General features: G+C 73.6%; 53 protein-coding genes (1 of these 53 running past the window's edge). 42 read left to right on the top strand and 11 right to left on the bottom strand.

What is annotated here, in order from left to right:
* The first annotated feature begins 297 nt into the window (after positions 1-297).
* The gene (gene ileS / locus ACN268_RS15095; RefSeq protein WP_421483748.1) at positions 298-3,444 is read left to right on the top strand and encodes an isoleucine--tRNA ligase; all 3,147 of its coding nucleotides are present in this window, start codon (positions 298-300) and stop codon (positions 3,442-3,444) included.
* A 150-nt stretch (positions 3,445-3,594) separates the two neighbouring features.
* Positions 3,595-4,305 carry a lysophospholipid acyltransferase family protein gene (locus ACN268_RS15090; RefSeq protein WP_421483747.1) on the top strand — a complete coding sequence of 237 codons (711 nt, stop codon included), beginning with the start codon at positions 3,595-3,597 and terminating at the stop codon, positions 4,303-4,305.
* A gap of 106 nt (positions 4,306-4,411) precedes the next feature.
* Here ACN268_RS15090 and ACN268_RS15085 read toward each other — a convergent pair whose 3' ends face one another.
* The gene (locus ACN268_RS15085; RefSeq protein WP_421483746.1) at positions 4,412-6,349 is read right to left on the bottom strand and encodes a hypothetical protein; all 1,938 of its coding nucleotides are present in this window, start codon (positions 6,347-6,349) and stop codon (positions 4,412-4,414) included.
* Positions 6,350-6,559: 210 nt separating this feature from the next.
* Here ACN268_RS15085 and ACN268_RS15080 point away from each other — a divergent pair, with 210 nt between their 5' ends.
* From ACN268_RS15080 to ACN268_RS15045, 8 genes are all read left to right on the top strand, one after another.
* Positions 6,560-8,590: a TIGR03960 family B12-binding radical SAM protein gene (locus ACN268_RS15080; RefSeq protein WP_421483745.1), complete on the top strand. Its 2,031-nt coding sequence runs from the start codon at positions 6,560-6,562 to the stop codon at positions 8,588-8,590.
* A 178-nt stretch (positions 8,591-8,768) separates the two neighbouring features.
* Entirely contained in the window at positions 8,769-9,488 is a 720-nt protein-coding gene (locus ACN268_RS15075) for a TIGR03936 family radical SAM-associated protein (RefSeq protein ID WP_421486900.1), read from the top strand.
* Positions 9,489-9,619: 131 nt separating this feature from the next.
* Positions 9,620-12,763 (top strand): Rne/Rng family ribonuclease, encoded by a 3,144-nt coding sequence (locus ACN268_RS15070; protein ID WP_421483744.1) that lies wholly within the window; start codon positions 9,620-9,622, stop codon positions 12,761-12,763.
* Positions 12,764-12,906: 143 nt separating this feature from the next.
* Positions 12,907-13,401 carry a hypothetical protein gene (locus ACN268_RS15065; protein ID WP_421483743.1) on the top strand — a complete coding sequence of 165 codons (495 nt, stop codon included), beginning with the start codon at positions 12,907-12,909 and terminating at the stop codon, positions 13,399-13,401.
* Between the two features lie 181 nt (positions 13,402-13,582).
* On the top strand, positions 13,583-13,897 hold the full coding sequence (gene rplU / locus ACN268_RS15060) for a 50S ribosomal protein L21 (RefSeq protein ID WP_067312477.1): 315 nt from the start codon (positions 13,583-13,585) through the stop codon (positions 13,895-13,897).
* Between the two features lie 11 nt (positions 13,898-13,908).
* Positions 13,909-14,160, top strand: coding sequence for a 50S ribosomal protein L27 (gene rpmA / locus ACN268_RS15055; RefSeq protein ID WP_421483742.1), 252 nt, complete (start codon positions 13,909-13,911; stop codon positions 14,158-14,160).
* Between the two features lie 157 nt (positions 14,161-14,317).
* Positions 14,318-15,781 (top strand): GTPase ObgE, encoded by a 1,464-nt coding sequence (obgE, locus tag ACN268_RS15050; protein ID WP_421483741.1) that lies wholly within the window; start codon positions 14,318-14,320, stop codon positions 15,779-15,781.
* Positions 15,782-15,851: 70 nt separating this feature from the next.
* On the top strand, positions 15,852-16,301 hold the full coding sequence (locus ACN268_RS15045) for a GNAT family N-acetyltransferase (protein ID WP_421483740.1): 450 nt from the start codon (positions 15,852-15,854) through the stop codon (positions 16,299-16,301).
* Positions 16,302-16,345: 44 nt separating this feature from the next.
* Here the strand turns inward: ACN268_RS15045 and ACN268_RS15040 are convergent, their stop codons facing one another.
* Together ACN268_RS15040 and ACN268_RS15035 are read right to left on the bottom strand one after the other, a co-directional pair.
* Positions 16,346-17,005 (bottom strand): DUF6766 family protein, encoded by a 660-nt coding sequence (locus tag ACN268_RS15040; protein WP_421483739.1) that lies wholly within the window; start codon positions 17,003-17,005, stop codon positions 16,346-16,348.
* A gap of 101 nt (positions 17,006-17,106) precedes the next feature.
* Entirely contained in the window at positions 17,107-17,589 is a 483-nt protein-coding gene (locus ACN268_RS15035) for a DUF4383 domain-containing protein (RefSeq protein WP_421483738.1), read from the bottom strand.
* 197 nt (positions 17,590-17,786) lie between these two features.
* Here ACN268_RS15035 and ACN268_RS15030 point away from each other — a divergent pair, with 197 nt between their 5' ends.
* The 3 genes from ACN268_RS15030 to ACN268_RS15020 are packed head-to-tail and all read left to right on the top strand — an operon-like array spanning position 17,787 to position 19,730.
* Positions 17,787-18,587, top strand: coding sequence for a hypothetical protein (locus tag ACN268_RS15030; protein WP_421483737.1), 801 nt, complete (start codon positions 17,787-17,789; stop codon positions 18,585-18,587).
* Positions 18,588-18,618: 31 nt separating this feature from the next.
* Entirely contained in the window at positions 18,619-19,083 is a 465-nt protein-coding gene (locus ACN268_RS15025; protein ID WP_421483736.1) for a phage holin family protein, read from the top strand.
* Positions 19,080-19,730, top strand: coding sequence for a DUF3618 domain-containing protein (locus ACN268_RS15020; RefSeq protein ID WP_421483735.1), 651 nt, complete (start codon positions 19,080-19,082; stop codon positions 19,728-19,730). Before ACN268_RS15025 ends, ACN268_RS15020 begins: the two co-directional genes overlap by 4 nt.
* A gap of 68 nt (positions 19,731-19,798) precedes the next feature.
* Here ACN268_RS15020 and ACN268_RS15015 read toward each other — a convergent pair whose 3' ends face one another.
* Complete coding sequence (locus tag ACN268_RS15015; protein ID WP_421483734.1) at positions 19,799-20,902, bottom strand: glycosyltransferase; 1,104 nt, start codon at positions 20,900-20,902, stop codon at positions 19,799-19,801.
* Positions 20,899-22,173, bottom strand: a complete 1,275-nt coding sequence (locus tag ACN268_RS15010) for a cytochrome P450 (RefSeq protein WP_421483733.1) — start codon at positions 22,171-22,173, stop codon at positions 20,899-20,901. Before ACN268_RS15010 ends, ACN268_RS15015 begins: the two co-directional genes overlap by 4 nt.
* A gap of 202 nt (positions 22,174-22,375) precedes the next feature.
* Between ACN268_RS15010 and ACN268_RS15005 the strand changes: the two genes are divergently transcribed.
* Complete coding sequence (locus ACN268_RS15005; protein ID WP_421483732.1) at positions 22,376-22,768, top strand: hypothetical protein; 393 nt, start codon at positions 22,376-22,378, stop codon at positions 22,766-22,768.
* A gap of 122 nt (positions 22,769-22,890) precedes the next feature.
* On the opposite strand, the gene ACN268_RS15000 is transcribed toward ACN268_RS15005, so the two are convergent.
* Positions 22,891-23,109 carry a DUF397 domain-containing protein gene (locus ACN268_RS15000; protein WP_067312494.1) on the bottom strand — a complete coding sequence of 73 codons (219 nt, stop codon included), beginning with the start codon at positions 23,107-23,109 and terminating at the stop codon, positions 22,891-22,893.
* Positions 23,110-23,175: 66 nt separating this feature from the next.
* Between ACN268_RS15000 and pepN the strand changes: the two genes are divergently transcribed.
* The 9 genes from pepN (at position 23,176) to ACN268_RS14955 (ending at position 33,808) form a co-directional block, all read left to right on the top strand.
* Positions 23,176-25,692: an aminopeptidase N gene (pepN, locus tag ACN268_RS14995; RefSeq protein ID WP_421483731.1), complete on the top strand. Its 2,517-nt coding sequence runs from the start codon at positions 23,176-23,178 to the stop codon at positions 25,690-25,692.
* Positions 25,693-25,749: 57 nt separating this feature from the next.
* Positions 25,750-26,346: a nicotinate-nucleotide adenylyltransferase gene (gene nadD / locus ACN268_RS14990; RefSeq protein ID WP_421483730.1), complete on the top strand. Its 597-nt coding sequence runs from the start codon at positions 25,750-25,752 to the stop codon at positions 26,344-26,346.
* Between the two features lie 110 nt (positions 26,347-26,456).
* A complete protein-coding gene (rsfS, locus tag ACN268_RS14985) occupies positions 26,457-26,861 on the top strand; it encodes a ribosome silencing factor (RefSeq protein WP_204926278.1) in 405 nt (134 codons plus the stop codon).
* Positions 26,858-27,487 carry a histidine phosphatase family protein gene (locus ACN268_RS14980; RefSeq protein ID WP_421483729.1) on the top strand — a complete coding sequence of 210 codons (630 nt, stop codon included), beginning with the start codon at positions 26,858-26,860 and terminating at the stop codon, positions 27,485-27,487. The genes rsfS and ACN268_RS14980 overlap by 4 nt, the downstream gene beginning before the upstream one ends.
* A 105-nt stretch (positions 27,488-27,592) precedes the next feature.
* Positions 27,593-28,444 (top strand): DegV family protein, encoded by an 852-nt coding sequence (locus tag ACN268_RS14975; protein WP_421483728.1) that lies wholly within the window; start codon positions 27,593-27,595, stop codon positions 28,442-28,444.
* 451 nt (positions 28,445-28,895) lie between these two features.
* Positions 28,896-29,798 carry a helix-hairpin-helix domain-containing protein gene (locus ACN268_RS14970; protein ID WP_421486899.1) on the top strand — a complete coding sequence of 301 codons (903 nt, stop codon included), beginning with the start codon at positions 28,896-28,898 and terminating at the stop codon, positions 29,796-29,798.
* Positions 29,795-32,152, top strand: a complete 2,358-nt coding sequence (locus ACN268_RS14965; protein ID WP_421483727.1) for a ComEC/Rec2 family competence protein — start codon at positions 29,795-29,797, stop codon at positions 32,150-32,152. Before ACN268_RS14970 ends, ACN268_RS14965 begins: the two co-directional genes overlap by 4 nt.
* 184 nt (positions 32,153-32,336) lie before the next feature.
* Complete coding sequence (gene holA / locus ACN268_RS14960) at positions 32,337-33,317, top strand: DNA polymerase III subunit delta (protein ID WP_421483726.1); 981 nt, start codon at positions 32,337-32,339, stop codon at positions 33,315-33,317.
* 38 nt (positions 33,318-33,355) lie between these two features.
* Positions 33,356-33,808, top strand: a complete 453-nt coding sequence (locus ACN268_RS14955) for a hypothetical protein (RefSeq protein WP_421483725.1) — start codon at positions 33,356-33,358, stop codon at positions 33,806-33,808.
* Between the two features lie 167 nt (positions 33,809-33,975).
* Here ACN268_RS14955 and rpsT read toward each other — a convergent pair whose 3' ends face one another.
* Both rpsT and ACN268_RS14945 read right to left on the bottom strand, forming a co-directional pair.
* A complete protein-coding gene (gene rpsT, locus ACN268_RS14950; protein ID WP_088644372.1) occupies positions 33,976-34,242 on the bottom strand; it encodes a 30S ribosomal protein S20 in 267 nt (88 codons plus the stop codon).
* A 176-nt stretch (positions 34,243-34,418) separates the two neighbouring features.
* On the bottom strand, positions 34,419-35,462 hold the full coding sequence (locus ACN268_RS14945; protein WP_421483724.1) for a phosphotransferase family protein: 1,044 nt from the start codon (positions 35,460-35,462) through the stop codon (positions 34,419-34,421).
* Between the two features lie 76 nt (positions 35,463-35,538).
* Here ACN268_RS14945 and ACN268_RS14940 point away from each other — a divergent pair, with 76 nt between their 5' ends.
* The 8 genes from ACN268_RS14940 to ACN268_RS14905 all read left to right on the top strand — a co-directional run bounded on the left by ACN268_RS14940 (position 35,539) and on the right by ACN268_RS14905 (position 43,305).
* Positions 35,539-36,075: a DUF4240 domain-containing protein gene (locus ACN268_RS14940; protein WP_357932098.1), complete on the top strand. Its 537-nt coding sequence runs from the start codon at positions 35,539-35,541 to the stop codon at positions 36,073-36,075.
* A 125-nt stretch (positions 36,076-36,200) separates the two neighbouring features.
* Positions 36,201-38,078 (top strand): translation elongation factor 4, encoded by a 1,878-nt coding sequence (gene lepA, locus ACN268_RS14935; protein ID WP_088644374.1) that lies wholly within the window; start codon positions 36,201-36,203, stop codon positions 38,076-38,078.
* A gap of 354 nt (positions 38,079-38,432) precedes the next feature.
* Entirely contained in the window at positions 38,433-38,720 is a 288-nt protein-coding gene (locus ACN268_RS14930; protein ID WP_204959569.1) for a GlsB/YeaQ/YmgE family stress response membrane protein, read from the top strand.
* A gap of 213 nt (positions 38,721-38,933) precedes the next feature.
* Positions 38,934-39,221: a GlsB/YeaQ/YmgE family stress response membrane protein gene (locus tag ACN268_RS14925; protein WP_088644376.1), complete on the top strand. Its 288-nt coding sequence runs from the start codon at positions 38,934-38,936 to the stop codon at positions 39,219-39,221.
* Between the two features lie 300 nt (positions 39,222-39,521).
* On the top strand, positions 39,522-40,811 hold the full coding sequence (locus ACN268_RS14920; protein WP_421483723.1) for a sugar ABC transporter substrate-binding protein: 1,290 nt from the start codon (positions 39,522-39,524) through the stop codon (positions 40,809-40,811).
* Positions 40,808-41,794 (top strand): carbohydrate ABC transporter permease, encoded by a 987-nt coding sequence (locus ACN268_RS14915; RefSeq protein ID WP_421483722.1) that lies wholly within the window; start codon positions 40,808-40,810, stop codon positions 41,792-41,794. Before ACN268_RS14920 ends, ACN268_RS14915 begins: the two co-directional genes overlap by 4 nt.
* Complete coding sequence (locus ACN268_RS14910; protein ID WP_421483721.1) at positions 41,791-42,621, top strand: carbohydrate ABC transporter permease; 831 nt, start codon at positions 41,791-41,793, stop codon at positions 42,619-42,621. The genes ACN268_RS14915 and ACN268_RS14910 overlap by 4 nt, the downstream gene beginning before the upstream one ends.
* A gap of 42 nt (positions 42,622-42,663) precedes the next feature.
* On the top strand, positions 42,664-43,305 hold the full coding sequence (locus ACN268_RS14905; RefSeq protein ID WP_421483720.1) for an MOSC domain-containing protein: 642 nt from the start codon (positions 42,664-42,666) through the stop codon (positions 43,303-43,305).
* 18 nt (positions 43,306-43,323) lie between these two features.
* On the opposite strand, the gene ACN268_RS14900 is transcribed toward ACN268_RS14905, so the two are convergent.
* Positions 43,324-44,187, bottom strand: a complete 864-nt coding sequence (locus ACN268_RS14900) for a hypothetical protein (RefSeq protein WP_421486898.1) — start codon at positions 44,185-44,187, stop codon at positions 43,324-43,326.
* A gap of 108 nt (positions 44,188-44,295) precedes the next feature.
* On the bottom strand, positions 44,296-45,105 hold the full coding sequence (locus tag ACN268_RS14895) for an enoyl-CoA hydratase-related protein (RefSeq protein ID WP_421483719.1): 810 nt from the start codon (positions 45,103-45,105) through the stop codon (positions 44,296-44,298).
* Positions 45,106-45,124: 19 nt separating this feature from the next.
* Between ACN268_RS14895 and hemW the strand changes: the two genes are divergently transcribed.
* Positions 45,125-46,348, top strand: a complete 1,224-nt coding sequence (gene hemW / locus ACN268_RS14890) for a radical SAM family heme chaperone HemW (RefSeq protein ID WP_421483718.1) — start codon at positions 45,125-45,127, stop codon at positions 46,346-46,348.
* 91 nt (positions 46,349-46,439) lie between these two features.
* Here hemW and ACN268_RS14885 read toward each other — a convergent pair whose 3' ends face one another.
* Positions 46,440-47,042, bottom strand: a complete 603-nt coding sequence (locus ACN268_RS14885; RefSeq protein WP_421483717.1) for a DUF4870 domain-containing protein — start codon at positions 47,040-47,042, stop codon at positions 46,440-46,442.
* Positions 47,043-47,255: 213 nt separating this feature from the next.
* Here ACN268_RS14885 and hrcA point away from each other — a divergent pair, with 213 nt between their 5' ends.
* From hrcA to era, 10 genes are all read left to right on the top strand, one after another.
* The gene (hrcA, locus tag ACN268_RS14880) at positions 47,256-48,278 is read left to right on the top strand and encodes a heat-inducible transcriptional repressor HrcA (RefSeq protein WP_204926294.1); all 1,023 of its coding nucleotides are present in this window, start codon (positions 47,256-47,258) and stop codon (positions 48,276-48,278) included.
* 74 nt (positions 48,279-48,352) lie between these two features.
* On the top strand, positions 48,353-49,498 hold the full coding sequence (gene dnaJ, locus ACN268_RS14875) for a molecular chaperone DnaJ (protein ID WP_421486897.1): 1,146 nt from the start codon (positions 48,353-48,355) through the stop codon (positions 49,496-49,498).
* Between the two features lie 252 nt (positions 49,499-49,750).
* Complete coding sequence (locus ACN268_RS14870) at positions 49,751-50,485, top strand: 16S rRNA (uracil(1498)-N(3))-methyltransferase (protein WP_421483716.1); 735 nt, start codon at positions 49,751-49,753, stop codon at positions 50,483-50,485.
* A gap of 374 nt (positions 50,486-50,859) precedes the next feature.
* Positions 50,860-51,219 (top strand): histidine triad nucleotide-binding protein, encoded by a 360-nt coding sequence (locus ACN268_RS14865; RefSeq protein ID WP_088644388.1) that lies wholly within the window; start codon positions 50,860-50,862, stop codon positions 51,217-51,219.
* Positions 51,220-51,287: 68 nt separating this feature from the next.
* Positions 51,288-52,628, top strand: coding sequence for a serine hydrolase domain-containing protein (locus ACN268_RS14860; protein WP_421486896.1), 1,341 nt, complete (start codon positions 51,288-51,290; stop codon positions 52,626-52,628).
* Between the two features lie 254 nt (positions 52,629-52,882).
* On the top strand, positions 52,883-53,938 hold the full coding sequence (locus tag ACN268_RS14855; protein ID WP_421483715.1) for a PhoH family protein: 1,056 nt from the start codon (positions 52,883-52,885) through the stop codon (positions 53,936-53,938).
* An 18-nt stretch (positions 53,939-53,956) separates the two neighbouring features.
* Positions 53,957-54,430, top strand: a complete 474-nt coding sequence (ybeY, locus tag ACN268_RS14850; RefSeq protein ID WP_088644390.1) for an rRNA maturation RNase YbeY — start codon at positions 53,957-53,959, stop codon at positions 54,428-54,430.
* Positions 54,406-55,785, top strand: coding sequence for a hemolysin family protein (locus ACN268_RS14845; RefSeq protein WP_204926477.1), 1,380 nt, complete (start codon positions 54,406-54,408; stop codon positions 55,783-55,785). The genes ybeY and ACN268_RS14845 overlap by 25 nt, the downstream gene beginning before the upstream one ends.
* The gene (locus ACN268_RS14840) at positions 55,778-56,164 is read left to right on the top strand and encodes a cytidine deaminase (RefSeq protein WP_204926297.1); all 387 of its coding nucleotides are present in this window, start codon (positions 55,778-55,780) and stop codon (positions 56,162-56,164) included. The genes ACN268_RS14845 and ACN268_RS14840 overlap by 8 nt, the downstream gene beginning before the upstream one ends.
* A protein-coding gene (gene era, locus ACN268_RS14835; RefSeq protein ID WP_421483714.1) for a GTPase Era crosses the window boundary here: on the top strand, positions 56,161-56,485 show its 5' portion. 572 nt of this gene lie beyond the right edge of the window; 325 of the gene's 897 nt are visible here — the first part of the coding sequence; the start codon lies at positions 56,161-56,163; its stop codon lies off the right edge, out of view. Before ACN268_RS14840 ends, era begins: the two co-directional genes overlap by 4 nt.

Below are 56,485 nucleotides of genomic sequence, written 5' to 3'. Positions count from 1 at the left end.
CCGGCCGCCCGCACCCCCGTTACTCGGCGGCGGTGACCCGGACAGGTCGAGTATCCTTGCCGGTACAGGCGACGACCCGGCCATCACCGGTGAGCCTCCGGAAGAAAGGGCCCGCAGGGCCCGAGTAGAACCGGACGGGGCGGCCCGTCACAGCCGGCCAACGAGCGGGCGGTCGATCCTGACCGTCAAGCGGGGTGGTACCGCGGGCCCGGCCCGGGGCGTCGACGACGGCGTACCGGACAGGGCTCGTCCTCGCAGACCACGACTGAGTGAGCTGCCAGAGGAGAGCGACCCCCGATGGGCTATCCGCTGCACGACCCGACCGCCGCCGGCGTCCCGGCGAGCCCGGACCTGCCCGACGTCGAGCGCCGCGTCCTGGAGCACTGGCGCACCGACCAGACCTTCGAGGCGTCGGTGACGGCCCGGCCGGCCGGCGACGACGGTAAGAACGAGTACGTCTTCTACGACGGCCCGCCGTTCGCCAACGGCCTGCCGCACTACGGCCACCTGTTCACCGGGTACGTCAAGGACGTGGTGCCGCGCTACCAGACCATGCGCGGCCGGCACGTCGAGCGGCGCTTCGGCTGGGACTGTCACGGACTGCCCGCCGAGGTGGTGGCCGAGAAGCAGCTCGGCATCACCAGCAAGGCGGAGATCCTCGACCTCGGGGTGGCCCGGTTCAACGAGGCGTGCCGGTCCTCGGTGCTGGAGTTCACCCAGGACTGGGAGCGGTACGTCACCCGGCAGGCCCGCTGGGTCGACTTCACCAACGACTACAAGACCCTCGACCTGGACTACATGGAAAGCGTCATGTGGGCCTTCAGGACCCTGCACGACAAGGGCCTGGTCTACGAGGGCTTCCGGGTGCTGGCGTACTGCTGGCGGTGCGAGACGCCGCTGTCGAACACCGAGACCCGGATGGACGACGTCTACCGCGACCGGCACGACCCGACGCTGACCGTGTGGTTCGGGCTGACCGCCGACGAGTCCGCCCCGGAGTTGCTGCGCGGGCCGGTGAAGCTGGGCGTCTGGACCACCACGCCGTGGACCCTGCCGTCCAACCTCGCGCTCGCCGTCGGCCCCGACATCGAGTACGCGGTGCTCGACCGCGACGGGGAACGGTTCGTCGTCGGCGCGGCCCGGCTCGGCGCGTACGCCAAGGAGCTGGAGGGCTACCGGCAGGTCGGCACCGTGTACGGCCGGGACCTGGTCGGACGCCGCTACACCCCGCTCTACGACTTCCTCGTCGAGCAGGCCGGCGAGAACGCCTACCAGGTGCTCGGCGCGGATTTCGTCACCACCGAGGACGGCACCGGGATCGTGCACCTCGCCCCGGCGTTCGGCGAGGACGACCAGAACGTCTGCAACGCCGCCGGCATCCCCACGATCGTCACCGTGGACGACCACACCCGGTTCACCGCGTTGGTCCCGCCGTACTCCGGTGAGCAGGTCTTCGACGTCAACAAGCCGGTGATCCGGGAGCTGAAGGAGCGGGGGGTGGTGCTGCGGCAGGACACCTACACCCACTCGTACCCGCACTGCTGGCGCTGCGACACCCCGCTGGTCTACAAGGCGGTGTCGTCGTGGTTCGTCGCGGTGACGCAGTTCCGGGACCGGATGGTCGAGCTGAACCAGCAGATCAACTGGACGCCCGGCCACATCAAGGACGGCTCGTTCGGCAAGTGGCTGGCCAACGCCCGGGACTGGTCGATCAGCCGCAACCGGTTCTGGGGCTCGCCGATCCCGGTGTGGAAGTCCGACGACCCGACCTACCCCCGGGTCGACGTCTACGGCTCCCTGGCGGAGATCGAGCGGGACTTCGGCGTACGCCTGACCGACCTGCACCGGCCGGCCGTCGACGACCTGACCCGACCCAACCCGGACGACCCGACGGGCCGCTCGACGATGCGCCGGGTGCCGGAGGTGCTGGACTGCTGGTTCGAGTCCGGGTCGATGCCGTTCGCCCAGGTGCACTACCCGTTCGAGAACGCGGACTGGTTCGAGCACCACTACCCGGGTGACTTCATCGTCGAGTACATCGGGCAGACCCGGGGCTGGTTCTACACCATGCACGTGCTGGCCACCGCGCTGTTCGACAGGCCGGCGTTCCGCAACTGCCTCAGCCACGGCATCCTGCTCGGCTCCGACGGGCGCAAGATGTCCAAGAGCCTGCGCAACTACCCGGACGTCTACCACGTCTTCGACGCGTACGGCTCGGACGCGATGCGCTGGATGCTGATGTCCTCGCCGGTGCTGCGCGGCGGCGACATGCCGGTCACCGAGCCGGCGATCCGCGACGCCGTCCGGCAGGTGCTGCTGCCGCTGTGGAACGTCTGGTACTTCTTCTCGCTCTACGCCAACGCCGACGGGCACACCGCCCGGCGGCGGGTGGACAGCACACACCTGCTCGACCGGTACGTGCTGGCCAAGACCCGGGAACTGGTGGAGACCGTCGGCGCGCAGATGGACGCGTACGACATCTCCGGGGCGTGCGGCACCGTCCGGTCCTACCTCGACGCGCTGACCAACTGGTACGTGCGTCGCTCCCGGGACCGGTTCTGGTCGGGCGACGCCGACGCGTTCGACACGCTGTGGACCGTGCTGGAGACGCTCTGCCGGGTGGTGGCGCCGCTGGCCCCGCTGACCGCCGAGGAGATCTGGCGCGGGCTCACCGGCGAGCGGTCGGTGCACCTGACCGACTGGCCGTCGGCGCAGGACCTGCCCGCCGACCACGACCTGGTCGCGGCAATGGACGCCACCCGGGACGTCTGCTCGGCGGCGCTGTCGCTGCGCAAGGCCAAGGGGCTGCGGGTCCGGCTGCCGCTGCCGAAGCTGACCGTGGCCTCCCCGGTCGCCGACCAGCTCCGGCCGTTCGCCGACCTGGTCGCCGACGAGGTCAACGTCAAGGAGGTGGCGTTCTCGGCGGAGGTCGCCAGCTACTGCCAGCAGGTGCTGACCGTGGTGCCCCGGGCACTCGGCCCCCGCGTCGGCAAGCAGGTGCAGCAGGTGATCAGGGCGGTCAAGGCGGGGGAGTGGGAGCTGCGCGACGGCGCCCCCGTCGCCGCCGGGGTCACCCTCGCCGAGGGCGAGTACGAGCTGCGCCTGGTCGCCGCGGACGCCGAGCACTCCGCGCCGCTGCCCGGTGGTGAGGGCGTGGTGGTGCTCGACACCGAGGTCACCCCGGAACTGGCCGCCGAGGGGCTGGCCCGGGACGTGGTCCGGGTGGTGCAGCAGGCCCGCCGGGACGCCGACCTGGACATCTCCGACCGGATCGTGGTGTCGGTGTCGGGCTCCGAGCAGGTCCGGGCGGCCGTGTCGGCGTACACCGGGTTCGTGGCCCGGGAGGTGCTCGCCGACACGGTGGACTTCGCCGACGGCGTCGACGGCTTCGCCGGTGAGGTCGGCGACGGCGAGCGGGTGACGGTGACCGTCCGCCCGGTGTGAGTCGTCGGTGGGGTCCCGGCCCGGCGGGCCGGGACCCCACGACCACCCGCGCCATCCAGCAGGCGGACGCGCGTGCACCCGTTGGGTCCTACGGGCGTCCGTCCGCTACCGTGACACCGCCTGTTTCACCGTACGACCGCCGGAGGACCCGTGCCGCTGCTCTACACCATCGGCAAGCTCACCGTGGGACCCGCGATGCGGCTGGCGTTCCGCCCGGTCGTGGAGGGGCTGGAGCACATCCCGGCGAGCGGCGGCGCGATCTTCGCGGGCAACCACCTCTCCGTCGCCGACGAGCTGCTGCTCGGCACCGTCGTTCCCCGGCACCTCGCCTTCTGGGCCAAGTCGGAGTACTTCACCGGCACCGGCCCGAAGGGCGCGCTGTCCAAGTTCGTGCTCACCGGCCTGGGGGCCATCCCGGTCGAGCGGGCCGGTGGCCGGGCCGCGCTGTCCGCGTTCGACGCGGCCATCCCCGCGCTGCGCGGCGGCGACCTGGTCGCCGTCTATCCCGAGGGGACCCGGTCGCCCGACGGCCGACTCTACCGGGGACGGACCGGCACCGCCCGGCTGGCGGTGGCGGCCGGGGTGCCGGTGATCCCGGTCGGGGTGACCGGCACCGACAAGGTCCAGCCGATCGGCACCCGGATTCCCCGCCCCGGCAAGGCGAAGATCATCATCCGGTTCGGTAAGCCGCTGGACTTCACCGGCCGCTCCGACGACCGCACCTCGCTGCGGGAGATGACCGACGAGCTGATGGCCGAGATCCAGAAGCTGACCGGCCAGGAGTACGTCCCCCGGTACGCCCCCCGCCGCGCCGAACCCACCTCGGGCGGTACGCCCACCGCCGGCAGCGCCCCGGCCTGACCGCCGCGCCCGCACCCGACCGGCGCGGGCCGGTGTGACCGGCACCGCCTGACCCACCTGCGGGACTGACCGCAGGACCGGCCCGGCCACCGTACGGGGGCCGGGCTCAGCCCTGCTTCGGGATGACGATCTGGGCGCGCATGGTGGCGAGCAGCCGGGCGCTGTCGTCCACCGAGAGCCTGGTGAACACACCCGTGGTGCTGCTGCCGTGGTCCACCGAGGTGCAGACCACCACGTCGGTGCCGTCGGACGAGCCGGTGGCGCAACGGTCGTACCGGCCCCGGACGCCGCTGTCGACAGGTTGGGGGGTACCCAGCTTGAAGGTGTCGGTCAGCCGCACCATCGCGTCGTCCGCGTCGGACTCCGGCCGGAGCCGGAAGCCGGTGTCACCGAAGACGATCACCCGTTTGCCGTCGGAGGTGCTGTAGATCCCGGCGTAGATGTCCTCGGCGAGCAGGTTCGCCTTGCGTACCTCGGTCTTGAGCTTGTCGACCTCGCTGCCGGAGTCCGACCGCAGGGTCAGGTCGGCCACCTGGGCGGGCAGGGCGGCGTCGGCCGGGTACTGCTGCCAGGCCGGCTTGCCGAACCAGGCGGGGCAGCCGCAGCAGCAGACCAGGCTGAGCAGCAGCACCCAGGGCCAGCGTCGCCGCTTGCGGCGGACGTACCCCTTGGGCGGCCGGTTGGGCGGTGGCTGCGGCGGCGGGGCGGGCGGCTGCGGGCGGACCCGCCGTTGCTTCGGCGTGCGGGGCGGCGCGGGCGGTGGCTGCGGCGGCGGTGACGCCGGGCGGGCCGGGGGTGGCGACACCGGGCGGGCCGGCGGCAGGGGTGCCGGCCGCGCGGCGGGCACCGGCGTGACCGGGTACGGCCGGGTCGGCGAGGGGGTGGCCGGTGCGGCCGGTGCGGCCGACGGGTACGGCGCCGCCGGGCTGTGCTGGCGGGGCGGGGTCGGTGTGTGCTGGTGGGGCAGGACCGCCGCGGCGGCGGGTGGCGGCTGGTCGACGTCGGTCGGGTAGGGACGGGTCGGCGGTGGCGCGTACGGCAGCGCCGCCGGCTCCGGATGGTGCACGTCCCAGCCGCCCGTGTCGACACCCGCCCACGGGTCGACCGGGGTGCGGTGTTCGGGCAGCTCCGGCGGGGGCGGCGGGGGTGGCGGAAGCGGCACGAACTGGACCGACTCGCCCCACGCGGGGCGACGCGGCGGCGGTGGGGGCACGGCGGCGGAACCGCTCCACCGGGGTACCGCGGGCTCCTCCAGCGTCGGGTCGGGCCGCTGCCCGCCCGGGTGCTGCTCCACCCGGGTGGCGTCCGGCCGCTGCGTCACCGGGGTGTCGTCGGGCTGCCGCTCGATCCGCGTCGGGTCGGGACGCTGCTCCGGCCACCCGGCGTCGGGTTGCTCCACCCGGGTGGCGTCCGGCAGGTGCGGTGCGCCGGGCGGGGTGGTCCGGCCCGGAACGGCGGCCGACCCCCGGGCCGGGGTGACCGGGCCGGGTGCGACCCCCCGCGCCGGCCCCGCCGACTCCACCGGACCGGTGGATGCGGCCGGGCTGCCCTGACCCGCCGGGCTGATCGGTTCCGGCGTGCTGATCGGCTCCGGCGGGCTGGTCGGCTCCGGCGGGTCGGCCGGCTCCGGCAGGCCGGATCGAGTGGTAGGGCTGGTGGGTGCTGGCGGGTCGCCCTGCGTCGCCGCGTCGCCCTGCGCGGTCGAGTCGTCGTCGGTGACCGGGTCGTCCTGTGCGGTGGGGTCGTCCTGCGTGACCGGGTCGTGCTGGTCGGTCGGGGCCTCCGGTGCGGTGGGGAGGTCGACCGGCTCTGCGGGGGCGGTGGCGTCGCCGGCCGGGGCGGCGGGGTCGACCGGCGGAACCGGAACGGGCTCCGCAGCCGGCGTCGCCGGGTCGGTGGGGCCGCTGGGCGGCGGTACGGGGAGGTCGGCCGGACCGGTGGCGACCACCGGATCCTGCTGCCGACCCGGGACGGGACGGTCCCCGTCGGCCGGCCGGTCTGCTCCCGGCTGCGGCTCCGGCATCGCGGCAATCTCCTCTCGCACCGGTTGCGAGGTTAGTACCGGGCCGCCACCTCGACCAATCGGCCGCCCCCCGGCCCCCCGCCGACCGGGAAGCCTCGCACAGCCGGCCCGGCACCCCGCCGGTGCGGTCCCCGCCGCCCGGCCGACCGACGACGGTGCATCGGGTGACGGGAGCGGGCAGGCCGGCGGTGCGGCGAGCCGTCCGCCGGTGGACGCGTACCCTTGGGCTCCATGAGTGCTCCGTCCACGACCCCGCGCCCCGCCGCGGCCCCGACCGACGACGCGGCGGTCGCGTCGCCGCACCACGACGCCACGTTGTCGGTGTGGCCCCGGCTGGAGGCGCTGCTGCCCCAGGTGACCAAGCCCATCCAGTACGTCGGTGGCGAGCTGGGCGCGGTGGTCAAGGACTGGGACGCGGCGACCGTACGGTGGGCGCTGATGTACCCCGACGCGTACGAGGTGGGGCTGCCCAACCAGGGCGTGCAGATCCTCTACGAGGTGCTCAACGAGCTGCCCGACGTGCTGGCCGAGCGGACGTACGCGGTCTGGCCGGACCTGGAACGGCTGATGCGCGAGCACGACGTGCCGCAGTTCACCGTCGACGCGCACCGCTCGGTGCGCCGGTTCGACGTGTTCGGGGTCTCGTTCTCCACCGAGCTGGGCTACACCAACCTGCTCACCGCGATCGACCTGGCCGGCATCCCGATGCTGGCGGCCGACCGCACCGACGCCGACCCGGTGATCGTGGCCGGCGGGCACGCCGCGTTCAACCCGGAGCCGATCGCCGACTTCATCGACGCCGCCGTGCTCGGCGACGGTGAGGAGGCGGTCCTGGAGATCACCACGATCGTCCGGGAGTGGAAGGCGGAGGGTTCCCCGGGTGGCCGGGACGAGCTGCTGCTGCGGCTGGCCCGCACCGAGAGCGTCTACGTGCCGCGCTTCTACGACGTGGACTACCTGCCCGACGGCCGGATCCAGCGGGTGGTGCCGAACCGCCCGGACGTGCCGTTCCGGGTGCACAAGCGCACGACGATGGACCTGGACGCCTGGCCGTACCCGAAGAAGCCGCTGGTGCCGCTGGCCGAGACGGTGCACGAGCGGTACGCGGTGGAGATCTTCCGGGGCTGCACCCGGGGCTGCCGGTTCTGCCAGGCCGGCATGATCACCCGTCCGGTGCGGGAGCGGTCGATCACCACCGTGGGGCAGATGGTGCAGCAGGGGCTGGAGTTCTCCGGCTTCCACGAGGTGGGGCTGCTGTCGCTGTCGTCGGCCGACCACTCCGAGATCGGTGACATGTGCTCCGGCCTCGCCGAGCAGTACGCCGGCACCAACGTGTCGCTGTCGCTGCCGTCGACCCGGGTGGACGCGTTCAACATCGACCTGGCGCAGGAGCTGTCCCGCAACGGCCGGCGCACCGGGCTGACCTTCGCCCCCGAGGGCGGGTCGGAGCGGATCCGCAAGGTCATCAACAAGATGGTGTCGAAGGACGACCTGATCCGTACGGTGGTCACCGCGTACACCAACGGCTGGCGGCAGGTGAAGCTGTACTTCATGTGCGGCCTGCCCACCGAGACCGACGCCGACGTCCTGGAGATCGCCGACATGGCGCACGAGGTGATCCGGGCGGGGCGGGCCGCCACCGGCTCCAAGGACATCCGCTGCACCGTCTCGATCGGCGGGTTCGTGCCGAAGCCGCACACCCCGTTCCAGTGGGCGTCGATGGAGCGGCCCGAGGTCATCGACGGCCGGCTCAAGCTGCTCAAGCAGGCCATCAACAGCGACCGTTCGCTGGGCCGGGCGATCGGCTTCCGCTACCACGACGGTGAGCCGTCGCTGATCGAGGGGCTGCTCAGCCGGGGGGACCGCCGGGTCGGCGCGGTGATCCACGAGGTGTGGCGCAACGGTGGCCGGTTCGACGGCTGGAGCGAGCACTTCTCGTACCAGCGCTGGGTGGACGCCGCCGCGGCGGTGCTGCCGGGCTTCGGCGTCGACCTGGACTGGTACACCACCCGCCAGCGCGACGAGCTGGAGGTGCTCCCCTGGGACCATCTCGACTCGGGCCTGGACAAGGACTGGCTCTGGCAGGACTGGCAGGATTCGCTGGGCGAGTACGAGCAGGACGACTGCCGGTGGACCCCGTGCTTCGACTGCGGTGTCTGCCCGTCGATGGACACCGAGATCCAGATCGGGCCCACCGGCCGCAAGCTCCTACCGCTCACCCCGGTGACCGCGTTGAAGGTGCCCACCGGCGCCCAGCAGTGACAGGCGACGGGACGGGGCGGCGCGCCACGGCGGGCCACCCGTCCCGTTGCGGCGGGTGTGCGGCTATCGTCACCGGCAGCCCGCGCCACGGGGACCGGTGACCAGACCGAGGAGTACGACGATCAGCAGGAAACCACAGCCGGAGGGCGGGCAGGCGCCTGTCGTCCAGCGTGTCCGCATCCGGTACGCCAAGCGCGGGCCGTTGCGGTTCACCTCCCACCGGGACTTCGCCCGCGCCTTCGAGCGCGCCCTGCGCCGGGCCGCCGTGCCGGTGGCCTTCTCCCAGGGCTTCACCCCGCACCCGAAGATCTCCTACGCCAGCGCCGCCCCCACCGGGGTGGCCAGCGAGGCGGAGTACCTGGAGGTCGGCCTCCAGGCGGTGGTGGACCCGGAGCAGCTACGGGTGGCCCTCGACGCGGCGCTCTCGCCCGGCCTCGACGTGCTGGACGTGGTGGTCGCGACCGGGGGCAGCCTGGCGGAGCGGATCGAGGCGTCGTACTGGCGCATCGAGCTGCCCGGGGTCGAGCACGCGGTGGCGCAACGGGCGGTTGCCGCCTTCGTGGCCGCCGACGAGGTGCAGGTCGAGCGGATGACCAAGCAGGGCCGGCGGACGTTCGACGCGCGGGGCGCGGTGACCCGTATCGATGTGTTGCCGCCGGTGCAGACGCCTTCCGGGGCAGCGGAGCCGTCGTGTGCGATACTCGAACTGGTCGTACGGCAGGTCACCCCGTCCGTGCGACCCGATGACGTCCTTTCCGGCCTCCGCGTGGTGGCCGCCCTGGAGCCGCCGGTCTCCCCGAGGGTGATCCGGCTGGCGCAGGGCGTGTTGACCGCGCAGGGCGCGATCGTGGATCCGTTGGACGCGGACCGCGACGGGGCAGCCATCGGAGAACGCTGACCGTCGGTCGGCGTTCTGGCAGGCAGACTTCGGCGGTCGCGCACGTCGCGCGCCCGGCGGAAACACTTTTGCGGCGATCCTGCGTGGCAGCGCTCACCCGCGCCCGGGGCCGCCAGAACTGGAGAACGTCCATGCTCGAGAACGAGCCCGAGGGCGGCGAACGGACCGGTTCCCAGCCGGCCGGCGACACCGCCGACAGCACCAGCGGCACCGGCGCGGGAGTCGCCGCCACGCCACCGGAGGGCGCTGCCGCGTCCACGGACGGCACGGCGGCACCGACCCGGCGGCGGGCCACCCGACGGCGGGTCGCGCCGCTGAGCCAGCCGGAACTGACCGGGGGAGCGCCCGCCGAGGCGTCCGGCAGCGCCCCGTCGGCCACCGACGAGTCGCAGCAGGCCGAGGTGATCGTTCCGGTCGCCGGTGAGCTGGACTCCGCGCCGAAGGCCACCCGCCGCCGTCGCAAGGCCACCCCGGCCAAGGCCACCGAGGAGCCGGTGGTCGTCGACGGGGTCGAGGAGGGCAGCGCGGAACTGGTGCCGCCGGTGAAGGTGACCCGGACCCGGCGGAAGAAGGCCGTCGCCCCGGCGGCGACCGAGCCGCCCGTCGAGGCCCCGGCGTCCCCGCCGGCCGCCGAGGCGGTGACCGGCCAGCCGTCGGTGGGTGAGGTTTCCGCAGCCCAGGGCGATGCCCCCGAGGAGGAGCCCGCCGTGGAGGCGGCTGCCCCGACCGAGCCGACCGTCGCCGACCAGGCCGAGGAGCCGGTGGCCGAGCAGGCCGTGGTCGCGGAGCCCGTGGCCCAGGAGCCCGCGGCCGACCGACCGGCCCCCGGGTCGACGTCGCCGGTCGCCGGTGGGCAGACCGGGGAGGTGTCACCGGGCGTCGCCGTGCCGGCCGCCGACGAGCCGGTGGAGCCGGCCGAGCCGCAGCCGCGTACCCGCCGGCGACGGGCCGCGATCGCCGCGCCGACCGTCCTGTTCATGGCCCCGCAGCCGGAGGAGCCGCCGGTCTTCCGGGTGGTCGAGCCCGGCCCGGTCGCCGAGGAGCCCGTCGAGGAACCGGTCGAGACCGGGCGGCGACGTCGCCGTGGCCGCCGTGAGGTCGAGCCGGTCGAGGCCGTCGAGCCGGTCGAGGTCGTCGCGGAGGAGCCCACCGGCGAGACCGAGGAGGGCGTCGACGACGAGGACGAGGACGACGACGAGTCGGCCGCCGCGCGTCGCCGTCGCCGCCGGGGCCGCCGGGGCCGGGGCCGGGGCAAGGGCGGTGCGGACGACACCGACGAGGACGAGACCGAGGAACCGGCCCAGGCCGAGGCCGAGGGGGAGGGCGACGACACCGAGGACGAGGGTGACGGGGACGGCCTGACCCGTCGTCGGCGTCGCCGTCGCCGTCGGGGTGCCGGTGACGGCGAGGGTGGCGCCGACGACGGCGTGCCCACGGTGGTCAAGATCCGGGAGCCCCGCAAGGCCGTCGACGAGGTGCAGGGCGTCTCCGGTTCGACCCGGCTGGAGGCCAAGCGCCAGCGCCGCCGGGACGGCCGCGAGCAGCGCCGGACCCGCCCGCCGATCCTGAGCGAGTCGGAGTTCCTGGCCCGCCGGGAGGCGGTCGACCGGGTGATGGCGGTGCGCCAGCGGGGCGACCGTACCCAGATCGCGGTCCTGGAGGACGGCGTCCTGGTCGAGCACTACGTCACCCGTAACTCGTCGGGCACCATGGCCGGCAACGTCTACCTGGGCAAGGTGCAGAACGTCCTGCCCAGCATGGAGGCGGCCTTCGTCGACGTCGGGCGGGGACGCAACGCCGTCCTGTACGCCGGTGAGGTCAACTGGGACAGCACCGGCCTGGAGGGGCGCTCCCGCTCGATCGAGCAGGCGCTGCGCTCCGGCGACTCGGTGCTGGTCCAGGTCACCAAGGACCCGATCGGGCACAAGGGCGCCCGGCTGACCAGCCACGTCGCGCTCTCCGGCCGGCACCTGGTCTACGTGCCCAACGGCAACGCCTCCGGGATCAGCCGCAAGCTGCCCGACACCGAGCGCAAGCGGCTGCGGGACGTGCTCAAGAAGCTGGTCCCCGACGGCGCGGGCGTGATCGTGCGGACCGCCGCCGAGGGCGCCAGCGAGGACGAGCTGGCCCGGGACGTCAAGCGGTTGCAGGCCCAGTGGGAGGACATCCAGGCCAAGGCGACCGCCGGTGGTGCCCCGGTGCTGCTCTACGAGGAGCCCGACCTGGTGATCCGGGTGGTCCGGGACCTGTTCAACGAGGACTTCCGCGAGCTGGTCATCGAGGGCGAGCAGTCGTACGGCATGGTCGAGTCGTACCTGTCGCACGTCTCGCCGGACCTGGTCGACCGGGTGCGCCGGTACGTCGGCACCGCCGACGTGTTCGCCGAGTACCGCATCGACGAGCAGATCATCAAGGGGCTGGACCGGAAGGTCTTCCTGCCCTCCGGCGGTTCGCTGGTGATCGACCGCACCGAGGCGATGACCGTCATCGACGTCAACACCGGCAAGTACACCGGCTCCGGGGGCAACCTGGAGGAGACGGTCACCCGCAACAACCTGGAGGCGGCCGAGGAGATCGTCCGCCAGCTGCGGCTGCGTGACATCGGCGGCATCGTGGTGATCGACTTCATCGACATGGTGCTGGAGTCCAACCGGGAACTGGTGCTGCGCCGGCTCACCGAGTGCCTGGGCCGGGACCGCACCAAGCACCAGGTGACCGAGATCACCTCGCTCGGCCTGGTGCAGATGACCCGCAAGCGGATCGGGGCCGGTCTGCTGGAGGCGTTCAGCGAGCCCTGCGAGTGCTGCAAGGGCCGCGGCCTGGTGATCCACACCGAGCCGGTGCCGGAGAAGCCGCGTACCGGTGGCGGCGCGGGCGAACGGGTCAAGGCCGTCGCCTCGGCGGTGACGACCCCGGCGGCCGAGCCGACGGCCACCGCGACCACCCCCTCCGCGCGGCGGCGCGCCCGCAAGGCGGCGACGGTGGAGCGGGCCGTGGTGGAGACCACCGAGACCCCCGAGGTCGAGGTCGCCGCCCCGGCGGCCGACAACGGCTACCACGACACCATGGGCTACGACCTGTCCCGATACGAGTCGCAGACCCCGGCCGCCCCGGCCGCGGCCGACGCCCAGACCGGCGAGTCGGCCCGGCTCGCCGGGGCGGACGATCCGGACGCGCTCGGCGACTCCGACTCCGACGGCGACGACGACGGGGAGGCCGGCACGGGCCGGCGGCGCTCCCGCCGGGGCGGTGCCCGCCGCCGTACCCGGCCGTGACCGGCTGAGCCGTACCCGGCCGTGACCGGCTGAGCCGTACCCGACGGCAGCGGACCCCTTCCCCGGCGTACCGCCGGTGGGAGGGGTCCTGCCGTGCCGTGGGTACGGCGATACCATCGGTCACCCCCGGCTAGGAGAAGACCATGCGCCGCCTGCCCGCCGCCCTCGTGGTGACCGCCGTCCTGCTGGCCGGTGTCGGCTGTTCCGGTGACCGGGCCGACGCGCCGACGGCCTCCGGTCGGCCGTCCGGTGCCGCCACCCCCGCCTCCGTGGTCCCGTCGGCGGCGGTGAGCGGCTCCCCGGCCGGCGGCAACGGGCCGCAGGTCTGCGCCGACGCCGAGGCGGCGTCGACCACGGCGGTGCGCACCTACGTCGAGGAACTGGGCAAGATGATCGCGGCGGTCGGCGCGAACGACAGCGCGGCGGCGGACACCGCCCGCAAGCGGGCGGAGACGGCGCTGACCACCTGGCGGACGGCGCTGCGGCAGCAGTCCGGCCGGGCCACCGACCCGCAGTTGAAGACCCTGCTCACCGACCTGGCCACCGAGATCGGCCGGCTCGGCACCGACGTCGACTCGATCGACGAGACCGAGCTGGACCGGCTCCAGCAGCGGCTGGACCAGCTCTGCGCCCGCTGACCGCGGGCCCGGCCGGGCGGGGGGTCGGTTTGGGTGGCGGGCGGGTGATGGCGTACTCTTTCCTGCGGCGCACTTTGGTGTGCCGAGTTCCCGCGTGCCCGCGCTGCCGGTGTCACAGCTACCCGGCGAGTTGCCATGGGAACGACCGCCAGCAGCCTCAACGACAGGGAGTCCGCCTCCGATGTACGCGATCGTCAAGACCGGCGGCAAGCAGTACAAGGTCGCCGAGGGCGACGTGATCGAGGTCGAGAAGCTCACCGGTGCCCCCGGTGACGCGGTGAAGCTCACCGCGGTGCTCCTCGTCGACGGTGACGACCTGGTGACCGACGCGGCGAAGCTTGCCAAGGTCGCGGTGTCCGGCGAGATCGCCGCGCACACCAAGGGCCCGAAGATCCGGATCCACAAGTTCAAGAACAAGACCGGCTACCACAAGCGCCAGGGTCACCGCCAGCCGCTGACCCAGGTCAAGGTGACCGGCATCTCCAGCGGGAAGTAGGTCGTCGGACAATGGCTCACAAAAAGGGTGCGTCCAGCTCGCGTAACGGTCGTGACTCCGCGGCCCAGCGACTCGGCGTGAAGCGCTTCGGTGGTCAGGTCGTCAGCGCGGGTGAGATCATCATCCGTCAGCGTGGCACCAAGTTCCACCCCGGTGACCTGGTCGGCCGCGGTGGCGACGACACGCTCTTCGCGCTGGCCGCCGGCTCGGTCCTGTTCGGCACCAAGCGGGGTCGCAAGACCGTCAGCATCGTGCCGCAGTAACACGCAGGCGAAGCGGGCCGCGGACCTGGGGGTCCCGGCCCGCTTCGCCGTTTCAGGTGGGGGATGCTCCCACCGCCGGGTGCCCGCCGCCGTCGCGGCGGGGCCCGGGGGGTGCTTTTCAGGTGCGGGGGCCGACCCCGCTGGAAGGATTGGCGTCGTGACGACGTTCGTTGACCGGGTCGTCCTGCACATGCAGGCCGGCGACGGCGGGCACGGCTGTGTCTCCATCCACCGGGAGAAGTTCAAGCCCTTCGGCGGCCCGGACGGGGGTAACGGCGGGCACGGCGGCAGCGTGTCGCTGGTGGTCGACCCGCAGGTCACCACCCTGCTCGACTTCCACTTCCGTCCGCACCTCAAGGCCGAGAACGGCAAGGGCGGCGCGGGCTCGAACCGGGACGGCGCCAACGGCCACGACCTGCTGATCAAGGTGCCCAACGGCACCGTCGTGCAGACCCTCGACGGCACGGTGCTGGCCGACCTGGTCGGCGCGGGCACCACCTTCGAGGCGGCCCGGGGCGGGCGCGGCGGCCGGGGCAACGCCTCGCTGGCCAACGCCCGACGCAAGGCCCCCGGCTTCGCCGAGCTGGGCGAGCCCGGCGACCGGCTCGACGTGGTGCTGGAACTCAAGAGCGTCGCCGACGTCGGTCTGGTGGGCTTCCCGTCGGCGGGCAAGTCGTCGCTGATCTCGGTGATCTCCGCCGCCAAGCCGAAGATCGCCGACTACCCGTTCACCACCCTGGTGCCCAACCTGGGCGTGGTCCGGGTGGACAACCACACGTTCACCGTCGCCGACGTGCCGGGGCTGATCCCCGGGGCGGCCACCGGCAAGGGGCTGGGCCTGGAGTTCCTGCGCCACGTCGAGCGGTGCGCGGTGCTCGTGCACGTGGTCGACACGGCGACCCTGGAACCGGGGCGGGACCCGCTGGCCGACATCGACACCATTGAGGCGGAGCTGGCCGAGTACGGCGGGCTGGCCGACCGGCCCCGACTGGTGGCGCTCAACAAGGTCGACGTGCCGGACGGGCAGGACCTCGCCGACATCGTCCGCCCCGACCTGCAGGCGCGCGGATTCCGGGTGTTCGACGTCTCCGCGGCGACCCGGGAGGGGCTCAAGGAGCTGACGTACGCGATGGCGGAGCTGGTGGACCAGGCCCGCCGCGCCGCCCCGCCGGCCGAGCCGACCCGGATCGTGATCCGGCCGAAGGCCGTCGACGACGCCGGGTTCACCATCGAGGCGCAGGCCGACGGCTCGTTCACCGTGCGGGGCGTACGACCCGAACGCTGGGTCCGGCAGACGAACTTCGACAACGACGAGGCGGTGGGTTTCCTCGCCGACCGGCTGGCCCGGCTGGGCGTGGAGGAGAAGCTGGCCAAGGCCGGCGCCAACCCCGGGGACCTGGTCCGCATCGGTGAGCGGGAGTTCGACTGGCAGCCCACCCTGTACGCGGGCGTCGACTTCATCCCCGGCAACCGGGGCACCGACGTCCGGCTGGAGGAGAAGTCGACGCGTCCCGCGGCGGCCGAGCGGTTGGCCGCCCGCAAGGCGCGTCGGCAGCGCCCGGAGGACGAGCTGGACCCGGCCCCGGAACCGGCGGACGACGACGAGGACGACGAGGAATAGCCCGGTACCGGTCGGGTCCGGGTCGTTTCCTGGAAACCTTCGTGAAACGGACCCGTCCTACCGTGGGCTGATGCTGATCGAGTCCCGTCCCGCCACCGACCCGGAGGTCGACGCGCTGGTCGCCGCCCAGCAGCGGGAGCTGCGCGAGGCCGACGGCGGGCTGGACGGGCAGGTCACCGTGGTGCACGACGACGTCCGCTACCTGGTGGTGGTCGACGGCGGCCGGGTGGTCGCCTGCGGTGGCCTGCAGTCCCTCGACGACGGGACCGGCGAGTTGAAGCGGATGTACGTGCGGCCGGCCTACCGGGGGCGGGGGATCGCCAGGCAGTTGCTCAGCGCGCTGGAGGAGCTGGCGTTCCAGCAGGGCCACTCGGTGCTCTGCCTGGAGACGGGCAGCTACCTGCCGGCCGCGATCGGCCTCTACACCTCCTGCGGCTACCAGCCGATCCCGGTCTACGGCGAGTACGTCCACAACCCGTACAGCGTGTGTTTCGCCAAGCGGCTGCCGGTGGCGGCCTGACCCGAGCCGGCCGGGCACCTGTCTGACCCGGGCCGGCGGGGCGGTCACGCGCCGGTCTGGGCGTGCGCGGCGGTCACCGGCTTCGAATCCGGCGACGACGCCTGGCGCAGCACGATGCTCAGCAGGACCAGCGCCCCGACGGCGAGGAACTCGCTCTGCCAGTTCTGCATCGACTGGAACCAGAAGTCGCTGGTGTGCAGGAACTGCCAGGCGCTGATCGGGGCCGTGCCGCTCTGGAGCGCCTGCTCCTCGTTGTAGGCGGCCACCCCGCCGAACAGGTGCCCGACGAAGGACCCCGCGAAGATCAGCAGCAGGACCAGCGGGAGGCTGTGCCGGTACACGGCGAGCGGGAACCCGCCGGCCCGCACCGGCCACGGCGCGTCCGGCCCGGCCTCCCGTTCGTCGTCGGCGGCCCGGTCGGTGGTGTCGTCGGTCTTCGACTCGGCCGACCCCTTCTGCACCAGGTACGCGGTGAGCAGGACGTAGCCGCCCATCTGGAGGAACTCCGACTCCCAGTTCTCGAAGACGGACTCGACGAAGTGCCCGCTGCCGAGGTAGGCCCACCAGCTCAGCGTGGGTGCGCCGTATCCGGTCAGCTCCTCGTTGTGGGTCTGCCAACCGGTGACGCTCTGCAACACCAGGAAGACGGCGAACGCGCCCAGCATGGCCAGGCTCAGGGCGTTGTTCCGTAGCCAGCGCGCCATGGTGACCTCCTCGTCCGTCGATCCCGTGCCCCGGGTGCGTGGCGGGCAAACGCCGCCGTGGCACGCCGGGGTCGGGAACCACCCGCCCGGGTGACGGGAGGTCAGCCCCGGTCGAGGGGGACGTCCAGCCGGCCGCCGGTGCCGGCGTCGTTGGACAGCAGCAGGCCGACGGCGAGCATGCCGAGGCCGAGCCCCAGGTGCAGCCAGCTGTCCGCGCCGTTGACCGGGACGATGTTGGCCGGGGCGTCCCGGGAGACGGCGAAGCCGTACAGCCAGAGCGCCAGGTAGACCGCCCCGCCGACGGTGAGGTAGAGCCGGGCGCCACCGAGCCGGCGGGCCAGCACCAGGCCGACCAGCCCGAAGACCAGGTGCAGCAGGTTGTGCAGGACCGACACCTGGAACACCCCGAGCAGCTTCGCCCCGGAGTGGTGACCGGCGAAGGCCAGCTCGTCGTAGCCGGTGGTGACGCCGGGGACGAAGCCGAGGACGCCGAGCAGCAGGAAGACGGCCGCGACGGCGGCGGCGACCGTCTGGACCCGGGGCTTCGGGGCGGCCGGGGCGGGTCGTCGTACGGCGTGGGCCATCGCTGTCACCTCCAGGGAGCCAACTGCGCGGCACAGTCGGACGATCCTCACATTCTGGGCCGACCGGCGACTTTCAGCGGGGAAAACGCGAATTGTGCATGGACCCGCAAAGCGGGGGTAGGTCGAAAAGCACCGGCCGACGAGATCGGCACATCCCCCGCAACCACCGCGACGAGTATCCGAGCGGAAGGACCATCATGACGCACGATCTTTCGTCCACCACGTCATACGGACAGCAGAGCAACGGCACGGGCGTCCGGGAGCAGGCCCGCCAGGTCGGCACGGACGCCGCCCACGCCGGCGGGGCGGTCGCCCAGACCGCCCGGGAACAGGGGCACGAGGTGGTCGGCGAGGCCCGCCGCCAGGTGCGCAACCTCTACGGCGAGGCCCGTGACCAGCTCACCGCCCAGGGCGGCGAGCAGCAGCGTAAGGCGGCCGGTGGACTGCGGTCACTGGCCGAGGAGATGCGCTCGATGGCGCAGAACGGCGGGCAGGGCGGCCCCGTCACCGAACTCGCCCACCAGGCCGCCGACCGGGTCCACGGGGTGGCCGGCTGGCTGGAGGAGCGCGAGCCGGGTGACCTGCTCAACGAGGTCAAGACGTACGCCCGCCGCAACCCCGGCACGTTCCTGATCGGCGCGGCGGTGCTCGGTGTGCTCGCCGGCCGGCTCGCCAAGGGCCTCACCGCCGACGGTGGCCCCGGCGGACAAGGCGCGACGGGCGGCTACGACCCGGAGCAGACCGCCGTCATTCCGACCCAGGCTCCGCCGACCGGCTACCTCGACCCGACCCCCGGCACCTACGCCGAGCCCGACCCGGGATACCCGGCCCAGGGTACGGCCCGACCCGACGGCGCGACCGGCCGCGCCGGTTACCCCGACGACGGCACCGGCACCGGCTACGCCGACCCGGCCGGCGGCATCGGCCAGCCCCTGCCGCCGGTGACCCAGACCGATCCGCTGCCCGGCGTGCCGGCCAGCGGCGTGACCCGTCCGTGAGCCGCGCGACCAGCCGAAGGGAGGCGACGGCATGACCGTGCCGACGCAGGGGTCCGGACTGGGCTCCGGATACCACCCCGCGGGTGCGCCGCACTCCGCGGACGAGGTCAGGAACAGCTCGCTGGGTGACCTGATGCGGTCGGTCACCGCCGACCTGTCCACCCTGATGCGCCAGGAGGTGGAGCTGGCCAAGGCCGAGATCCGCCAGGAGGGCAGGAAGGCCGGCAAGGCCGCCGGGTTGTACGGCGGAGCCGGCTTCGGCGGCTACATGGTCGCCCTCTTCCTCTCCATCGCGCTCTGGGCCGGGCTGTCCAACGTGCTGGACGCCGGGTGGGCGGGCCTGATCGTCGCCGTCGTCTGGGCGGGCATCGCCGCCGTCCTCTACTCGATGGCCAAGAAGAACGCCGCGCACGTGCGGGGCCTCAGGCAGACCAACGACAGCGTGCAGCGCATCCCCGACGCGCTGAAGCCGCACCCGGAGGGAGTCACCCGATGAGCACCGATCCCGACCAGATCCGCCGGGAGATCGAGGCCACCCGCAACAGCCTCAGCACCGACGTGGACGCGCTGGCGTACAAGGTCAGCCCCGGCCGCATCGTCGACGACCGCAAGCAGCGGGCGCGCAACGCGCTCCAGAATGTGAGGGACAAGGTTATGGGTACCGCTTCCGACCTCGGCCACGGCACCAGCCACGCCGCGCACTCGGTCGGCGACCGCGCCTCCGCGGCGGCCTCCGCCGTCGGCGACGGCGCCCACGCGGCGGCCTCGACCGTCGGCGACGCCGCCCACCGGGCCCCGCAGGTGATCCGGCGCAAGTCCGAGGGCAACCCGATCGCCGCCGGCCTGATCGCCTTCGGGGTCGGCATGCTGGTCTCCTCGCTGATCCCGGCCAGCCGACGCGAGCAGGAACTGGCCGCGCAGGTCAGGGAGAAGGCCGGCGAGCACGCCGGAGCCGTCAAGGAGAAGCTGGGCGCGGTGGCCGGCGAACTCACCGAAGAGCTGCGCGAGCCGGCCCGGCAGGCCACCGAGTCGCTGCGCGGCACCGCCGAGGAGGCCGTGCACGCCGTCCGGGACGACACCCGGTCGGCCGCCCAGGAGGTGAAGGACTCCGCGCAGCAGTCCCGCGAACAGGTACGCCACTGAAGCAGCACCGGCACCGGCCCGCGGCCACCCCCGGCATCCGCCGGTGGAGGGCCGCGGGCCGCGTGCGGTCAGCGGCCCCGGGCGGCCGGGTCGGCCCGGACCCACCGGGTCAGCTCGCCCGGCTCCACCGGGGCCATCCGGCGCCGTAGCGTCCGCACCGAGTGGGCCGGGCGGCGCACCCGCCGACCGGCGTAGCGCACCCCGCCACGGCCGACCCGACGGGCCACCGCGAGCCAGCCGCAGAGCCCGCGTTCGAGCAGCCAGAACGGCGCGGCCAGGGCGGTGGCCGGGGGGAACACCGCCGTTCCGCCGGCCCGCCGCCGGCCGATCTCCGCCAGCGCCACCGCACCGGCCACCCCGCCGGCCAGCAGCCCCGGTCGGCGGGCCACCGACGCGGCCACCACCGCAGGCAGCACCGCCAGCGTCACCAGCAACCGCGCCGGTCGGGCCAGCTCGTCGTACGCCTGGCGGACCCGCTGTCCCCGGAAGTGCGCCGCGGTCGGCGGCAGCCGGCGCACGTAGAGCCAGGCGGGGCTGGCCTCGGTGCCGCCGTACGCGCGCACCGTGCGGACCAGTTCCAGGTTCTCGAAGAGCACGTCCGGGTCGTATCCGCCCATCGCCCGGAAGGTGCTGCGCCGCACCGCCAGGGTGCCCGGCCAGTCGACGCCGAACGCCCGGTTGAGCAGGGTCCGGCCGGTATCCCACCAGGCGTGCCAGGGCAGCGGGTCGAAGTAGTTCTGCGGGCGGACCAGGTCGACGGTGTCCAGCAGCCGGTGCACCACCCGCAGCTCCGCCTCGGCGTACCGGACGTCGTCGTCGGCGATCACCACGTGCTCGTGCCGGGCCGCCGCCACCCCGGTCAGCACCCCGCGTACCTTGCCGTTGAGCCCGCGCACCGCCGGATCGGGGGGCAGGTGCCGCAGCAGGCCGTGCCAGTGGGCGGCGTGCCGGGCGAACACCGGCGGCGGCGAGCCGTCGACCACGGTCACGTCGACCAGCCGGCACAGGGTACGCAGGTAGCCGGTCAGCTCGGCCAGGCCGTCGTCGTCGGTCCGGTGCAGCGGCAGGACGTACTCGACGGGGAGCCGGGGCGGGCGTGGCGGGCCGCCCGGCGCGGCGGCCGGGCGGGACCCGGCCGGGGCCGGACGCGCCGACCCGGCGGGGGCGCTCATCCGCGAGCCCCGTGATGCCGGGCGGCCGGCCTGCTGCGGACGTCGGCGAGCACCAGGCCGCTGGGCGGCAGGGTCGGCACCTTGGACAGGTCCAGGGCGAGGTCCTGCGGCGGGAGCCGGTAGTCCATCGCCCCGGTCAGCAGGCCGACCGCCTGCTTCATCAGCTCGATGGTGATCCACTCTCCGGCGCAGCGGTGGCCGCCCAGGTGGCTGCCCCCGCCCTGCGGCACGAAACCGTACGGGTCGTCCCGCCAGCCGGCGAACCGCTCCGGGCGGAACCGCTCCGGCTCGGACCAGATCCCGGGGTGGTGGTTGGTGCCGTACAGGTCGAGCAGCACCCGGCGGTCGGCCGGGAAGTGGTGCCCCTGCCACTCGAAGGGGTGCCGCACCCGGGCGAAGGCGACCGGGAAGAACGGGTAGTAGCGGCGGACCTCCTGGACGAACCACTCGGTCGGCTCGTCGCCGGCGCGCACCCGGTCCCGCCAGTCCGGATGGTCGTGCAGGGCCAGGGCGGCGAACAGGACGTACCGGTCGACGGCGACGGTGGGACGCAGCACGTTGATCAGTTCCACGGCGGCGACCCGGCGGGGGAGCAGCCGCCCCTCGGCGTCGCGGTGCTCGGCGATCACCGCGAGCGCGCTGCCCTCGGGCGCGGCCAGGGTGCCGACCCGTACCCGTTCCACCAGGTCGGCGATCCAGCGTTCGGCCCGCAGCCGACCACGCAACCCGCGCCAGTGCCGGGGGCCGAGCGCGGCCGGTCCGTCGATCATGGCCTGCATCTGGGCGTTGCGCCGGCCGACCTCGCTCTCCGGCAGCGGTACGCCCGCCCAGGCGCAGACCGCCCGCAGCAGCATCGGGCCCACCTCGTCGCGGAGCACCACGGGACCGCCGCCACCCCAGGCCGCCAGCCGGATCCGCCACTCGTCGGCGAAGAGCCGGCCGATCCGCCCGACCGCCGAGGGCGTCATGATCGACATGAACATGGCCTTGCGGTCGGCGTGGGCCGGACCGTCCAACCCCTGCACCCCACCCTGCCCGGTCAGCGTCCGCTGACCCCGCTTGGGTGCCGCACCGGCGCGCCGGAACCGCTGCGGGTCGTAGAACAGTTCCGCCGCGGCCCGCCCCCGCAGGAAGATCGTCGGCTCCAGGAGGAACCGGGCGGTGAAGATGTCCGTGTCGTAGCGCTCACACCTGTTGCTGATGAACCGGTAGCCCTCGCGAAAGAACGCCAGCGTGCTCTCCGGGCTGCGGTCGGCCGGTGTGGTGGCCATCGGGCTCTCCTGACGCGGTGACGGTGGGCGGACCCGGCTGGTCGGCCGCGGGTGGTCTACCCGGGTTCGGGGCCCTGAATCCCGCCGCGTCGCCGGACGGTGACCGGGTGCCCGCTGGCCCCTCCCGGGCCGCCGTGAACCTGGTTGAGTCGACACCGGCCACCACGGGCGGACGTGGGGCGTCGACGACGGGGAGGACCGGATGCGGGAGAACACGCCGCCGTACTGGCGTGAGCGACAGGTGGTCGACGTGCTCGGCCGGGCCGGCGGGCACCCCCCGCCGTGGCGGCCGCTGCTCGCCCGGCCGCGCCGGCCGTCCCGGCGGTTCACCGTGCACCTCGGGTTCACCGCCGACGGGCCGGAGCACGCCCGGGAGCTGGCGGTGGCGTACGCGGAGGCGCTGAGCCTGTTACGCCCGGAGTTGGTGCTGGCCTCGGTCGCGCTGTCCCCGGCCGACGCCTGGCGGGACGCGGAGCGGCTGTTCTGTTCCGCCGTCGGCCCGGACGGCGACCGCTGCGCCGACGTCGCCGGCCACCCCGGGTTCCACCACGCCCCGGGGCCGGGCGGGCTGGGCTGGGGCGAGGGGGACGGGTGAGCCGTCGTCCGGGCACCGCCGCGCCGGCCCGCGTCGGCGCGGGGCGGCAATCGCCGGACGGGCCGGTGCCCCCGGGCGCGGAGCGGTTCGCCGCGTACCGCCCGGGGGCCGCCGCCCGGCGGTCAGTCCAGGTCGAACTCGCCGTCCTGGGCACCGGCGACGAACGCGTCCCACTCGGCCTGAGTGAACACCAGCACCGGGCCGTCCGGCTCGGCCGAGTTGCGCATCCCGATCAGGTCGTCCACGAAGGCCACCTCGACCGCGCTGTCGGAGGTGTCGCCCTCGGCTCGCTGCCAGACCGCCCGGGACAGGTCGAAGTCGCCCTTGGGGTGCTGACCCATTGTTGATCCTCCATTGCCGCGCGTACCGGGGAGCCCGGCCGGCTCCCCGTCGGGCAGGATAAGCGGATGCCGAGCCTGACCCGTGTAGAGGCGACCGCGCGTCGCGCACTGATCGATGTCGAGTCCTATCAGGTGGACCTCGATCTCACCGGTGGCGACGAGCGGTTCCGCTCGACGACCACCATCCGGTTCCGTGCCGCCACCCCCGACGCCGAGACGTTCGTCGAGGTCAAGCCCGCGGTGCTGGAGGCGGTCCGGCTCAACGACCGGGAGCTGGACCCGACGGCCCTCGCCGACGGCCGGTTCCCGCTCACCGGGCTGGCGGCGGAGAACACCCTCACGGTCACCGCCGAGATGGCCTACACCAACACCGGCGAGGGGATGCACCGCTTCGTCGACCCGGCCGACGGCGCGACGTACCTCTACGCGATGTCCTTCCTGGACGAGGCCCCGCGCATCTTCGCCGCCTTCGACCAGCCCGACCTCAAGGCGCCGGTGACCCTCACCGTGACCGCCCCGCCGCAGTGGACGGTCGCGGCCAACGGCCCGCTCGCCGCCAACCCCGCCCCGGGGCGCTGGGAGTTCGCCCCCACCGCGCCACTGGCCAGCTACTTCGTCACGCTGATCGCCGGCCCCTGGCACGTACGCCGGGACAGCCATGGCGACATCCCGCTGGGCGTCTACTGCCGGCAGTCGTTGGCCGCGCACCTCGACGCCGACCTCGACGAGATCCTCACCGTCACCAAGCAGTGCCTGGACCGGTTCCACCAGCTCTTCGCCGAGCCGTACCCGTTCGCCAAGTACGACCAGGCGTTCGTGCCGGAGTTCAACGCCGGGGCGATGGAGAACCCGGGCCTGGTCACCATCCGCGACGACGACGTCTTCCGGTCGGCCGTCACCGACAGCGAGCGGGAGCAGCGGGCCACCACCATCGCCCACGAGATGGCCCACATGTGGTTCGGTGACCTGGTCACCATGCGCTGGTGGGACGACCTGTGGCTGAACGAGTCCTTCGCCGAGTACCTGGGCACCCGGGTCACCGCCGAGGCGACCCGGTTCGACCGGGCCTGGACGACCTTCGCGATCCGCCGCAAGGCGTGGGGGTACGCGGCCGACCAGCGCCCGTCCACCCATCCGGTCGCCCCGGCGGAGGTCGCCGACGCCGCCCAGGCCCTGCTCAACTTCGACGGCATCTCGTACGCCAAGGGCGCCAGCGTGCTCCGCCAGCTCGTCGCCTGGCTCGGCGACGACGCCTTCCTGGCCGGGCTCAACCAGCACTTCGCCGCCCACCGGTTCGGCAACGCCACCCTGGCCGACCTGCTGGCCAGCCTCAGCGCCGCCAGCGGGCGGGACCTCACCGACTGGGCCGACCGCTGGCTGCGTCAACCGCAGGTCAACACGCTGCGGACGGAGACCTCGGTGGACGCCGACGGCCGGTGGTCCTCGGTGGCGGTGGTGCAGACCGCGCCGTCGGAGCACCCGGTGCTGCGCCCGCACCGCATCGCGGTCGGCCGGTACGCCGCCGACGGCGCGGTGGAACGGGTCGAGGTCGATCTCGACCCGGCCGCCGACGACGGACGCACCGCGCTTCCCGCGCTGACCGGGCGGGCCACCGGGCTGCTCCTGCCCAACGACGGCGACCTCACCTTCGCCAAGATCCGGCTCGATCCGGCCTCGGTGGACGCGGTCGGCACGGTGCTGCCCACGCTCACCGATCCGCTGGCCCGTGCGCTGCTGTGGGAGGAGACGCTGGACGCCGCCACCGACGGCGAGCGGCCGGTGTCGGCGGTGGTGGCGCTGCTGACGGCGGCCCTGCCCACCGAGACCGAGGTGGCCGTCGCGGAGAGCGTGCTCGCCCGCAGCCGCAACCTGGTCGACCGCTACCTCGACCCGCTCGCCCGGGACGCCGCGCTGCTGCGTACGGCCGACGCCTGCGCCGCGCTGCTCGCCACCGCCCCGGCCGGCGGGTCGCTGCAACTGGCCGCCGCGCGGGGGCTGCTCTCCGCCACCGCCGACGCCGACCTGCTCGCCGGGTGGCTGGCCGGTCGGGGGGTGCCCGACGGGCTGGCCGTCGACGCCGAGCTGCGCTGGGCGCTGCTGCGCCGACTGGTGGTGCTCGGTGCGGCCGGCGAGACCGAGATCGCGGCCGAGGCGGCGACCGACCGCAGCGCGACAGGCGCGGAACGGGCGACCGGGTGCCGGGCGGCCCTGCCCGAGGTGGCCGCGAAGGAGGCCGCCTGGGAGATCGTCACCCGGGACACCACCCGCTCCAACCGGCTCGTCGAGGCGGCGGCCGAGGGGTTCTGGCAGCCGGAACAGGCCGAGCTGACCGGTACGTACGTCGACCGGTACTTCACCGAGATGCCGGCGGCGGCGCGGCGGCGTACCCCGTGGGTGGCCGAACGGGTCGCCCGGCTGGCCTTCCCCCGCTACGCCGTGGCGCAGCCCACGCTGGATTCGGCCGCGACCCTGCTCACCCGGGACGACCTCACCCCGGGGTTGCGCCGCAGCGTCGTCGACGCCGCCGACGACCTGCGCCGGGCCCTGGTCGCCCGCACGGCGGTCGCGGCGGCCGCCGCCTGACGGCCGGTTCGCGCCGGGCCCCGGCGGGCCCGGCGCGGGGCGGCCTACGATCATGGGGTGGAGGACGACATCCGACGGATCGGCATCATGGGCGGCACCTTCGACCCGATCCACCACGGTCACCTGGTGGCGGCCAGCGAGGTGGCCGACCGGTTCGGCCTGGACGAGGTGGTCTTCGTGCCGACGGGGCAGCCGTGGCAGAAGGCGGACACCCCGGTCAGCCCGGCCGAGGACCGCTACCTGATGACGGTGATCGCCACCGCCTCCAATCCCCGGTTCCAGGTCAGCCGGGTCGACATCGACCGGGGCGGCCCCACCTACACCGTCGACACCCTGCGGGACCTGCACCACGAGTACGGCCCGAAGGCGCAACTGCACTTCATCACCGGCGCCGACGCGCTGGAGCGGATCCTGTCCTGGAAGGATCTTGATGAGATCTTCGCACTGGCCCACTTCATCGGGGTGACCCGGCCCGGATTCGAGCTGACCGACAAGCACCTGCCGGCCGACACCGTCAGCCTGGTGCAGGTGCCCGCGATGGCGATCTCCTCGACCGACTGCCGGGAGCGGGTCGGCCGGGGGGAACCGGTCTGGTACCTGGTGCCCGACGGTGTGGTGCAGTACATCGCGAAACGGCGGCTCTACCAGCAGTGATTACGCCCGGTTACTGCTACTTCGTCCCGGTAAGCGGCCAGAACTGACAAGTCGTCTCCCCGCCGGGTGTGAGACGCTTGACGGGTCGCACTGTTGATCGAAGGAGAACGGTGACAGTTTCCGAACGCGCTCACGAGCTGGCGATGGCCGCCGCCCAGGCCGCGGCCGACAAGAAGGCGCAGGACATCGTCATCATCGACGTGGGTGACCAGCTCGCCATCACCGACGCGTTCCTGGTGGCCTCGGCGCCCAACGAGCGTCAGGTGATGGCCATCGTCGACGCCGTCGAGGAGCGTCTGCTGGAGCTGCCCGAGAAGGCCAAGCCGATTCGCCGCGAGGGTGAGCGGGGTGGCCGCTGGGTGCTGCTCGACTACGTCGACATCGTGGTCCACGTCCAGCACACCGAGGAACGCGAGTTCTACGCCCTCGACCGGCTCTGGAAGGACTGCCCCCAGCTCCCGTTCGTCGACCGCGACCTGGTCGAGGCCGACGCCGCGGGTGCCGCCGCCGAATGACCCGCCTGATCATCTGGCGGCACGGCAACACCGACTGGAACGCCGCCGGTCGGGTGCAGGGGCAGATCGACGTACCCCTCAACGACCTCGGCCGGGAGCAGGCCAGCGCCGCCGCCCCGTTGCTCGCGGCGCTGCGCCCGGCCGTCGTCGTCGCCTCCGACCTGTGCCGCGCCGCCGACACCGCCGCCACGCTCACCCGGCTCACCGGTCAGTCGGTACGCCCCGACGCCCGGCTACGGGAACGGCACTTCGGCCAGTGGCAGGGCCTCGCCCTCACCGACGCCGCCGCCCGGTTCCCCACCGAGCACGCCCGGTGGCGGGCCGGCGACCCGGACCCGGGAGCGGGCATCGAATCCCTCGACGACCTCGGCAAGCGGGTCGGCGAGGCGTTGCTCGCCGCCGTCGAGCTGGCCGACGGGGGCACCGTCGTGGTCGCCACCCACGGGGGCGCGGCCCGGCAGGGCGTCGGTCAGCTGCTCGGCTGGGACCACACCGTGCTGCGCAGCATCGGCTCGCTGGCCAACTGCCACTGGACCGAACTACGCCACAACGACCTGCGGGGCTGGCACCTGCGCGCGCACAACGTCGGCCCGATCACCCCGCCGCCACCGGCCGAGCCCGCCTGAACCGACAGGTCCGCACCGCCCCGCACCGCCCCGGACCGACCGGTCCGTGAGGTCCGTGCCGGCCGGCCGGGGCGGGTGGTCCCGGCATCGGCTAGCGTGCCGGGCATGTCCGTCGCGGTCGTCACCGACTCCACCGCCTACCTTCCACCCGGGCCGGTGCGGGCGCACCGGTTGACCGTGGTGCCGCTGACCGTCGTGCTCAACGGCGCGGAAGGGTTGGAGGGGGTGGAGACCCTCCCTGCCGACGCCACCCGGGCCCTCGGCGGCCGGCGGGTCTCGGTGAGCACCTCCCGGCCCTCCCCGGCGCAGTTCGCCGCCACGTACCGGCGGCTGCTGGCCGACGGCGCGGACGGTGTGCTGTCGGTGCACCTGTCGGCCGAACTGTCCGGCACGGTCGACGCGGCCCGGCTCGCCGCCGCCGAGGTCGGCGACCGCGTCGAGGTGGTCGACAGCAGGTCCACCGGCATGGGGCTGGGCTTCCCGGCGCTGGCCGCCGCCGGCGCCGCCGAGGCGGGCGTCGACCTGCCCGGGGTACGCGCGGCGGCGCTGGCCGCAGTCGACCGCACCACCATCTTCTTCTATGTCGACACGCTGGAGTTCCTGCGCCGGGGTGGCCGGATCAACGCGGCGGAGGCGCTGCTCGGCACCGCCCTGTCGGTCAAGCCGATCATGCACATGCCGGACGGCGCGATCGTGGTGCGCGACAAGGTGCGTACCGCCAGCCGGGGGATGGCCCGCCTGATCGACCTGGCGGTCGAGGCCGCCGCCGACGCCGAGGTGGACCTCGGGGTGCACCACCTGGCCGCTCCGCACCGCGCCGAGCACCTCGTCGAGGCGCTCACCGCCCGGCTCGGCGACCGCCTGCACGACACGTACGTCTCCGAGGTCGGTGCGGTGGTCGCCGCCCACGCCGGGCCGGGCCTGGCCGGTGTCGTGCTCCACCGCAGGCAGGGCTGAACGGGTCGGCCGCCGTGCCCGTCGGCCGGTCCGGACCGGGTCGGTCGCAGGGCCCGTCGCTCGGGTTCCACATAGCAGATCCGGCCATGATCAGGCGGTTGTCCACAGCCGCCGTCGCCGTCCACAACCGACCTCCGTCGGACCGAACGGGTGCCCTCCACCGGCCTAACCTCGCGCCGTGTCGGAGGACGAGGAAAACAGGGTGCGGGGACGGCTGTACCGGCTGACCGCCGGGGTGTCGGCGGTGGCACGGACGGCGGACCCGCCGCAGCCGCCACCCCGCCCTTACCGGCCGGGGGCGCTGCGCGTACCGGGCGCGGCGGGCGCGGGTGGGGCGTCGCCGTCGGAGGCGGGCACGGCCGGGACGGCGGCAGGTCGCCGTCCCCGGCCGGCCGCCGACGCCGGTTTCCGCGACGCCGGCTCCCTCGACCTCGGCGACTATCTCGACGATGTGCCACGCGGTCCCGGGCCGCATGGTGACGGCCCCTCCGACGCCGCTGCACGCCGACATGACGATGACTCTTCCGACGCCGGTGCACGCCGTCACGACGACGGTCCTCGCGACGCCGGTCCACGTCGCCACGACGACGGCCCTCGTGACGCCGGTGCACGGCGTCATGCGGGGGACGATCCGACCGTGTTCCGCCCCGGCGAACCGGACCACCGGCATCCCGCCGACGGTGACGACCCGGCACCGGCCGGCCGGTTGCCGGGTCCCGGTGTCTTCGACCCCGGTCGGCGCGGGGTCCGGGCACTGGCGGTCGTGGCGGTGGTCGTGGTGCTCGGCGCGGGATTCTGGGCCTGGCGGTCCCGCCCGCAGCCGGAACCGGTGCGCCCGGCGACGACCCTGGCCGGGCCGGAGTCCTCCGGCGGGCCCGCGTCGGGTCCGGCCGTCGCGCCGACCGGCGAGCTGGTGGTGGCGGTGTCCGGCCGGGTCCGCCGCCCCGGTCTGGTCCGGGTGCCGGCCGGGGCGCGGGTCGCCGACGCGGTCGAGGCGGCCGGCGGGGCGCTGCCCGGCACCGACGTGGCACTGCTCAACCCGGCCCGGAAGGTGGCCGACGGGGAGCTGATCCTGGTCGGCGTCACCGCCCCACCCGGCGCGGCAGGCTCCGGTGCGGCCCCGGCCGGGCCGACGGCGGCACCCGGCGGGGCCGCGCCGGGTGGCCGGGTCAACCTGAACACCGCCACGGTGGCCCAGCTCGACGCGTTGCCCGGGGTCGGCCCGGTGCTCGCCCAACGCATCCTCACCCACCGTGACCAGCACGGCGGCTTCCGCAGCGTGGGCGACCTGCGCCAGGTCGACGGCATCGGCGACGCCCGGTACGAACAGCTCAAGGATCTGGTGACGGTGTGACCGCCGACCGGGCACCCGACCTGCGGCTGGCCGGGCTGGCGGTGGCGGCCTGGTCGGCGGCGTTGGCCTGCCTGCACCTCACCACCCGCACGGCGGTCCTGCTCGCCGCAGGCGCCGCCGTCCTCGCCGCCCTGCTCACCGCACACCTGCTCGCGGTGCTGGGTACCCCGGCCGCCCCGGTCCGCCGGCACGGCTGGATCGCCGTCGCCGTGCTGCTCGGCGTGGTCTGCGGCGGTGCCGCCACCGCCGCCCGGCTGCACGTGCGGGACGCGGTACCACTGCGCCCGCTGGTCGACGAGCGGGCCCGGGTCACCGTCGACCTGGTGCTCCGCGACGATCCCCGCCCGGTACGCGGGGCGCCCGGCCGCCCGGCGACCCTGCTCGTCACCGCGCAGTCGGGCACCATCACCGATCCGCAGGGCCACCGCCTTCGGGTTTCGGTACGCCTGCTCGTGCTCGCCACCGACCCGGCCTGGCGGGGTCTGCTGCCGGGGCAGCGGCTGACCGCCGAGGGCAGGCTCGCCGCGCCCCGGGGCGGCGACCTCACCGCCGCCGTGCTGACCGTGTCCGGCCCACCGGTCCGGGACGGGCCCCCGCCGTGGCTCCAACGCGCCGCCGGCACCCTGCGGGCCGGTCTGCACCGGGCCTGCGCCCCGCTCCCGCCCGAGCAGGGTGGTCTGCTGCCCGGCCTGGTCGTCGGGGACACCAGCCGGTTGCCGGCCACCGTGGAGGAGGACTTCCGGGCCACCGGGATGACCCACCTCAACGCGGTCTCCGGGTCGAACGTGGCGATCGTGGTCGGTGCGGTGCTGCTGGCGGCCCGGTGGGCCCGTGCCGGCCCCCGGCTGGCGGCGGTCCTCTGCGGGCTCGCCCTGATCGGTTTCGTCGTCCTGGTCCGTCCCTCGCCCAGCGTGGTACGGGCAGCCACCATGGGGGCGATCGGGCTGGCCGCGTTGGCGGTCGGGCGGCCCCGGGCCACACTGCCGGCGTTGGCGGCGGCGGTGACCGTGCTGGTGCTCGTCGATCCGGAGCTGGCCGGGGACGCCGGATTCGCGCTGTCGGTCCTGGCGACCGGCGGATTGCTGCTGCTCGCCCCGGGCTGGCGCGACGGGCTGCGGCGGCGGGGCGTACCGGCCGGGTTGGCGGAGGCCCTCGCCGTCCCGGCGGCGGCCCAGCTCGCCTGCGGGCCGGTGGTGGCCGGCATCTCCGGCACGGTGAGCCTGGTGGCGGTGCCGGCCAACCTGCTCGTGGTGCCGGCGATCGCCCCGGCGACGGTGCTGGGGGTGACGGCGGCGGTGGTCTCGCCGGTGTGGCCGGTCGGGGCGGAGTTCGCCGCCTGGCTGGCGAGCTGGCCGGCCTGGTGGCTGGTCACCGTCGCCCGGGTGGGGGCCCGGTTGCCCGCCGGCACCCTGCCCTGGCCGGGCGGGCTGCCTGGCGCGTTGCTGCTGGCCGGGCTGACCCTGGGGCTGCTGCTGGCCGTCCGCCGGCCGCTGGTGCGCCGACTCGTGGCGGTCGGCGCGGCGGCGGTGGTGCTGGGCACCCTGCCGGTACGGCTGGTGGCGAGCGGATGGCCGCCGGACGGTTGGGTGGTGGTGGCGTGCGCGGTAGGTCAGGGGGACGCCGTCGTGCTGCCGGTGGCGGACGGCCGGGCGGTGGTGGTGGACGCCGGCCCGGAGCCGTCGGCGGTGGACGGTTGCCTGCGACGGCTCGGGGTACGCGAGGTCTCCCTGCTGGTGGTGAGCCACTTCCACGCCGACCATGTCGGTGGCGTGGCCGGGGTGACCCGGGGGCGGCGGGTGGCCACGGTGCTCACCCCGACCCTGACCGAGCCGGTGGCGGGGCGGGAACTGGTGGTGGCCGCCGTCGGGCCGGCGCGCCAGGTGGTGCCGGCGGCCGGGTGGTCGTACCGGTCGCCAGGGGTGGAGGTGGTCGTTCTCGGGCCGCCCTACCCGCTGCGGGGCACCCGGTCCGACCCGAACAACAACTCGCTGGTGCTGCGGGCCACGGTGGCCGGCGTACGCGTCGTGCTGCCCGGGGACGCGGAGACCGAGGAGCAACGGGCACTGCTGGACCGGGTGCCGCCGCACGCGTTGCGGGCCGAGGTGCTCAAGGTGGCCCACCACGGCAGCGCCTACCAGGACCCGGCCTTCCTCGACGCGGTCCGGCCGGCGGTGGCGCTGGTGCCGGTGGGGGTCGACAACGACTACGGGCATCCGAGCCCGGTGATCCTCGACCGGCTCGCCCGCTCCGGTGTGCGGGTGTTGCGGACCGACACCGACGGGGACGTGGCGGTGGTGGTGCGTTCCGGCCGGCTCGCGGTGGTCACCCGGGGCCTGCCGCCGGGCCGCCGATGATCCGCCGGTGGGGCCCGTCGACCCGGCACGTGAGGGGAACAGAAGCGAGAGAAAATCCGGACTGGAAGGGATATTGCGTGCACTAGCTGGCAATCGAGGTAAATGTCTATATTTGCGCTGAGTGCGGGGTGGGCCGTCGCAGCCGTCGATGAGCAGGCGCGATCCTCCGCCGCGCCGTGCCAAGATGAGCGACGTGACCGGCGTCGACCTTGCTCCTATTCTGCTCGTCCTCGGCGACGAGGAGCTGCTCGCCACGCGCGCGGTGACCGAAGCCGTGGCGAAAGCCCGCAGCGTCGACCCGCAGGTCGACGTCCGGGAGTACCAGGCCGGGATGTTGGCCGTCGGCGAGATCGCCGAGATGCTCAGCCCCTCGTTGTTCGGTGGCCGGCGGGTGCTGGTGCTCCGTTCCGCCCAGGACGCCCGCAAGGACCTGGTCACCGCGCTGCTCGACTACGCCCGCAATCCCGACCCGGACGTCCAGCTGGTGGCCCTGCACCTGGGCGGCGGCAAGGGCAAGGCGTTCGCCGACGGGCTGCGGGCCGCCGGCGCCACGGTCGTCCCGGCCGCGAAGCTCAAGGGACACCGCGAGCGGGTGGCGTTCGTCCGCGACGAGATCCGCCGGGGCGGGGGCAGGTGCACCGACGACGCTGCCGAGGCGTTGATCGCCGCCGTCGGCACCGACCTGCGGGAGTTGGCCGCCGCCTGCTCGCAACTGCTCGCCGACACCGACGGGCGGATCGGCGCGGACACGGTGGCCCGCTACTACCGGGGTCGGGTCGAGGTGAGCGGCTTCACCGTCGCCGACGCCACCATGATCGGCGACGTGCCGGCGGCCCTGGAGGCGTTGCGCTGGGCCCTGCACGTCGGGGTCGATCCGGTCCCGATCGCCGACGCCCTCGCCGACGGGGTCCGCACGGTGGCCCGGGTCGCCGCTGCCGGCCGGGGCGACCCCTACCAGCTGGCGAGCACCCTCGGCATGCCGGCCTGGAAGATCAAGAACGCCCAGCAACGGGCCCGGGGCTGGACGCCGGAGGGCCTGGTCGAGGCGATGCGGGCGGCGGCCGAGTGCAACGCGGCGGTCAAGGGCGGCGCCGACGACCGGGGGTACGCCCTGGAGAAGGCGGTCTTCTCGGTCGCCGCCGCCCGGCGGGGCAGCGCCCGGTGACCGGCCCCTCCCGCCCGGTGGTGGGGCACGGTGGGCGGGTGACCGGCCCTGCCCGCCCGGCGGCGGGGCGTGGCGGGCCCGGATGGTCGGTCGTACCGGCGGACGACCGCCGCTACCGGCCGCTCTACGCCCGGCTGCTCGGCCTGCGCATCATCAACCCCGGCGCGGTGCTCTGCTTCCTCTTCTTCGAGGGGGCGGTGGCGTTCGCGGTGCTCCTCGCCCTGGCCGAGCTGGTGAGCTGGTGGGCGGTGGCGGTGCTGCCGCTGGCGGTGGCGATCATGGTCAAACTCAACGATGAGGTCGCCGGGCGGGTGGTCCACTCGGCGGCACTGGTGCCGGAGCAGGAACGCGACCGGTTCCGGCGGGAACTCGAACCCATCGTCGGGCGGGCCCCGGTGCCGTACCCGCTACCCGGCACGGTGGTCACCGACGCGCCCGCACCGGGGAGGCCGACCGGGCCGCCGCTGCGCCCCCGGCGGTACCACGGCTAGCCCGACCATGGTCGTCGTCGTGCCACGACACACCCGGGACGGGACGCGGGCGGCCGTCGCCACGCACCGTCGCCAGGGAAGACGGCAGCGCACCGTCGCCAGGAAAAGCACAGCCGAGAGCCCCGGGGTGGTACCCCGGGGCTCTCGGTCAGGTGTGGGTCGCTCGGTCAGGCCGAGAACGAGTCGACGCGCTTCGCGATGGCCGACTTCCGGTTGGCCGCCTGGTTGGCGTGGATGACGCCCTTGCTGGCGGCCTTGTCGAGCTTGCGGGCGGCGTCACGCATCAGGGTGGTGGCCTTCTCGGTGTCACCAGCCTCCGCAGCCTCGTGGAACTTCCGGATGGCGGTCTTCAGCGACGACTTGACCGACTTGTTACGCAGCCGGCGCTTCTCGTTCTGCCGGTTGCGCTTGATCTGGGACTTGATGTTCGCCACGCGACAGCCTCGTCTTGATAGCTCGGTTTGGTCTGCAATCCGCGTACGACGTGCATGCGTCATCGCCACGCGAAAAGCCAGGCTACCAGGTCGGCCGGGACGAGCCAAAACGCCCTGCCCCGGGCACAGCGGGCCGGCCCGCCGTCGGTGGCCGACCGGTCCGGGGCCGGTCGGTGTCAGCGCCAGCCCCGCCGGGCGGCGAGCCAGCGGAGCGCCTGCTCCCCGCTGAACCGCCGGTGCGCCCCGAGCAGCGCGGACGTACCCGCCGGGTTCCCCCCGGGCGTCCCGGTGCCCGGCTCGGCCGTCCCCACGCCCGACGCGGGGGCGGCCGTCGCCGGCGGGCCGGCGGCGGTGAGGTAGTAGCCGGCGAGCGCGGCCAGGGTCACGTCCAGGGCGTCGGGCGGGGCGTCGGCCGCCGCCGGATGTGTGGCGAAGACGGCGTCCAGCCCGGCCCCGTCGGCGTACCCGGTGATCAACAGGCCGGCCAGGTCGAACCAGGCGGGGCCGTGGCACAGCCAGTTCCAGTCGCAGAACCAGGCCCGGCCGGCGGGGTCCAGCAGCACGTTGTCCACCCGCAGGTCGCCGTGGGCCAGGCCGGGCGCGGCTGCCGCGTACCCGGGCAGGCGGGACTCCAGCGCGACGAGTTCGGGCAACCGGTCGCGGGCCGGCGGGATCAGCGGGGGCACCGGCTCCCGCCCGGCGGCCACCTCCTCCCACCACAGGATGTCGGAGCGGGCCAGGTCGGCCAGCCGGGGCAGGCCGATCGCGGTCAGCCCGGCGGGCGGGTCGGCCAGCGCGGCGGCGACCCCGGCGTACCCGGCGAGCACGGCGTCCAGCTCGGCCGGGTCCCAGGGCAGGCGGGGTGTCCGCCCGTCGACGGCGTCCAGGCCGACCGCGTACCAGCCGGCCGCGTCGAGCGCCCAGTGCGGGCGGGGCACCGGCAGGCCGGCGGGCAACCGGGCGAGGACGGCCAGCTCCCGGGCGTACCAGTCGGCGAGGTGACGCTGGCGGGCCAGGTCGGCGGCCTTGACGAAGACCCGCGCGCCGGTGGCCGTGGTGAGCACGGCGGCGAAGCCGCCGGTGAAGCCTGCGGTCGCGGTCCGGGCCGCGACCACCGGCGCGCCGAGCCGGCCGCTGACCGCCTCCCGCAGGGCGTCGGGCAGGTCCGGCCAGTCGGGTCGCACGGCGGTCCGGTGGTACGGCGGCGGCGTCGCGGACACCCCACCATCGTGCCCGGTCCGGCCGGGCCCGGCCGGGTGGGGCCGGGGGCGGCGCGGGTCTGGGAGACTCCGAGCCATGAGGACCGACGACTTCTGGCAGTTGATCGACCAGGCCCGCGCCGGGGCCGGGGGAGAGGCCGACGCGGTCGCCGCGCGGGCGGTCGCGCTGCTCGCCGAGCGCACCCCGGAGGACATCGTCGGGTACGCGCACCACCAGCAGCGGGTGCTGGCCGCCTCGTACCGGGTCGACCTGTGGGGTGCGGCGTACCTGATAAACGGGGGTGCCTCCGACGACGGGTTCGAGTACTTCCGGGGCTGGCTGATGACCCAGGGCCGGGCGGTCTTCGCCGCCGCGGTGGCCGACCCGGATTCGCTGGCGGGGCTGCCCCGGGTGCGGTCGGCGGCGCTCAGCGGCGAGGAGTTCGAGTGCGAGGACATGCTGGCGGTGCCGTGGGACGCGTACCGCAAGGCGACCGCGGCTGAGTTGCCGGCGCAGCGGGACCCGGTGCGGATGCCGGACCTGAACGACTTCTGGGACTTCGACGACGAGGCGGAGGCCCGCCGCCGGCTGCCGAAGCTCGCCGCGCTCTTCGTCGAGCCGCCCGAGGAGTGAGCCGCCGGTGGAGCCGCCGCCGGGTACCCCAGGAGTGATCGGACCGCGTTCGGAGCGACGTGGGAGCATAGAGGGGGCCGGCGGCGTGTCGGCCCGCTCACGTCAGCCGACCAGAACGGACCGCTGTGCCACCGACGCTCGATCCCGGCGCGAACGCTCCTGGTGCCACCGACCCGGCGCGCATCCGGAACTTCTGCATCATCGCCCACATCGACCACGGGAAGTCGACCCTGGCCGACCGGATGTTGCAGCTCACCGGCGTGGTCGATCCCCGGCAGATGCGCGCGCAGTACCTCGACCGGATGGACATCGAGCGCGAACGCGGCATCACCATCAAGAGCCAGGCCGTCCGGATGCCGTGGACCATCCGCGAGGGTGAGCGGGCCGGTGAGCAGGCCGTCCTGAACATGATCGACACCCCGGGCCACGTGGACTTCACCTACGAGGTGTCCCGGTCGCTCGCCGCCTGCGAGGGGGCGCTGCTGCTGGTCGACGCCGCCCAGGGCATCGAGGCGCAGACGCTGGCGAACCTCTACCTGGCGCTGGAGAACGATCTCAAGATCATTCCGGTGCTCAACAAGATCGACCTGCCGGCCGCCCAGCCCGAGAAGTACGCCGAGGAACTGGCCCACCTGATCGGCGGCGACCCGGCCGACTGCATCAGGGTCTCCGGCAAGACCGGTGACGGGGTGCCGTACCTGCTCGACGAGATCGTCAGGCAGTTCGTCCCGCCGGTCGGCGACGCCGACGCGCCCGCCCGGGCGATGATCTTCGACTCGGTGTACGACGTCTACCGGGGCGTGGTCACCTACGTCCGGGTCATCGACGGCCGGATCAGCGCCCGGGACCGGATCAAGATGATGTCCACCGCCGCCGTGCACGAGCTGCTGGAGATCGGCGTCATCTCCCCCGAGATGGTCAAGGCCGACGCGCTCGGCGTCGGCGAGGTGGGCTACCTGATCACCGGGGTGAAGGACGTCCGCCAGTCCCGGGTCGGTGACACCGTCACCATCAACGCCCGGCCGGCCACCGAGGCGCTCGGCGGCTACAAGGACCCGAAGCCGATGGTCTACTCCGGCCTCTACCCGATCGACGGCTCGGACTACCCCAACCTGCGCGAGGCGCTGGACAAGCTCAAGCTCAACGACGCCGCGCTCGACTACGAGCCGGAGACGTCGGGCGCGCTCGGCTTCGGCTTCCGCTGCGGCTTCCTCGGCCTGCTGCACCTGGAGATCATCCGGGAGCGGCTGGAGCGGGAGTACAACCTCGACCTGATCTCCACCGCGCCGAACGTGGTCTACCGGGCCATCACCGACGACGGTGAGGAGATCGTGGTGACCAACCCGAGCGAGTACCCCACCGGCAAGATCGCCGAGGTGTACGAGCCGGTGGTGCGGGCCACCGTGCTCACCCCGAACGACTACGTGGGCGCGGTGATGGAGCTGTGCCAGGGGCGGCGGGGCAGCCTGCTCGGCATGGACTACCTCTCCGCCGACCGGGTGGAACTGCGCTACACCCTCCCGCTCGCCGAGATCATCTTCGACTTCTTCGACCAGCTCAAGAGCCGTACCAAGGGGTACGCCTCGCTGGACTACGAGCCCTCCGGCGAGCAGGCGTCCGACCTGGTCAAGGTGGACATCCTGCTGCACGGCGAGCCGGTGGACGCGTTCAGCGCGATCGTGCACAAGGACAAGGCGTACAACTACGGCACGACGATCGCGGCGAAGCTGCGCAACCTGATCCCGCGCCAGCAGTTCGAGGTGCCGATCCAGGCGGCCATCGGCAGCCGGGTGATCGCCCGGGAGACCATCCGCGCCATCCGCAAGGACGTCCTCGCCAAGTGCTACGGCGGTGACATCAGCCGCAAGCGCAAGCTGCTGGAGAAGCAGAAGGAGGGCAAGAAGCGGATGAAGATGGTGGGCCGGGTCGAGGTTCCCCAGGAGGCCTTCATCGCCGCGCTCTCCTCGGACTCCGCCGACGCCAAGCCGGCCGGCAAGAAGTAGCCGGGCGCGGACACCCGATCGGGTCGGCCGTGCCCCGCGCGGCCCGTCCCGTCCCGGTACCCACGACGGCCGGCGGCCCCGGTGATCCGACCGGGCCGCCGGCCGTCGGCGTGTGCGTACCCGGTGTCGTACGGACGAATTTTTCCGCCCCGGTGCCGCTGCCGGACGGACTGGCGCGAGTGTCCTGAGCTGCGCGGACATCGACAGCCGGCAAACCGACGCAGCGGTGTCGGATCGACGTTCGGCGACATGTGTGGTGGTGAGTCGGTTTGGTTTTCCGGCGGGTCGGGAACCTAGCTGTCACGACAGGAACCACACATACCGTGTGACTCAATCTTCAGGAGGAGGGCGACCGTGGAGTTCACCGTCTGGGGCATCATCACCGCGCTCGTTGTTGGTCTCATCGTCGGCGCTCTGGGCCGTCTGGTCGTGCCGGGCCGCCAGAACATGCCGATCTGGCTGCACATGCTGATCGGCGTGGGCGCCGCCCTGCTGGGCACCGTGCTGGCCCGCGCCATGGGCATCGCCACGGAAACCGCCGGAATCGACTGGACGGAGCTGCTGGTGCAGGTCGTCCTCGCCGCCATCGCCGTGGCCCTGGTGGCCGGTGTGGGTCGCCGCCGCAGCGTCACCCACCGGTAAGTCAAGCGGCACCGCGCAGCGGGCGCCCGACCCCCACGGGGTCGGGCGCCCGCTGGCGTGTGGGGGACCGGGCGGCGCGGGCCGTCGCCGGTGACGGGCGGTCTAGACCAGATCGTTACCGGAGTCGGTTTGGAGATTATCCACTTCGGGAACCTATCGATCACCACAGCAACAAACACTCACCAACGACATATCTACTGAAGGAGGACGGCCGTGGAGTTCACCGTCTGGGGCATCATCACCGCGCTCGTCGTCGGTCTCATCGTCGGCGCGCTGGGTCGCCTGGTCGTGCCGGGCCGCCAGAACATGCCGATCTGGCTGCACATGCTGATCGGTGTCGGTGCCGCGCTGCTGGGCACCGTGCTGGCCCGCGCGATGGGCATCGCCACCCAGACCGCCGGCATCGACTGGGCCGAGCTGCTGGTGCAGGTCGTCCTCGCCGCCATCGCCGTGGCCCTGGTGGCCGGTGTGGGTCGTCGTCGGGGCGTCACCCACCGGTGACCCCGCCCGCCGGCCGGTGACCGGCCGGCGCGGACCAACCCAGCGGATGCCCGCCCCCGGTTCGGGGGCGGGCATCCGCTCGTCCGGATGGCGACCGTCGATCCCGTCGGGTCGTCGCGGGGCCTGCCTGAGCGGCCCCCGCCTGCGATACGGTCGCCTCGCCGAACGCCCCGCCGTCGGCCGCCGCACCGTCGGCGGTCCGCCCGCGCGGGGCGGCACCCACCCCCTGTCGTAAAGGAAATTTTCCTACTAGGGTGCGGCAGAGAAGGTAAGTGCCGGACGGTGCGAGGGAGATGTGGCGTGAACAGGTGGAAGCGGCTGGCCCCGGTCACCGCCGTCGTGGCCTCGGCCGCGATGGTGCTCGCCGGTTGCGGCGGTTCCGGCGACGACGAAGCCGCCGACGACAGCAAACTGACGGTCTGGATGATGGGCGAGGGGAGCGACGCCCAGACGGCGTTCCTCGACGGCGTCGAGACCGAGTTCCGGCAGCGGCACCCCGACACCGACGTGGTGGTCCAGTACATACCCTGGCTGGAGGCGCCGAAGAAGTTCCAGGCGGCGCTCGCCGGCGGCGAGGGCCCGGACGTCACCGAGCTGGGCAACACCGAGACGCAGGGCTGGGCGGCCCAGGAGGCGCTCGCCGACATCTCCGGCCGCTTCGGCGGCTGGGCCGACGGCAGGGACGTCTTGCCCGACCTGGTGCGCAACGCCCAACTCGACGGCAAGCAGTACGGCGTCCCCTGGTACGCCGGGGTCCGCGCCGTCTACTACCGCACCGACTGGTTCGCCGAGGCCGGCGTGCAGCCGCCGAAGACCTGGGACGAGCTGGTCTCGGTCGCCAAGGCGGTGCAGGCCAAGAAGCCCGGCAGCTACGGCATCGCCCTGCCGGGCAACTCCGAACTGCCCTTCTACTCCTTCCTCTGGGGTGCCGGCGGCGAGATCGCGACCGACCAGGGCGGCACCTGGAAGTCCGGTTACACCAGCCCGCAGGCCCAGCGGGCGGTGAAGTTCTGGACCGACCTGGTGACCGTGCACAAGGTCGCCCCGCCGGCCGCCGCCGGGTGGAACGAGATCGACGCCCGTACCCAGTTCGCCACGGGCAAGGCGGCGATGGCCTTCGCCGGCAGTTGGCAGGCCGGCGCGATCAAGAAGGACAATCCCGACATCGAGAAGGTGTGGGGGACCTTCCCGATCCCCGGCCCGGACGGCGGCCCGGCCCCCGCCTTCGCCGGCGGCTCCGACGTCGCTCTCTGGCAGGACAGCGAGCGGCAGGACCTGGCCTGGGACTACCTGACCGTGCTGTTGAGCAAGAAGAACGCGAAGACCTTCGCCGGCAGCCTCGGCTTCTTCCCGGTCTACTCCGACCTCGTGCAGGGCGGCGACTACGCCGACGACAAGCTGATGGCGGCGTTCGCCAGCACCATGCAGCGCACCCGGGTGACCCCGCTGACCCCGAAGTGGGTGGAGGTCAGCCGGACCAAGACGGTCACCCAGGCGATGAACAGCTCGGTCATCAAGGGCCAGAAGTCGGTGCAGCAGGCCACCGCCGACGCCGCCGCCGAGATGGAAAGCATCCTCAACGCCAAGTGAGCATCCGGACCGAGCACCCCGCGACGGCCGCCGCCCGGGACACCCCCACGCGGCGGCGGCCCCGGGTGGACCGCCTGCCGTACCTGCTCCTGTTGCCCTGCCTGGTCGTGATCGGGGTGCTGCTGCTCTGGCCGCTGGGCCAGGTGGTGGCGATGTCGTTCTTCCGGCTCAACAGCGTCCGGCAGCTGCGCGGGGACCGGGAGTGGCCGTTCGTCGGGCTGGCCAACTACACCCAGATCCTCGGCGACCCGTTCTTCCGTACGGTGCTGCGCAACACCGTGCTCTTCGCGGCGGCGAACGTGCTGCTGACGATGGTGCTGGGCACCCTGGTCGGGCTGCTGCTGCACCGGCTCGGCCGGAAGATGGCCACCTTCGTGGCCAGTTGCGTGATGCTGGCCTGGGCCACCCCGGCGCTGACCGGCACGATCGTCTGGAAATGGATCTTCGACGACACCTCCGGCCTGGTCACCTGGGCGTTCAATGCCCTGCCGGACGGGCTGTCGCAGGCGCTCTTCGGCCGCACCGACTGGTCGGGTTACGGCTGGTTCAACTCGCCGCTGCTGTTCTTCGCGATCCTGACCCTGGTGGTGGTCTGGCACTCGTTCCCGTTCATCGCGGTCAGCGTGCTCGCCGGGCTCAAGAGCGTGCCGAGCGAGCTGCACGAGGCGGCCCGGGTCGACGGGGCCGGCCCGTGGACGGTGTTCTGGAAGATCACCTTCCCGCTGCTGCGGCCGGTCTTCGGCATCCTGGTGGTGCTCTCCACCATCTGGGACTTCAAGGTCTTCACCCAGCAGTTCGTGCTGGCCGGCGGCACCCAGGACCGGCCGACGTTCATGCTGTCGATCTACTCGTACGCCGAGGCGTTCTCCCCGCCGCCCAAGTACGGCGTGGGCTCGGCCATCGCGGTCATCCTCACGCTGATCCTGCTGGTGGTGACCGGCCTGTACGTCCGGATGGTGCTCAGACAGGAGGACGCGTCGTGAAGAAGGTCGCCCTCAACGGCGCGGGCCTGCTGGTGGCGCTCTTCGCCGCCTTCCCGGTCTACTGGATGATCGCCACCTCGCTGAAACCGAACCGGGAGATCTTTTCGACCACGCCCCGGCCGGTCCCGGCCCACCCCACCCTGGAGCACTACCGGGAGATCCTCACCGGCAACCTGATCCCGGGCGTGACCTTCGGCGACTTCCTGCTCAACAGCGTGCTGGTGGCCGTCAGCACGGTCGTGCTCAGCGGGCTGGTGGCGCTGCTGGCCGCGACGGCGGTCGCCCGGTTCCGGTTCCGGCTGCGGACCACCTTCCTGATCATGCTGCTGGTGGTGCAGATGATCCCGCTGGAGGCGCTGGTCATCCCGCTGTTCCTGATGATCCAGCGGCTCGGCCTCTACAACACCCTGCCCAGCCTGATCCTCACCTACCTGGGCTTCTCGCTGCCGTTCGCGGTGTGGATGTTGCGCGGCTTCGTGGCAGCCGTGCCGAAGGAACTGGAGGAGGCCGCCGCCATCGACGGCGCCAGCCGCGTCCAGACCTTCCGCAAGGTCCTCTTTCCGCTGGTCGCGCCCGGCCTGGTGGCCACCAGCATCTTCTCCTTCATCACCGCCTGGAACGAGCTGATCTTCGCGTTGACCTTCGTCAACGACCAGAGCCGCTACACCCTGCCGGTGGCGATGACCTTCTTCTTCGGCCGCGACGACACCGCCTGGGGGTCGGTGATGGCCGCGTCCACCCTGTTCACCCTCCCCGTGATCGTCTTCTTCCTGCTGGTGCAGCGTCGGATGGTCTCCGGTCTGGTGGCGGGCGCCGTCAAGGGCTGAGCCGGGACGGTGACCACCCGCGCCCGGCCGTACCCTGGGGCCATGACGGGCAGGGTGGCGGCGGTGAACCTCGGCGTGGTGACGCAGGCGCAGTGGGCGGGTGACGCGAGCGGGCGCAGCGGCATCGACAAGCGGCCGGTCGACGGCCCGGTACTGCTGCGCGCCGACGGGGTGGCCGGCGACTTCATCGGCGAACGGCCCCAACACGGCGGCCCCGAGCAGGCGGTCTACGCCTACGCGCAGGAGGACGCCGGCTGGTGGTCGGCCGAACTGGGCCGCGACATCCGCCCCGGCGGCTTCGGCGAGAACCTCACCACCTGCGCGGTGGACGTGACCGGCGCGGTGATCGGCGAACGCTGGGCGGTCGGGTCGGCGCTGCTCCAGGTCACCAAACCGCGTACCCCGTGCACGACCTTCGCCGGTTTCTGGGGGGTGCCCGACCTGATCAAACGGTTCACCGTCCGGGCCGCCCCCGGGGCCTACCTGCGGGTGCTGCGCGACGGCGAGGTGAGCGCGGGCGACCCGGTGACGGTGGTGGACCGGCCGGCGCACGGCGTCACCATCGGCGAGGTGTTCCGGGCCACCAGCCTGGAGCCGGAGCTGCTGCCCCGGCTGCTCGACGTACCCGAACTGCCCGCCTCCACCAGGGAGAAGGTCCGCCGCCGGTTGAACGTCGCCGGCTGACCGCACCGGCCCGGCCCGTCAGGCGGGGTCGGCGAAGACCTCGGCCAGCACCCGGGACCCGGTCGCCCGGCCGTCGGCGACCTTCGCCCACCGGCCGTTGTCGGCGCTCCACTCCAGCCCGTCGAAGCGCACCCGCTTCACCCCGTGGTCGGGGGCGTGCGAGACCAGCCAGTGCGCGTACCGCCAGCCGTCCCGGGCGTCCGAGGCGGGCACCGTCACGTCGGTCAGCTCGGCCACCGCACCGGCGTCGGGCAACCCCCAGTCGAGGGTCAGGCCACGGGTCAGTTCGGCCGCTGCGGCCTGCCCGCGCATCACCGGGGTACGCCCCACCGTGCAGGCCACCGCACCGGTCGCCTCGCCGAGCAGGGCCCGCGCCAGCACCTGCGACTCGTCGGCCCACTTCTGGTACGCCTCCGGGTACGCCGAACGCTGCACCGCCTGGGCCGCGTCGGTGACCTCCATCCGCTCCCAGCCGCGTACCTTCTTCAGCGCCTTGTAGAACCGGTTCGCCGCGTACCGCTGGTCGCGGATCTGCTCCGGGGTGCCCCACCCCTGGCTGGGGCGCTGCTGGAACAGGCCGAGCGAGTCGCGGTCACCGTGGGCGAGGTTGCGCAGCCCCGACTCCTGGTACGCGGTGGCCAGGGCGACCACCACGGCCTGTTCGGGCATCTGCCGCTGCATGCCGATCGCGGCGATGGTGGCCGCGTTGGCCATCTGGTCGGCGTCGAGCTTCACGGTGCCGTCGGCCTGCACGGTGCAGCTACGGCCGGCGACGGGAAGCCGGAACTCCCCGTCGAGTTGACGGACTCCCCAGCCCCCGACGATGGCGAACAACGCCACCACGACCCCGGCTGCCACGAATGTCCGCGTCCGCACCCGCACCTCCCGTTTCAACGTTCGCCAAGCGTACGTCGCCAACCGGCGGCCCCGGGTCGGTCGACCGGTTCACGTTCCCGCAGGGCCGTCCGGAAAACCCCGCACCCCTCGCACTCACCCCGCACCCTCACCGTGCCCACCCTCCACCGCCACCACCCATCGGGCTGGTCGCTTCTCCCGGAACGCCGCCACGCCCTCGCGGCCCTCGTCGGAAAGGAAGTAGCCGGTGGACCGGGCGGACAGGTCGGCGATCTCCGCGCGCAGGTCGGTGGCGGCCGGGCGGCGCAGCAGCTCCTTCGTCCCGGCCAGCGCCCCGGGAGCGCCCCGGACCAGCGACGCGCAGTACCGGGCCACCGCCGCGTCCAGCTCGGCGGCCGGCACGGCGGCGGTCACCAGCCCCACCTCGGCGGCCCGCTGGCCGTCGAAGGTGTCGCCGGTCAGGTACAGCTCGGCGGCGGCCCGGGGATGCAGCCGGGGCAGCACGGTCGCCGAGATCACCGCCGGGATCACCCCGATCCGCACCTCGGTGAAGGCGAACGTCGCCTCCTGCGCGCAGACCGCCAGGTCGGCCGCCGCGATCAGGCCCAACCCGCCGGCCCGCGCCGGCCCGGCCACCCGCGCCAGCACCGGCTTCGGGCACTGGCGCACCGCCACCAGCACGTCACCGAGCATCCCGGCCGGCACCGACCCGCTGGCGTACGCCGCCGCCGTCTCCTTGAGGTCGGCCCCCGAGCAGAAGACCGGGCCGGTGTGGTCCAGCACGACCACCCGGACCGCGTCGTCGGCGACCGCCCCGGCGATCCCGGCCAGCAGCTCGGTCATCAACGGGGTGGACAGCGCGTTGCGGTTGTGCGGGCTGTCCAGGGTGAGGGTGGTCACCCCACGGGCCGTGGCGACCCGCACGAGTCGGTCGGGAGAGGTCATGCCGGGCACACTAGTGGCCATGCCCGGCGTCCTTCCAGATGGCGAGACCGTTCCCGTCGACGGCGCGCTGCCCGGCACCGCCCTGCGCGGGGTCGGCGCGCGCGGGTTCGGTGTCTACCTGCACGTGCCGTTCTGCGCCAGCCGGTGCGGCTACTGCGACTTCAACACCTACACCGCCGCCGAGCTGGGCGGAGGCGTCGGCCGGGAGTCGTACGCCGACACCGTGCTGGCCGAGTTGGCGCTCGCCGCCCGGGTGCTCGCCGACGCCCCACCGCCCCGGGTCGACACGGTCTTCGTCGGCGGCGGCACCCCCACCCTGCTGCCCGCCGACGACCTGGCCCGGCTGCTCGACGGCATCGACCGCACCTGGGGGCTGGCCGCCGACGCCGAGGTCACCACCGAGGCCAACCCCGAGTCGGTCACCCCGGAGTCGCTGAAGACCCTGCGCGCCGCCGGCTACACCCGGATCTCGCTGGGCATGCAGTCCGCCGCCGCCGGGGTGCTGGCCGTCCTCGACCGCACCCACCGCCCGGGACGGGCCGTCGAGGCCGCCCGGGAGGCCCGCGACGCCGGGTTCGACCACGTCAACCTCGACCTGATCTACGGCACACCGGGGGAGCGTCCGGAGGACTTCGCCGCCTCGCTGGAGCAGGTGGTCGCCGCCGGGGTCGACCACGTCAGCGCGTACGCCCTGATCGTGGAGGACGGCACCCGGCTGGCCGCCCGGATGCGGCGCGGCGAGCTGCCGTACCCCTCCGACGACGTGGCGGCGGACCGCTACCTGGCCGCCGAGGACGCCCTCGACGCGGCCGGTTTCTCCTGGTACGAGGTCTCCAACTGGGCCCGCGGCGGGGCGGCCCGGTGCCGGCACAACCTGCTCTACTGGACCGGCGGCGACTGGTGGGGCCTCGGCCCGGGGGCGCACAGCCACGTCGGCGGGGTGCGCTGGTGGAACGTCAAACATCCCACGACGTACGCGCAGCGACTCGCCGCCGGGCACTCACCCGGCCTGGCCCGGGAGATCCTCACCCCGGCCGAGACGCACACGGAGGACGTGATGCTGCGCCTGCGGCTCGCCTCCGGCCTGCCGCTGGAGGTGCTGGACGACGCGGGCCGGGCCGCCGCCGCCCGCGCGCTCGCCGACGGGCTGCTGGACCCGGTGGCCTATCCGCAGGGACGGGCGGTGCTCACCCTGCGGGGCCGGCTGCTGGCCGACGCGGTGGTCCGCGACCTGCTGCCCTGAGCGTGGCCGCGCCGGCCCGCCGCGCACCCTGCCGGGGCGCGTCGGGGCCGGCGGTGGTGCCCGACCGGCCGGGGGAGCGGCCGGTCGGGACTCACTTGATGAAGCTGGTGGACATCGGGTAGCGGTAGGCCTGACCCTCGTTGGCCTTCATGCCGGCGATGATCCCGAACAGGATCTGGATCACCACGACCGCGATGCTGGGCAGGAAGAGCAGGCACCAGCTCACGAAGAGCAGCACGAACGCGATGATCGACCAGAGGATCTGGAAGTTCAGCGCGGCCAGGGCCTGCGCCCGGACGGCCGGCGACTGCTGCCCGCGTACCAGGTAGGCGATCAGCGGGGCGACGAAGCCGAGCGGGCCGAAGCTGATCAGCGCGCCGGCGGCACCGCCGAAGTGCGCGACCAGCGCCCAGGTCTTGTCCTCGCTGTTGGCGTAGCCGCCGCTCGGCGCGCCGTAGGTGCCGCCGGTCGGATATCCGCCACCGGGCGGGGGGTAGCCACCCGGCGGGGGGTAACCGCCCGCGGGCGGCTGGTCGCCGGTGGGCGGGGGATACCCGCCGGGCGGGGGATACCCGCCAGCGCCCGGCGCGCCGGACAGTGGTGCGGTGGGCGGTTCGTATGGCGAGCCCTGGGGCGCGGTCGGGTCCTGCGGGAACCCGTCGCCCGCGCCGGGAGGGCGAGGTGGTTCAGTCATGCCCGCCACGGTAGGGGCTGCCGGCAAGGGTGCACCAGAGCGACACTGGTGAGGTTGGCCTCGAACGTGCGTCAGCGCCCCCGCCGTCATGGTCCGTCTTGATCATATCGGTGGCGGTACTGCCGACGTAGACTGGCACTCGCTACAGTCGAGTGCCAGAGTGCTCGCCCGGGTGTGACAGCGCCCGCAACGACGTGCGTCAGGAGGTGGGAGATGGGTCTCGACGACCGCAAACTCGCCGTGCTGCGGGCGATCGTCGAGGACTACGTCGCCACGCAGGAGCCCGTCGGCAGCAAGACGCTCGTCGAGCGGCACCAGCTCGGGGTCTCCCCGGCGACCGTCCGCAACGACATGGCGGTGCTGGAGGAGGAGGGCTACATCCGGCAGCCGCACACCAGCGCCGGCCGGGTCCCCACCGACCGGGGCTACCGCCTCTTCGTCGACCGGCTCTCCCGGGTCAAACCGCTCAGCCCGGCCGAACGCCGAGCCATCGAGCGCTTCCTGGTCGGCGCGGTCGACCTCGACGACGTGGTGCACCGCACCGTACGCCTTTTGGCGCAGCTCACCCGGCAGGTCGCCGTGGTGCAGTACCCGTCGCTGGCCCGCTCGTCGGTGCGCCACCTGGAACTGGTCCCGATCTCCACCACCCGGCTGATGCTGGTCATGATCGCCGACACCGGGCGGGTCGAACAGCGGCTGGTCGAGCTGGCCGCGCCGGTCCCCGCCGACGACGTCCTCGACCTGCGCCGGCTGGTCAACGAGAAACTGGTCGGGAGTCGGTTGTCCGACACTCCGCCGCTGGTGCAGGCGCTGGTCGACGAGAGTGCTCCACACCTGCGCGGCGCGATGACCACCCTGTCCACCGTGCTGTTGGAGACCCTGGTCGAGCGCACCGAGGAGCGGCTCGCGCTGGCCGGCACCGCCAACCTCACCCGGGGCGGCCTGCTCGACTTCCAGGGCTCGCTGCGACCCATCCTGGAGGCGCTCGAAGAGGAGGTCGTGCTGCTCAAGCTGATCGGCGAGGCGGAGCCGAGCACCACCCGGGTGCTGATCGGCGACGAGAACGAGGTCGACAATCTCCGTGCCGCCTCGGTGGTCAGCACCGGGTACGGCCCGGGCAGCACCATCGTCGGCGGGCTGGGCGTGCTCGGCCCGACCCGGATGGACTACCCCGGCACCATCGCCACGGTGCGGGCCGTGGCACGCTACGTGGGCGAGCTGCTGGCCCAGAACTGACCAGTCAGGGCCGGCGGCCGGCTCCGGCCGCCGACCGGCGCAAACGCGAGACGAACATGAGGACACGGAACGCAGTGGCCAGGGACTACTACGGCATTCTCGGCGTGAGCCGGGAAGCCTCCGACGACGAGATCAAGCGCGCCTACCGCAAGCTGGCGCGGCAGTTCCACCCGGACGTCAATCCGGACCCGGAGGCACAGGAGAAGTTCAAGGACATCAACGCCGCGTACGAGGTCCTCTCGGACGACCGGAAGCGGCAGATCGTCGACCTGGGCGGCGACCCGCTCGCCCCGGGCGGCGGGGGCGCCGGCGGCCCGGGTGGCCCCGGCGGGGCCGGCCCGTTCGTCGGCTTCCAGGACATCATGGACGCCTTCTTCGGTGGCGCGGCCGGTGGCACCCGTGGCCCACGGCCACGGACCCGGCCCGGGGCCGACGCGATCCTGCGGCTGGAACTGGACCTGCACGAGACCGCGTTCGGCGTCGAGGCCCCGATCACGGTCGACACCGCCGTGCTCTGCACCACCTGCTCCGGGGCGGGCACCGCAGCCGGCACCCACCTGGCGACCTGCGAGGCGTGCGGTGGCCGGGGCGAGGTGCAGTCGGTGCAGCGCACCTTCCTCGGTCAGGTCGTCTCGGCCCGGCCGTGCACCGTCTGCCAGGGCTACGGCACCACCATCCCGCACCCCTGCCCGACCTGCGCCGGCGACGGCCGGGTGCGGACCCGCCGCTCGCTGACCGTCAAGATCCCGGCCGGCGTCGAGGACGGCATGCGCATCCGGCTCGCCCAGCAGGGCGAGGTCGGCCCGGGCGGCGGCACCGCCGGTGACCTCTACGTCGAGATCCACGAGCGGCCGCACGACGTCTACTCCCGCAAGGGCGACGACCTGCACTGCCGGGTCACCGTGCCGATGACCGCCGCCGCGCTGGGCACCCGGCTCACCATCAAGACGCTGGACAGCGACGAGAACCTCGACGTGAAGGCCGGCACCCAGCCGGGCAGCACGTTGCGGCTGCGTGCCCGGGGCGTACCGCACCTGCGCGGCACCGGGCGGGGCGACCTCTACGTCCACCTCGACGTGCGTACCCCCACCAAGCTCGACGCCGACCAGGAGAAGATGCTGCGGGACTTCGCCAAGACCCGGGGCGAGGAGGTCGCCGAGCTGAGCAAGCAGGGCGGCTTCTTCTCCCGGATGCGCGACGCCTTCAACGGCCACGCCTGACCGGTCGGGCCGTTCCGACCGGTCTCATCCTGGTCGGCTTGTCCCGGTCGGTCGTGTTGCGGCCGGTTTCGTGCCGGGTGATCTCGTCCCGGTCGGGCCGTGCTCGACGGTCTCGGGTCGGTCGACTCGTCCTGGTCGGGCCGGGCCGTGCCGTGTGTCGTGCCGGTCGGGGGCGTACCGGCCTGTCTCGTGCCGGCCGGGTCGGAGTCCCGGGTGGCTTCCCGGCCGGCCCGGCCGGTTAGCCTGATCGGCGTGTCCGCGCCGCTGTTCCTGGTCGAGTCGCTGCCCCCTGCCGACCAGTTCACCCTGGACGGCCCCGAGGGGCACCACGCCGCCACCGTGCAACGGCTGCGCGTCGGCGAGGAACTGCTGCTCGCCGACGGGCGGGGCGGCACCGCCACCGCCGTGGTCACCGCCGTCGGCCGGGGCGCCCTCGACCTCACCGTCACCTCCCGGGGGTACGTCGACGCGGACGTCCCCCGGCTGGTCGTGGTGCAGGGCATCGCCAAGGGCGACCGGGGTGAGCTGGCCGTACAGGCGATGACCGAGGTCGGGGTGGACGAGATCGTGCCCTGGGCGGCGTCCCGCTCGGTGGCGCAGTGGCGCGGCGACCGGGGCGTACGGGCCCGGGAGAAGTGGGTGACGACGGCCCGGGAGGCGGCCAAACAGGCCCGCCGGGCCTGGCTGCCGGTGGTGGCCGGCGCCCCGGACGAGTCCACCGCCGCGGTGGCCCGCCGGATCGCCGGGGCGGGCGCGGCGTTCGTCCTGCACGAGGAGGCCGACGACCGGCTCACCACCGTCGACCTGCCGGGCACCGGCGAGATCGTCCTGGTCGTCGGGCCCGAGGGCGGCGTCGCCCCGACCGAGTTGACCACCTTCACCGACGCGGGCGCCCGCGCGGTACGCCTGGGCCCCTCGGTCCTGCGCACCTCCACCGCCGGCCCCGCCGCCCTGGCCGTCCTCGCCACCCGCCTCTCCCGCTGGTGACCCCCTCTCCCTGCCCTCCCACCCCCCGCCTTACCCGCCCCCGCCCGCCCGTCCTCCCCGCCCGTCCTCCCCGCCCGCCCCACCCTCCCCACCTGCCCCGTCCGCTCCCGCCCTGCCCCCGGTGATCAAGAGCTTCGCGTCATCCCCCAGCCCGATTCCCGCCGCAAACCTCTTGATCACCGCCCCTCAACGCCGTCTCCTAGCACCGTCCCCGGCGGTGTCGCCGGTGATCAAGAGGTTTGCGTCATCGGCGGGCCGGGATTGACGCAAACCTCTTGATCACCGGGGCAGGGCAGGGCAGGGGCGGAAGGGCGAGGCGGAGACGAGGGGGAGGGAGGGGCGGGTGGGGGAGGGGTGGTCTTTAGAGTGGGGGGATGGGAGCCGACTGTCTGTTCTGCCGCATCGTCGCCGGGGAGATTCCGGCCACCATCGTCAAGGAGACCGCCACCACCCTGGCCTTCCGTGACATCGGGCCGAAGGCGCCGGTGCACGTGCTGATCATCCCCAAGGAGCACTACGCCGACGTGGCGACGCTCGGTCAGGGTGACCCGGGGCTGGCCGGCGAGGTGCTGGCCACGGCGGCGGCGGTGGCCGAGGACGAGGGGCTGACCGGTGACGGCTTCCGGCTGATGTTCAACACCGGCCCGTACGGCGGCCAGGAGGTCTTCCACGTGCACGCCCACCTGCTCGGCGGCGCGCCCCTGGGCCCGATGCTGGCCCGGGACCTGGTGTGACGTCGACGGTCGACCCGGAACCCGACCCGGACGGCCAGGGAGCATCCACCCGGCGTCGGCTGGAACGGATGGTCCGTGGCACCCAGGCCCAGGCCCGGGTGCCCGCCCTGGCGGTGGCGCTGCACCGGGCCGACAGTCCGCTCTGGAGCTTCCAGGTCGGCGGCACCGGCAACGACACCGTGCTCGGCCCGGCGAGCCGGTTCCGGATCGGATCGGTCACCAAGACCTTCACCGCCGTGCTGGTGTTGCAGTGCCGCGACGACGGGCTGCTCGACCTGGACGACCCGCTGGGCCGGCACCTCGACCTGCCCGCGCACGGCGACCTGACCGTACGCCGGCTGCTCTCGCACACCGCCGGGCTGCAACGCGAGCCGTACGGCGACGTCTGGGACACGCTGCGTGCGCCGCAGGTGGACGAGTTGGTCGCCGACCTGGTCCGGGCCGAGCGGGTGCTGCCCACCGGCCGCCGTTACCACTACTCGAACCTGGGCATGGCGCTGCTCGGCCGGCTGGTCGGCGCGTTGCGCGGCGGCACCTGGGCCGAGGTGCTCGCCGACCGGGTGCTCACCCCGCTGGCGCTCGCTGACACCTCGGTCGACCCGGGGCCGCAGGCGGTGACCGGTTTCCTGGTCGACGCGTACTCCGACGAGGCGCACCCGGAGCCGCCGACCGACTTCGGGGCGGTCGGGCCGGCCGGCCAGCTGTGGAGCACCGCGACGGACATGGCCCGGTGGGCGGCGTTCCTGGCCGATCCGGCCGCGCTGGACCCGACCGGGGCGGTGCTCGCCGCGACGACGCTGGACGAGATGCGCTGGCCGGTGACCACCACCGACGAGACGGCCTGGAGGGCCGGCTTCGGGCTCGGGCTGATCATGGTCCCGTTCCCGGACCGGGTGGTGCACGTGGGGCACGACGGCGCGATGCCTGGGTTCCTGGCCGGCGTCTACGGCCGGCGCGGCGGGGACGGCACCCCCGGCGCGATGGGCTGCGCGGTGCTCGCCTCCTCCGGCACCGCCGCCGAGGTGCTGGAACTGCCGCACCGGCTGCTCGCCGCCTCGGCGGAGCACGACCCGGCGGAGATCGTGCCGTGGCGGCCGGGCCCGGGGGCGCCCGGCCCGTTGCGCGGGGTGCTGGGTCGCTGGTGGGGCGAGGGGTTCGAGTACGTCTTCTCCTGGCACGACGGGGCGCTGCGAGCCCGGGGCGCGGACGATCCGGCGGGGCGGCCCCCGGCGGTGTTCGCGCCGACGTCGCCGTCGCCGGACGTGTTCCGGACGGTCTCCGGGCGGGAGGTCGGGGAGCTGCTGCGGCTCACCCGCGACGCCGACGGGACGGTGGTCGCGATGCACTGGGCCACCTACCGCTTCACCCGCCGCCAGGAGACCTTCGACCGGTACGACTTCCGGGCCTGACCGGGCTGACTGCGGCCCGACGCCGGCCGCCGGCCCGATCCGGCTCCCGTGCCCGACCCGCCGGCTCCCGGCCCGACGCCGGCCCCGACAAGGGGCCGGGAGACGGGTACGACCGCCCTGTCCCGCCAGGCGGGAAAAACTGACGCGGTGCCGCCGGGGCCGAGCGGATACGATGGGAGTATCGTCCGCACGCCGCGCCAGCAGGGCACGGCGCGAGATGGAAGCAGGTGGCGCAGGGCCCCACGGCCCGACCTATGACCGGCACCCCACCTCCCGGCCCGCCCCGGGTGCAGACCAGGATCACGGTTCCCGACGCCAAGATCATGGTCAACCTGCTCGGCGCGGGCGACGAGATCCTGCGACTCGTCGAACGTTCGGTCACCAGCGACGTGCACGTTCGCGGCAACGAGATCACCATCACCGGCGCGCCCGCGGACAATGCTCTCGCCGAGCGCCTCTTCAGCGAGCTGCTCGAATTGATCGAGAAAGGCGAGACCCTGACCACTGACGCTGTCCGGCGTACCGTCGGCATGCTCGAACAGGGCGGCACCGAGCGGCCCGCCGAGGTGCTCACCCTCAACATCCTCTCCCGGCGCGGGCGCACCATCCGCCCCAAGACGCTGGGGCAGAAGACGTACGTCGACTCGATCGACGCCAACACGATCGTGTTCGGCATCGGCCCGGCCGGCACCGGCAAGACCTACCTGGCGATGGCGAAGGCCGTCCAGGCGCTCCAGGCCAAGCAGGTCAGCCGGATCATCCTGACCCGTCCGGCGGTCGAGGCGGGCGAGCGGCTGGGCTTCCTGCCGGGCACCCTGAACGAGAAGATCGACCCGTACCTGCGCCCGCTCTACGACGCGCTGCACGACATGCTCGACCCGGAGTCCATCCCGAAGCTGATGGCCGCCGGCACCATCGAGGTGGCACCGCTGGCGTACATGCGGGGTAGGACGTTGAATGACGCGTTCATCATCCTGGACGAGGCGCAGAACACCACGCCCGAGCAGATGAAGATGTTCCTCACCCGGTTGGGCTTCGGTTCCAAGATCGTGGTGACCGGTGACGTCACCCAGGTGGACCTTCCCGGCGGGACGGCCAGCGGGCTGCGGGTCGTCCGGGAGATCCTGGGCCATGTCGAGGACGTGCACTTCGCGCAGCTCTCCAGCGCGGATGTGGTCCGGCACCGGCTGGTCGGTGAGATCGTCGACGCGTACGCCCGCTGGGACGAGCGGGAGAACCAGCAGGCGCAGGCCGTGCACGCCGTGCCGGGGCGGACCGCCCAGGGCGGCCGGGCCGGCCGACGCCGCTAACCAATCAGAGGAAGACAGTTGTCCATCGAGATCGCCAACGAGTCCGGTGCCGAGGTCGACACCGACGCGGTGCTCGCCGTGGCCCGGCACGCCCTCGACGAGATGGGGGTCAACCCGCTCGCCGAGCTGTCCGTGCTGCTTGTCGACATCGGCTACATGACCGAGCTGAACCATCGCTGGATGGGCGGCGACGGCCCCACCGACGTGCTCGCCTTCCCCATGGACGAGGGCAGCGTCGACCACGGCCCGGGGGAGAGCGCCCCGGCCGGCGGTGAACCGGCGCTGCTCGGCGACATCGTGCTCTGCCCGGAGGTGGCGGCCAAGCAGGCGGCCACCGCCGGGCACAGCGCCGCCGACGAGCTGCACCTGCTCACCGTGCACGGGGTGCTGCACCTGCTCGGCTACGACCACGCCGAGCCGGAGGAGGAGCGGGAGATGTTCGCCCTCCAGGCCCGGCTGCTGGCCAGCTGGCGGTCGACCCGGTCCCGGTGATGGACATAGTCGCGGCCGGTCCGACCGCCGGCCTTCCCGATCTTCAGCTGATCTTCTTCGCGGCCGGCCTGGTGGTGCTCGCCGGCCTGATCGCGATGACCGAGGCCGCGCTGGCCGCGGTCTCCCCGGCCCGCGCCGCGGAGCTGGCCCGCGACGGGGCGCGCGGCGCGCGTACCCTCCAGGCCGTCGCCGGTGACGTGGTCCGCCACCTCAACCTGTTACTGCTGTTGCGGCTGCTCGCCGAGCTGACCGCCACCACCCTGGTCGCCCTGGTCGCGGTGGACAGCTTCGGCGCGGGCTGGCGGGCGGCGCTGGTGACCGCCGGGGCGATGACCGTGGTCAGCTTCGTGGTGGTGGGGGTGGCTCCGCGCACCCTGGGCCGGCAGCACGCGTACGCGGTGGGCCGGGCGGTGGCGCCGCTGGTGCGCTGGCTGGGTCGGGCGCTGAACCCGCTGGCCTCGCTGCTGATCCTGATCGGCAACGCGGTCACCCCGGGGCGCGGCTTCCGGGAGGGGCCGTTCGCCACCCAGGTCGAGCTGCGGGAGCTGGTCGACCTGGCCGAGCAGCGGGGGGTGGTGGAGCACGGCGAACGCCAGATGATCCACTCGGTCTTCGCGCTCGGCGACACCATCGCCCGGGAGGTGATGGTGCCGCGTACCGAGATGGTGTGGATCGAGGAGGGCAAGACCCTCTCCCAGGCGCTGGCGCTGTTCCTGCGCTCCGGCTTCTCCCGCATCCCGGTGATCGGCGAGAGCGTCGACGACGTGCTCGGTGTGCTCTACCTCAAGGACCTCATCCGGCGTACCCGGGGCGGCGACCTGCGGGCCCACCAGACGCCGGTGGCCGAGCTGATGCGGCCGGCGACGTTCGTGCCGGAGTCCAAGCCGGTCGACGACCTGCTGTCGGAGATGCAGGCCGCCCGCAACCACCTGGTCATCGTCGTCGACGAGTACGGCGGCACCGGCGGCCTGGTCACCATCGAGGACATCCTGGAGGAGATCGTCGGCGAGATCACCGACGAGTACGATGTCGAGCGCCCGCCGGTGGAACACCTGGCCGACGGCGCGGTGCGGGTCACCGCCCGGCTGCCGGTGGAGAACCTGGGCGAGTTGTTCGACACCGAGCTGCCCACCGACGAGGTGGAGACGGTCGGTGGCCTGTTGGCGCAGGCCCTGGGGCGGGTGCCGATCCCGGGTGCCGACGCCGAGGTGGCCGGCCTCAAACTGGTCGCCGAGGGCACCACCGGCCGACGTAACCGGATAGACAGCGTGCTGGTCAGCCGGGTGCCGTCGGACGGACCCGATTCCCCTGACAGTCAGCACAGCACCGAGGAGAGGCAACCCGCCGATGCCTGAGACACCCGTCGAGCCGGCCGCCCGGCCCACCCCGTCCGATCCGGCCGAGTTGAGCGCCGAGGACGGCAAGCTGGTCGTGCTGGCCCGTGGTGCCCGTGCCCGGGTGGCCGCGGTGGAGGGCGCGGCGGTCCGCGACCAGGACGGCCGGACGTACGCGGCGGCGAGCGTCGCGCTGCCCTCGTTGACGGTCACGGCGTTGCAGCTCGCGGTGGCGTCGGCGGTGGCGGCCGGGGCGAGCCGGCTGGAGGCGGCGGTGGTGGTGACCGAGGCGTCGACGTTGGACGGGGCGGGGCACGCCGCGGTACGGGACCTGTCCGCCGACGCGCCGATCCACGTGGCCGCGCCGGACGGCACGGTGCTCGGCACGGTGATCGAGTGACAGGCGTGGAGCAGCGCCCGTACCGTGCGGGTTTCGGGTGTTTCGTCGGGCGGCCGAACGCCGGCAAGTCGACCCTGACCAACGCGATCGTCGGCACCAAGATCGCGATCACCTCCAACAAGCCGCAGACCACCCGGCACGTCATCCGGGCCGTGTTGCACCGGCCGGATTCGCAGCTGGTCCTGGTGGACACCCCGGGCCTGCACCGGCCGCGCACCCTGCTCGGCGAGCGCCTCAACGACCTGGTGCGCACCACCTGGACGGAGGTCGACGTGATCGGCCTCTGCATTCCGGCCGACGAGCCGGTGGGCCGGGGTGACC

This window comes from Micromonospora sp. WMMD735, assembly GCF_049178995.1.
Classification (GTDB): domain Bacteria; phylum Actinomycetota; class Actinomycetes; order Mycobacteriales; family Micromonosporaceae; genus Micromonospora; species Micromonospora wenchangensis.
This window is presented reverse-complemented; position numbering and strand designations above follow the sequence as displayed.

What these genes read in the sequence shown, in the direction of transcription:
- ileS (WP_421483748.1), top strand. Translation starts at nt 298, where the DNA reads ATGGGCTATCCGCTGCACGACCCGACCGCCGCCGGCGTCCCGGCGAGC.
- ACN268_RS15080 (WP_421483745.1), top strand. Translation starts at nt 6,560, where the DNA reads ATGAGTGCTCCGTCCACGACCCCGCGCCCCGCCGCGGCCCCGACCGAC.
- ACN268_RS15070 (WP_421483744.1), top strand. Translation starts at nt 9,620, where the DNA reads ATGCTCGAGAACGAGCCCGAGGGCGGCGAACGGACCGGTTCCCAGCCG.
- ACN268_RS15065 (WP_421483743.1), top strand. Translation starts at nt 12,907, where the DNA reads ATGCGCCGCCTGCCCGCCGCCCTCGTGGTGACCGCCGTCCTGCTGGCC.
- rplU (WP_067312477.1), top strand. Translation starts at nt 13,583, where the DNA reads ATGTACGCGATCGTCAAGACCGGCGGCAAGCAGTACAAGGTCGCCGAG.
- rpmA (WP_421483742.1), top strand. Translation starts at nt 13,909, where the DNA reads ATGGCTCACAAAAAGGGTGCGTCCAGCTCGCGTAACGGTCGTGACTCC.
- ACN268_RS15045 (WP_421483740.1), top strand. Translation starts at nt 15,852, where the DNA reads ATGCTGATCGAGTCCCGTCCCGCCACCGACCCGGAGGTCGACGCGCTG.
- ACN268_RS15040 (WP_421483739.1), bottom strand. Translation starts at nt 17,005, where the DNA reads ATGGCGCGCTGGCTACGGAACAACGCCCTGAGCCTGGCCATGCTGGGC.
- ACN268_RS15035 (WP_421483738.1), bottom strand. Translation starts at nt 17,589, where the DNA reads ATGGCCCACGCCGTACGACGACCCGCCCCGGCCGCCCCGAAGCCCCGG.
- ACN268_RS15030 (WP_421483737.1), top strand. Translation starts at nt 17,787, where the DNA reads ATGACGCACGATCTTTCGTCCACCACGTCATACGGACAGCAGAGCAAC.
- ACN268_RS15025 (WP_421483736.1), top strand. Translation starts at nt 18,619, where the DNA reads ATGACCGTGCCGACGCAGGGGTCCGGACTGGGCTCCGGATACCACCCC.
- ACN268_RS15020 (WP_421483735.1), top strand. Translation starts at nt 19,080, where the DNA reads ATGAGCACCGATCCCGACCAGATCCGCCGGGAGATCGAGGCCACCCGC.
- ACN268_RS15015 (WP_421483734.1), bottom strand. Translation starts at nt 20,902, where the DNA reads ATGAGCGCCCCCGCCGGGTCGGCGCGTCCGGCCCCGGCCGGGTCCCGC.
- ACN268_RS15010 (WP_421483733.1), bottom strand. Translation starts at nt 22,173, where the DNA reads ATGGCCACCACACCGGCCGACCGCAGCCCGGAGAGCACGCTGGCGTTC.
- ACN268_RS15005 (WP_421483732.1), top strand. Translation starts at nt 22,376, where the DNA reads ATGCGGGAGAACACGCCGCCGTACTGGCGTGAGCGACAGGTGGTCGAC.
- ACN268_RS15000 (WP_067312494.1), bottom strand. Translation starts at nt 23,109, where the DNA reads ATGGGTCAGCACCCCAAGGGCGACTTCGACCTGTCCCGGGCGGTCTGG.
- pepN (WP_421483731.1), top strand. Translation starts at nt 23,176, where the DNA reads ATGCCGAGCCTGACCCGTGTAGAGGCGACCGCGCGTCGCGCACTGATC.
- ACN268_RS14980 (WP_421483729.1), top strand. Translation starts at nt 26,858, where the DNA reads ATGACCCGCCTGATCATCTGGCGGCACGGCAACACCGACTGGAACGCC.
- ACN268_RS14975 (WP_421483728.1), top strand. Translation starts at nt 27,593, where the DNA reads ATGTCCGTCGCGGTCGTCACCGACTCCACCGCCTACCTTCCACCCGGG.
- holA (WP_421483726.1), top strand. Translation starts at nt 32,337, where the DNA reads ATGAGCGACGTGACCGGCGTCGACCTTGCTCCTATTCTGCTCGTCCTC.
- ACN268_RS14940 (WP_357932098.1), top strand. Translation starts at nt 35,539, where the DNA reads ATGAGGACCGACGACTTCTGGCAGTTGATCGACCAGGCCCGCGCCGGG.
- ACN268_RS14905 (WP_421483720.1), top strand. Translation starts at nt 42,664, where the DNA reads ATGACGGGCAGGGTGGCGGCGGTGAACCTCGGCGTGGTGACGCAGGCG.
- ACN268_RS14895 (WP_421483719.1), bottom strand. Translation starts at nt 45,105, where the DNA reads ATGACCTCTCCCGACCGACTCGTGCGGGTCGCCACGGCCCGTGGGGTG.
- hemW (WP_421483718.1), top strand. Translation starts at nt 45,125, where the DNA reads ATGCCCGGCGTCCTTCCAGATGGCGAGACCGTTCCCGTCGACGGCGCG.
- ACN268_RS14885 (WP_421483717.1), bottom strand. Translation starts at nt 47,042, where the DNA reads ATGACTGAACCACCTCGCCCTCCCGGCGCGGGCGACGGGTTCCCGCAG.
- hrcA (WP_204926294.1), top strand. Translation starts at nt 47,256, where the DNA reads ATGGGTCTCGACGACCGCAAACTCGCCGTGCTGCGGGCGATCGTCGAG.
- ACN268_RS14865 (WP_088644388.1), top strand. Translation starts at nt 50,860, where the DNA reads ATGGGAGCCGACTGTCTGTTCTGCCGCATCGTCGCCGGGGAGATTCCG.
- ACN268_RS14860 (WP_421486896.1), top strand. Translation starts at nt 51,288, where the DNA reads ATGGTCCGTGGCACCCAGGCCCAGGCCCGGGTGCCCGCCCTGGCGGTG.
- ACN268_RS14855 (WP_421483715.1), top strand. Translation starts at nt 52,883, where the DNA reads ATGACCGGCACCCCACCTCCCGGCCCGCCCCGGGTGCAGACCAGGATC.
- ACN268_RS14840 (WP_204926297.1), top strand. Translation starts at nt 55,778, where the DNA reads ATGCCTGAGACACCCGTCGAGCCGGCCGCCCGGCCCACCCCGTCCGAT.